At 59.0% G+C, this 56,486-nt stretch carries 55 protein-coding genes (2 of these 55 cut by a window edge); 19 read left to right on the forward strand and 36 right to left on the reverse strand.

Features of this window, described 5'->3' with window-relative positions:
* From FGA82_RS09645 to FGA82_RS09700, 11 genes are all read right to left on the reverse strand, one after another.
* Positions 1-180: the beginning of a methionine ABC transporter permease gene (locus FGA82_RS09645; protein ID WP_034151854.1), read on the reverse strand. 465 nt of this gene lie to the left of the window's left edge; the window shows 180 of its 645 coding nt (coding positions 1-180); it begins with the start codon at positions 178-180; the stop codon falls past the left edge of the window.
* Positions 170-1,291 carry a methionine ABC transporter ATP-binding protein gene (locus tag FGA82_RS09650; RefSeq protein WP_141126913.1) on the reverse strand — a complete coding sequence of 374 codons (1,122 nt, stop codon included), beginning with the start codon at positions 1,289-1,291 and terminating at the stop codon, positions 170-172. Before FGA82_RS09650 ends, FGA82_RS09645 begins: the two co-directional genes overlap by 11 nt.
* Before the next feature lie 2 nt (positions 1,292-1,293).
* Positions 1,294-2,103 carry a MetQ/NlpA family ABC transporter substrate-binding protein gene (locus FGA82_RS09655; protein WP_141126914.1) on the reverse strand — a complete coding sequence of 270 codons (810 nt, stop codon included), beginning with the start codon at positions 2,101-2,103 and terminating at the stop codon, positions 1,294-1,296.
* A gap of 163 nt (positions 2,104-2,266) precedes the next feature.
* Positions 2,267-3,625: an LLM class flavin-dependent oxidoreductase gene (locus tag FGA82_RS09665; protein ID WP_141126915.1), complete on the reverse strand. Its 1,359-nt coding sequence runs from the start codon at positions 3,623-3,625 to the stop codon at positions 2,267-2,269.
* Positions 3,625-4,818 carry an SfnB family sulfur acquisition oxidoreductase gene (locus tag FGA82_RS09670; RefSeq protein ID WP_141126916.1) on the reverse strand — a complete coding sequence of 398 codons (1,194 nt, stop codon included), beginning with the start codon at positions 4,816-4,818 and terminating at the stop codon, positions 3,625-3,627. The genes FGA82_RS09665 and FGA82_RS09670 overlap by 1 nt, the downstream gene beginning before the upstream one ends.
* Before the next feature lie 23 nt (positions 4,819-4,841).
* On the reverse strand, positions 4,842-6,083 hold the full coding sequence (locus FGA82_RS09675; RefSeq protein ID WP_141126917.1) for an SfnB family sulfur acquisition oxidoreductase: 1,242 nt from the start codon (positions 6,081-6,083) through the stop codon (positions 4,842-4,844).
* 266 nt (positions 6,084-6,349) lie between these two features.
* Entirely contained in the window at positions 6,350-7,114 is a 765-nt protein-coding gene (locus tag FGA82_RS09680; RefSeq protein ID WP_141126918.1) for a hypothetical protein, read from the reverse strand.
* A 470-nt stretch (positions 7,115-7,584) separates the two neighbouring features.
* Complete coding sequence (gene tcyN, locus FGA82_RS09685; protein ID WP_141126919.1) at positions 7,585-8,334, reverse strand: L-cystine ABC transporter ATP-binding protein TcyN; 750 nt, start codon at positions 8,332-8,334, stop codon at positions 7,585-7,587.
* Between the two features lie 4 nt (positions 8,335-8,338).
* Positions 8,339-9,004, reverse strand: coding sequence for a cystine ABC transporter permease (tcyL, locus tag FGA82_RS09690; protein ID WP_038360743.1), 666 nt, complete (start codon positions 9,002-9,004; stop codon positions 8,339-8,341).
* 56 nt (positions 9,005-9,060) lie between these two features.
* Positions 9,061-9,861, reverse strand: a complete 801-nt coding sequence (tcyJ, locus tag FGA82_RS09695) for a cystine ABC transporter substrate-binding protein (protein WP_141126920.1) — start codon at positions 9,859-9,861, stop codon at positions 9,061-9,063.
* A 229-nt stretch (positions 9,862-10,090) separates the two neighbouring features.
* Positions 10,091-11,095 carry a D-cysteine desulfhydrase gene (locus tag FGA82_RS09700; protein ID WP_141126921.1) on the reverse strand — a complete coding sequence of 335 codons (1,005 nt, stop codon included), beginning with the start codon at positions 11,093-11,095 and terminating at the stop codon, positions 10,091-10,093.
* A gap of 190 nt (positions 11,096-11,285) precedes the next feature.
* Between FGA82_RS09700 and epsC the strand changes: the two genes are divergently transcribed.
* The gene (gene epsC, locus FGA82_RS09705) at positions 11,286-12,212 is read left to right on the forward strand and encodes a serine O-acetyltransferase EpsC (RefSeq protein ID WP_141126922.1); all 927 of its coding nucleotides are present in this window, start codon (positions 11,286-11,288) and stop codon (positions 12,210-12,212) included.
* A gap of 370 nt (positions 12,213-12,582) precedes the next feature.
* Positions 12,583-14,544, forward strand: coding sequence for a choline transporter BetT (gene betT / locus FGA82_RS09715; protein ID WP_171057266.1), 1,962 nt, complete (start codon positions 12,583-12,585; stop codon positions 14,542-14,544).
* Positions 14,545-14,569: 25 nt separating this feature from the next.
* Here the strand turns inward: betT and FGA82_RS09720 are convergent, their stop codons facing one another.
* Entirely contained in the window at positions 14,570-14,830 is a 261-nt protein-coding gene (locus tag FGA82_RS09720) for a hypothetical protein (RefSeq protein WP_141126923.1), read from the reverse strand.
* 396 nt (positions 14,831-15,226) lie between these two features.
* On the opposite strand from FGA82_RS09720, the gene FGA82_RS09725 reads away from it, so the two are divergent.
* Together FGA82_RS09725 and FGA82_RS09730 are read left to right on the forward strand one after the other, a co-directional pair.
* Positions 15,227-15,409: a type II toxin-antitoxin system HicA family toxin gene (locus tag FGA82_RS09725; RefSeq protein WP_122597754.1), complete on the forward strand. Its 183-nt coding sequence runs from the start codon at positions 15,227-15,229 to the stop codon at positions 15,407-15,409.
* Complete coding sequence (locus FGA82_RS09730) at positions 15,406-15,870, forward strand: type II toxin-antitoxin system HicB family antitoxin (protein WP_432767139.1); 465 nt, start codon at positions 15,406-15,408, stop codon at positions 15,868-15,870. Before FGA82_RS09725 ends, FGA82_RS09730 begins: the two co-directional genes overlap by 4 nt.
* Before the next feature lie 5 nt (positions 15,871-15,875).
* On the opposite strand, the gene FGA82_RS09735 is transcribed toward FGA82_RS09730, so the two are convergent.
* On the reverse strand, positions 15,876-16,913 hold the full coding sequence (locus tag FGA82_RS09735) for a LacI family DNA-binding transcriptional regulator (RefSeq protein WP_141126925.1): 1,038 nt from the start codon (positions 16,911-16,913) through the stop codon (positions 15,876-15,878).
* Positions 16,914-17,118: 205 nt separating this feature from the next.
* Here FGA82_RS09735 and FGA82_RS09740 point away from each other — a divergent pair, with 205 nt between their 5' ends.
* The 3 genes from FGA82_RS09740 to mgrA all read left to right on the forward strand — a co-directional run bounded on the left by FGA82_RS09740 (position 17,119) and on the right by mgrA (position 21,814).
* On the forward strand, positions 17,119-19,344 hold the full coding sequence (locus tag FGA82_RS09740) for a TonB-dependent receptor (RefSeq protein WP_141126926.1): 2,226 nt from the start codon (positions 17,119-17,121) through the stop codon (positions 19,342-19,344).
* A gap of 2 nt (positions 19,345-19,346) precedes the next feature.
* Entirely contained in the window at positions 19,347-20,666 is a 1,320-nt protein-coding gene (locus tag FGA82_RS09745) for an LLM class flavin-dependent oxidoreductase (protein ID WP_141126927.1), read from the forward strand.
* Between the two features lie 110 nt (positions 20,667-20,776).
* Entirely contained in the window at positions 20,777-21,814 is a 1,038-nt protein-coding gene (gene mgrA, locus FGA82_RS09750) for an L-glyceraldehyde 3-phosphate reductase (protein ID WP_141126928.1), read from the forward strand.
* 160 nt (positions 21,815-21,974) lie between these two features.
* Here mgrA and tauD read toward each other — a convergent pair whose 3' ends face one another.
* The 7 genes from tauD to FGA82_RS09790 all read right to left on the reverse strand — a co-directional run bounded on the left by tauD (position 21,975) and on the right by FGA82_RS09790 (position 30,463).
* Positions 21,975-22,814 carry a taurine dioxygenase gene (tauD, locus tag FGA82_RS09755; protein WP_141126929.1) on the reverse strand — a complete coding sequence of 280 codons (840 nt, stop codon included), beginning with the start codon at positions 22,812-22,814 and terminating at the stop codon, positions 21,975-21,977.
* Positions 22,815-22,948: 134 nt separating this feature from the next.
* Positions 22,949-23,788: a taurine ABC transporter permease TauC gene (gene tauC, locus FGA82_RS09765; protein ID WP_141126930.1), complete on the reverse strand. Its 840-nt coding sequence runs from the start codon at positions 23,786-23,788 to the stop codon at positions 22,949-22,951.
* Entirely contained in the window at positions 23,785-24,579 is a 795-nt protein-coding gene (gene tauB / locus FGA82_RS09770) for a taurine ABC transporter ATP-binding subunit (protein ID WP_141126931.1), read from the reverse strand. The genes tauC and tauB overlap by 4 nt, the downstream gene beginning before the upstream one ends.
* A 16-nt stretch (positions 24,580-24,595) precedes the next feature.
* The gene (gene tauA / locus FGA82_RS09775) at positions 24,596-25,573 is read right to left on the reverse strand and encodes a taurine ABC transporter substrate-binding protein (protein WP_008086822.1); all 978 of its coding nucleotides are present in this window, start codon (positions 25,571-25,573) and stop codon (positions 24,596-24,598) included.
* Between the two features lie 328 nt (positions 25,574-25,901).
* A complete protein-coding gene (gene gshA / locus FGA82_RS09780; protein ID WP_141126932.1) occupies positions 25,902-27,485 on the reverse strand; it encodes a glutamate--cysteine ligase in 1,584 nt (527 codons plus the stop codon).
* Positions 27,486-27,755: 270 nt separating this feature from the next.
* Entirely contained in the window at positions 27,756-28,139 is a 384-nt protein-coding gene (locus tag FGA82_RS09785; protein WP_053116527.1) for a PaaI family thioesterase, read from the reverse strand.
* Positions 28,139-30,463 carry a Tex family protein gene (locus FGA82_RS09790; protein ID WP_016986272.1) on the reverse strand — a complete coding sequence of 775 codons (2,325 nt, stop codon included), beginning with the start codon at positions 30,461-30,463 and terminating at the stop codon, positions 28,139-28,141. Before FGA82_RS09790 ends, FGA82_RS09785 begins: the two co-directional genes overlap by 1 nt.
* Positions 30,464-30,821: 358 nt before the next feature.
* On the opposite strand from FGA82_RS09790, the gene ompR reads away from it, so the two are divergent.
* Positions 30,822-31,562 (forward strand): osmolarity response regulator transcription factor OmpR, encoded by a 741-nt coding sequence (ompR, locus tag FGA82_RS09795; protein ID WP_064388985.1) that lies wholly within the window; start codon positions 30,822-30,824, stop codon positions 31,560-31,562.
* A gap of 113 nt (positions 31,563-31,675) precedes the next feature.
* On the forward strand, positions 31,676-32,989 hold the full coding sequence (locus tag FGA82_RS09800) for an ATP-binding protein (protein WP_007917930.1): 1,314 nt from the start codon (positions 31,676-31,678) through the stop codon (positions 32,987-32,989).
* Positions 32,990-33,071: 82 nt separating this feature from the next.
* On the opposite strand, the gene rimK is transcribed toward FGA82_RS09800, so the two are convergent.
* From rimK to FGA82_RS09815, 3 genes are read right to left on the reverse strand one after another with little or no spacing between them, the layout of a single operon-like run.
* Positions 33,072-33,977, reverse strand: a complete 906-nt coding sequence (rimK, locus tag FGA82_RS09805) for a 30S ribosomal protein S6--L-glutamate ligase (RefSeq protein ID WP_007949201.1) — start codon at positions 33,975-33,977, stop codon at positions 33,072-33,074.
* Entirely contained in the window at positions 33,974-34,435 is a 462-nt protein-coding gene (locus tag FGA82_RS09810) for an ATP-dependent zinc protease family protein (protein WP_171057267.1), read from the reverse strand. The genes rimK and FGA82_RS09810 overlap by 4 nt, the downstream gene beginning before the upstream one ends.
* 34 nt (positions 34,436-34,469) lie before the next feature.
* A complete protein-coding gene (locus FGA82_RS09815) occupies positions 34,470-35,249 on the reverse strand; it encodes an EAL domain-containing protein (protein WP_141126933.1) in 780 nt (259 codons plus the stop codon).
* Between the two features lie 116 nt (positions 35,250-35,365).
* Here FGA82_RS09815 and FGA82_RS09820 point away from each other — a divergent pair, with 116 nt between their 5' ends.
* Entirely contained in the window at positions 35,366-35,773 is a 408-nt protein-coding gene (locus FGA82_RS09820; RefSeq protein ID WP_141126934.1) for an RNA-binding S4 domain-containing protein, read from the forward strand.
* 124 nt (positions 35,774-35,897) lie between these two features.
* On the opposite strand, the gene FGA82_RS09825 is transcribed toward FGA82_RS09820, so the two are convergent.
* Positions 35,898-36,698, reverse strand: a complete 801-nt coding sequence (locus tag FGA82_RS09825; protein WP_141126935.1) for a phosphatase PAP2 family protein — start codon at positions 36,696-36,698, stop codon at positions 35,898-35,900.
* Between the two features lie 105 nt (positions 36,699-36,803).
* On the opposite strand from FGA82_RS09825, the gene hslO reads away from it, so the two are divergent.
* Together hslO and FGA82_RS09835 are read left to right on the forward strand one after the other, a co-directional pair.
* Entirely contained in the window at positions 36,804-37,706 is a 903-nt protein-coding gene (gene hslO, locus FGA82_RS09830; RefSeq protein ID WP_141126936.1) for an Hsp33 family molecular chaperone HslO, read from the forward strand.
* Between the two features lie 181 nt (positions 37,707-37,887).
* Positions 37,888-39,429: a phosphoenolpyruvate carboxykinase gene (locus FGA82_RS09835; protein WP_007917942.1), complete on the forward strand. Its 1,542-nt coding sequence runs from the start codon at positions 37,888-37,890 to the stop codon at positions 39,427-39,429.
* Positions 39,430-39,489: 60 nt separating this feature from the next.
* Here FGA82_RS09835 and FGA82_RS09840 read toward each other — a convergent pair whose 3' ends face one another.
* The 6 genes from FGA82_RS09840 to FGA82_RS09865 all read right to left on the reverse strand — a co-directional run bounded on the left by FGA82_RS09840 (position 39,490) and on the right by FGA82_RS09865 (position 43,146).
* On the reverse strand, positions 39,490-39,969 hold the full coding sequence (locus FGA82_RS09840) for a helix-turn-helix domain-containing protein (protein WP_141126937.1): 480 nt from the start codon (positions 39,967-39,969) through the stop codon (positions 39,490-39,492).
* Between the two features lie 132 nt (positions 39,970-40,101).
* On the reverse strand, positions 40,102-40,374 hold the full coding sequence (locus FGA82_RS09845; RefSeq protein ID WP_141126938.1) for a type II toxin-antitoxin system RelE/ParE family toxin: 273 nt from the start codon (positions 40,372-40,374) through the stop codon (positions 40,102-40,104).
* The gene (locus FGA82_RS09850; protein WP_141126939.1) at positions 40,374-40,817 is read right to left on the reverse strand and encodes a hypothetical protein; all 444 of its coding nucleotides are present in this window, start codon (positions 40,815-40,817) and stop codon (positions 40,374-40,376) included. Before FGA82_RS09850 ends, FGA82_RS09845 begins: the two co-directional genes overlap by 1 nt.
* A gap of 156 nt (positions 40,818-40,973) precedes the next feature.
* Complete coding sequence (locus tag FGA82_RS09855; RefSeq protein WP_141126940.1) at positions 40,974-41,273, reverse strand: hypothetical protein; 300 nt, start codon at positions 41,271-41,273, stop codon at positions 40,974-40,976.
* Between the two features lie 360 nt (positions 41,274-41,633).
* On the reverse strand, positions 41,634-42,776 hold the full coding sequence (locus FGA82_RS09860; RefSeq protein WP_141126987.1) for a hypothetical protein: 1,143 nt from the start codon (positions 42,774-42,776) through the stop codon (positions 41,634-41,636).
* 94 nt (positions 42,777-42,870) lie between these two features.
* Entirely contained in the window at positions 42,871-43,146 is a 276-nt protein-coding gene (locus FGA82_RS09865; RefSeq protein ID WP_141126941.1) for a hypothetical protein, read from the reverse strand.
* A gap of 303 nt (positions 43,147-43,449) precedes the next feature.
* Between FGA82_RS09865 and FGA82_RS09870 the strand changes: the two genes are divergently transcribed.
* The 4 genes from FGA82_RS09870 to FGA82_RS09885 all read left to right on the forward strand — a co-directional run bounded on the left by FGA82_RS09870 (position 43,450) and on the right by FGA82_RS09885 (position 48,146).
* Positions 43,450-43,953: a polysaccharide deacetylase gene (locus tag FGA82_RS09870; RefSeq protein ID WP_141126942.1), complete on the forward strand. Its 504-nt coding sequence runs from the start codon at positions 43,450-43,452 to the stop codon at positions 43,951-43,953.
* Positions 43,954-44,132: 179 nt separating this feature from the next.
* A complete protein-coding gene (locus FGA82_RS09875; protein ID WP_141126943.1) occupies positions 44,133-46,061 on the forward strand; it encodes a RecQ family ATP-dependent DNA helicase in 1,929 nt (642 codons plus the stop codon).
* A gap of 212 nt (positions 46,062-46,273) precedes the next feature.
* Positions 46,274-47,500 carry a 3-hydroxyacyl-CoA dehydrogenase gene (locus FGA82_RS09880; RefSeq protein WP_141126944.1) on the forward strand — a complete coding sequence of 409 codons (1,227 nt, stop codon included), beginning with the start codon at positions 46,274-46,276 and terminating at the stop codon, positions 47,498-47,500.
* Positions 47,501-47,720: 220 nt separating this feature from the next.
* Positions 47,721-48,146, forward strand: coding sequence for an acyl-CoA thioesterase (locus FGA82_RS09885; protein WP_141126945.1), 426 nt, complete (start codon positions 47,721-47,723; stop codon positions 48,144-48,146).
* 54 nt (positions 48,147-48,200) lie between these two features.
* Here FGA82_RS09885 and FGA82_RS09890 read toward each other — a convergent pair whose 3' ends face one another.
* The 4 genes from FGA82_RS09890 to FGA82_RS09905 all read right to left on the reverse strand — a co-directional run bounded on the left by FGA82_RS09890 (position 48,201) and on the right by FGA82_RS09905 (position 53,176).
* Complete coding sequence (locus tag FGA82_RS09890) at positions 48,201-48,683, reverse strand: glycine zipper domain-containing protein (protein WP_016986401.1); 483 nt, start codon at positions 48,681-48,683, stop codon at positions 48,201-48,203.
* Between the two features lie 328 nt (positions 48,684-49,011).
* Positions 49,012-51,360, reverse strand: coding sequence for an FdhF/YdeP family oxidoreductase (locus FGA82_RS09895; protein WP_141126946.1), 2,349 nt, complete (start codon positions 51,358-51,360; stop codon positions 49,012-49,014).
* Positions 51,357-52,196 carry a formate dehydrogenase accessory sulfurtransferase FdhD gene (fdhD, locus tag FGA82_RS09900; RefSeq protein ID WP_141126947.1) on the reverse strand — a complete coding sequence of 280 codons (840 nt, stop codon included), beginning with the start codon at positions 52,194-52,196 and terminating at the stop codon, positions 51,357-51,359. Before fdhD ends, FGA82_RS09895 begins: the two co-directional genes overlap by 4 nt.
* A 92-nt stretch (positions 52,197-52,288) precedes the next feature.
* Complete coding sequence (locus FGA82_RS09905; protein ID WP_141126948.1) at positions 52,289-53,176, reverse strand: LysR family transcriptional regulator; 888 nt, start codon at positions 53,174-53,176, stop codon at positions 52,289-52,291.
* Between the two features lie 141 nt (positions 53,177-53,317).
* Between FGA82_RS09905 and lysM the strand changes: the two genes are divergently transcribed.
* Positions 53,318-53,758, forward strand: a complete 441-nt coding sequence (gene lysM / locus FGA82_RS09910) for a peptidoglycan-binding protein LysM (protein ID WP_064388966.1) — start codon at positions 53,318-53,320, stop codon at positions 53,756-53,758.
* Between the two features lie 100 nt (positions 53,759-53,858).
* On the opposite strand, the gene yrfG is transcribed toward lysM, so the two are convergent.
* Complete coding sequence (gene yrfG / locus FGA82_RS09920; RefSeq protein ID WP_141126949.1) at positions 53,859-54,521, reverse strand: GMP/IMP nucleotidase; 663 nt, start codon at positions 54,519-54,521, stop codon at positions 53,859-53,861.
* An 88-nt stretch (positions 54,522-54,609) separates the two neighbouring features.
* Here yrfG and nudE point away from each other — a divergent pair, with 88 nt between their 5' ends.
* Together nudE and cysQ are read left to right on the forward strand one after the other, a co-directional pair.
* Entirely contained in the window at positions 54,610-55,176 is a 567-nt protein-coding gene (gene nudE / locus FGA82_RS09925; RefSeq protein WP_141126950.1) for an ADP compounds hydrolase NudE, read from the forward strand.
* 11 nt (positions 55,177-55,187) lie between these two features.
* Positions 55,188-56,015, forward strand: a complete 828-nt coding sequence (gene cysQ, locus FGA82_RS09930) for a 3'(2'),5'-bisphosphate nucleotidase CysQ (protein WP_141126951.1) — start codon at positions 55,188-55,190, stop codon at positions 56,013-56,015.
* Between the two features lie 204 nt (positions 56,016-56,219).
* Here cysQ and FGA82_RS09935 read toward each other — a convergent pair whose 3' ends face one another.
* Positions 56,220-56,486, reverse strand: partial view of a YiiD C-terminal domain-containing protein gene (locus FGA82_RS09935; RefSeq protein WP_141126952.1) — the 3' portion only. It continues 189 nt past the right edge of the window; the window shows 267 of its 456 coding nt (coding positions 190-456); the start codon falls outside the window, past its right edge — the gene reads right to left on this strand; the stop codon is at positions 56,220-56,222.

Here is a 56,486-nt window from a genome sequence, read left to right on the forward strand (position 1 = left end):
AAACAGGTTAACGAAGGCACCCAACGCACGGTTCAACACCGGTGCTTCGTAGATCCCACCCTTGTCGCTGGTGACCAGAATCACCGCCATGGGAATCCCCACCAGCAACGCGATCAGCGACGACACGCCGACCATCAGGAACGTGTCGATAAAACCCTGCAACAAGCGATCAAACCACATAACCCAACACCTCCACTCGTTGCGCCCATTGCGCGGCGCGCTCGCGCAATTGCTCGGCGCTGAACGATGAGCCGCTGACGGCCAACAGCAGTTGCCCCAGCGCATGCCCCTGAATCCGTTCGACGCCGCCCTGCAGCAGCTTCACCCGGCCACCGAGGGCTGTAAAAAGTGCCGCCAGATCCGGTTCATCGCTGGCGCTGCCGGTGAACTGCAAGCGCAACACCACTGCGGCGTTGGAGGAGGGCGGCTGCGTCTGCAAACGGCTCTGCAATTCTTCTGGCAGCGCGTGTTGCAGCGGCGCGAGCAAGGTCTGGCTGACCTCGTGCTGCGGATTGCCGAACACTTCCCACACTGGGCCTTGTTCGACGATGCAGCCGTGCTCCAGCACGACGACGCGGTCGCAGATTTCGCGGATCACGGCCATCTCGTGAGTGATCAGGACGATGGTCAGGCCCAGGCGTTTGTTGATCTCGCGCAGCAGGCCGAGGATCGACTGCGTGGTCTCCGGGTCGAGCGCCGAAGTGGCCTCGTCGCAGAGCAAAATATCCGGGTCATGCACCAGCGCACGGGCGATGCCCACACGCTGTTTCTGCCCACCGGAAAGCTGCGCCGGATAAGCCTTGTGCTTTTCTTGCAGGCCAACCAGTTCGAGCAGTTCGCGCACCTTTTTTTCTCGTTGCTCTTTCGGCACGCCCGCGACTTTCAGCGGCAGTTCGACGTTCTGCCAAACGGTCTTGGCCGACATCAGATTGAAGTGCTGAAAGATCATGCCGATGCGCCGGCGCAGGGCGACAAGACGGTCTTCATCGAACTCGCCGATGTCGACCTGATCGATCAGCACTCGCCCCGAGGTCGGTTGTTCCAGGCGATTGATCGTACGGATCAGCGATGACTTGCCGGCGCCGCTGCGGCCGATGATGCCGAACACTTCGCCGCGCTGAATCGCCAGATCGATGCCCTGCAACGCCGCGACCGGGCCTTGCCGGCCGTTGTAGGTTTTACCCAGGCCGATGAAACGTACGTGGGCGCGATTTAACTCGGGGTGCAGCTCGGTTTTTTCAGCATTGTGGGGCTCTGGAATCTCCAGTCGCCGTTGGATCGCGGCCGTCATGCTCAGCTTTCCCAACCGGCTTGATACAGCTTGCCGTGGGCTTTATCCAGCGCCGCGCGAACGACCGGCGAATGCTGGTAGATGTCGACGAACTTGATCAGGCGCGGATCGGTTTTGCTCTTCGGCTGGATGACGAACTGAATCACGTATTCCTTGTGGTCGAGACCGTCGAACAGCAGCGCCGAACCGGCATCGAAAGTCTTCGCTAAACGAATGTAGGCCGGGTAGCCCTGCACCAGATCGGCGTCGTCATAAGCGCGCACCAGTTGCACCGCTTCGACTTGCAGGATTTTGATTTTCTTCGGGTTGGCGACGATGTCGTCTTCGGTGGCTTTGTAGCCGACGCCCGGTTTCAGGGTGATCAAACCGGCCTTGGCCAGCAGCTGCAAACCGCGACCGCTATTGATCGGATCGTTGGCGATGGCGACGCTGGCGCCTTCTGGCAGCTCATCGAAGCTTTTGTATTTTTTCGAGTAGAGACCGACGTTGTTGATGATCCCCGGGGCGAATGGCACCAGGTCAAAACCGGCGGCGGCTTTAGCGTTTTCCAGGAACGGGATGTGCTGGAAGTAGTTCACATCGATGTCGCCGGCGGCGAGGCTGACGTTCGGTGCGATCCAGTCGGTAAATTCCACCAGTTCGACTTTCAGGCCTTGTTTGGAGGCTTCTTCTACAGCGGCTTCCAGCGGGATGGCGAAGGCTGCGGTGGTGCCGATTTTCAGCGGAGCGTCGGCGGCGAAAACGGCCGAGCTGAACAGGCCGAGGGCCAGGGCCAGTGCTTTGACTGGGTGGGACAGGCGTTTCTTGGTCATGATGGTTTTTCCAGTCAGTGCATTAATTTTGTGGTGTCGGGTACAGATCGTTCCCACGCTCTGCGTGGGAATGCCTCTATGGACGCTCTGCGTCCGCTGTTGGGACGCGGAGCGTCCCGGGCTGCATTCCCACGCAGAGCGTGGGAACGATCTGTACAAAGAGTTATTGGCGATAGTGGGAGCCGGTGTGTTGCTCGGGTAGCTGCGCCTCTCCGTGAAACAGCTTCTCGCGCAAGCTGCCGTTGTCGTACGCGGTCTTGTACGACCCGCGCCGCTGCAACTCGGGAATCACCAGCTCAATGAAATCGACGTAACTTTCCGGCGTAACAATCCGGGTCAGGTTGAAACCATCGAGGCCGGTTTCGGCGATCCAAGATTCCAGCTCATCCGCGACCTGCTCAGGCGAGCCGACCACGGTGATGTAGCGGCCACCGAGGGCGTGCTGATCGAGCAATTTGCGCCGGGTCCAGTCGTTGTTCTGCAGGTTTTTGGTGGCCGACTGAATCGCGTTGCTCTTCACGTACTGGATCGGTTCATCGATCTCGTATTGGGAAAAGTCGATGCCGGTGGAGGCCGAGAAGTGCGCTACACCGGCCTCGGCGCTGGCGTAACTCAGGTACTCGGCGTGTTTGGCCCATGCCGCCTCTTCGGTCGCGCCGACGATCACATTCAGGCCCATGAACACCTTGATGTCCTCAGGATTACGCCCCGCTTCAACAGCGCTGGCGCGGACCTTGTCGACCTGAACTTTGGTCGACGGTTTGTTCTGACCGCTGATGAATACGCACTCGGCGTGACGCCCGGCAAACAACAAACCGCGATCGGAACTGCCCGCCTGGAACAGCACTGGCGTGCGCTGTGGCGACGGTTCGCAGAGGTGATAACCCTCGACCTGATAGAACTCGCCCTTGTGCTCGACCTTGTGCACTTTCTCCGGGTTGGCGTAGATCCGTTGCTCGCGGTCGTTGAGCACCGCGCCGTTTTCCCAGCTGCCTTCCCAGAGTTTGTAGAGCACTTCCAGGTACTCGTCGGCCTGATCGTAGCGACGGTCATGTTCGACCTGTTCGCTGAGGCCCATGGCTTTCGCGGCGCTGTCGAGATAACCGGTGACGATGTTCCAGCCAACACGACCACGGCTCAAATGATCGAGCGTCGACATGCGTCGGGCGAACAGATACGGCGGCTCATAAGTGAGATTTGCGGTCAGACCGAAACCGAGATTTTTGGTCACGGCAGCCATGGCTGAAACCAGCAGCAGCGGATCGTTGACCGGCAGCTGGATCGACTCTTTCAGCGGCACGTCGACCGAGTTCTGGTAGACGTCGTACACACCGACGATGTCGGCGATGAACAAGCCGTCGAACAGCCCGCGCTCCAGCAATTGCGCCAGTTCGGTCCAGTATTCGATTGTGTTGTAGCGCGTCGAGGTGTCACGCGGATGCGTCCACAGGCCATGGTTGATGTGTCCGATGCAGTTCATGTTGAACGCGTTGAGCAGGATCTTCTTTTTCGCCGCGCTCATCAGATCGTTCCTCGCAACGGAGGGTTTTTATCGTTGAGGTAGTAGTTGCCCACCGCGTGATATTTCCAGCGCACCGGGTCGTGCAGGGTGTGCACGCGGGCGTTGCGCCAGTGGCGGTCGAGGCCGTGTTCGATCAGGGTTGCCTGACTTCCGGCCAGTTCGAACAGGGTGCTGCCGGCGGCCAAAGAGATTTCAGTGCTGATCGCCCGTGCTTCGGCGACGGCAATCGAGGCCGCCGCAACCGTGTCAGCGTTGGTTTCAGCCTGCGCGGCATCAAGGAATTCGCCAGCACGTTCAAGCAAGGCTTCGGTCGCGTGCAGGCGAATGCTCAAGTGGCCGAAGCTTTTAAGCGTCAGCGGGTCTTCGGTGGCTTTGTCGTTGCCGGAATCGATCCATGGGCGGGTCTTGCTGCGCACGAAGTGCAGCGCGTCTTCGTAAGCGGCGCGGGCGATGCCGGTGTCGATGGCGGCGTGAAGGATTTGTGCCAACGGGCCGACCGTGGTTGGGCGTTCGAAAGCGCTTTGAAACGGCAGCACGTCTTCGGCGGCAACGAATACATCTTCGAATACCACCGAACCGCTACCGGTGGTGCGCTGGCCAAAGCCGCTCCAGTCGTCGATCACCGTCAGGCCTTTGCTGTCACGCGGGACGAAAGCCAATTGCTGTACGCCGTTTTCATCCACCACAGAAGTCGGAATGCGCTGAGCGTAAATCGCCCCGGTCGCGTAGAACTTGCGACCGTTGATGCGATAACCGTCACCTTCGGGCTTGAGGCTGGTGACGCGGTCGTGGGCCGTTTTGGTGCCCAGTTCTGCCAAGGCATTGCCGAAGCGTTGGCCGGCGAGAACCTCGGCGTACAGCCGTTGTTTTTGTGCGTGGCTGCCGTTCACCCGCAGCACTTCCAGTGCGTAAAAATGGTTCTGCGGAATCTGTCCGAGCGAGCCGTCAGCCTGAGCGATCAGGGCAATGACTTGGGCCAGAGTTACGTTGGATACGCCAGCGCCGCCGTATTCCTTGGGCACGCTGATGCCCCATAGACCGGAGCGGGAAAATACATCGAGTTCCGGCAGTGGCAAGCGACGTTCACGGTCGCGCAGGGCGCTGTCGCGTTTGAAGTCTTCGGCCAGGTCGCTGGCGACGATCAGGGCTTGCTCATCGCTGGTGATGACCGCGACGTGATGGGAAAAAGTCATAGGTTTCTCCAGATGTCTGGTCGTCAGATCCAGGAATGGCGAGCCGGTAGAGTGCCGTTGAGGCGATAGGCGCCGACCGCGTGATATTTCCAGCGCACCGGGTCGTGCAGCGTGTGCACGCGGGCGTTGCGCCAGTGGCGGTCGAGGTTGAATTCGGCGAGGGTCGCGCGGCTGCCGGCCAGTTCGAAAAGCTTTTCGCTGGCGAGTAGAGAAATCTCGGTGGTCAGCACCTTCGCTTCGGCCACGGCAATCGAGGCGCGTGCGGCAGAGTCGGCAGTGAGCGGCGCGGCGTGCACTTGATCCAGGACTTTGCCAGCCTTGCGCAACAGCGCTTCGGCGGCGTGCAGCTCGATTTTCAGTTTGCCGATGTCGGCGATCACGTAGAGGTCATCGCTGGCTCGTTCGACCTTGGCGTCGATCCATGGCCGCGCGCGGGTTTTGACGAACTCGATGGCGTCGTCGATGGCGCCACGGGCGATGCCGGCGTCGATGGCCGCTTGAATCAGCTGCGACACCGCGCCTTGGGTGTTCGGGGTTTCGTTGATCTTCCAATTGTCGACCACCAGGCTCGACTCGACGCGCACGTTGTTCAGCAGAATCGTGCCGCTGGCGGTGGTGCGCTGACCGAAGCCTGACCAGTCATCAACGATGCGCAGCCCCGGCGTGCCGCGACGGACGAAGGCCAGTACTTGCTTGCCGTCATCGTTGAGCGCCTTGACCGCGACCCAGTGCGCAAACAGCGCGCCGGTGGAATAGAACTTCTGGCCGTTGATCACGTAGTCGTCGCCGTCGGCGGTGATCCGCGCTTTCAACTCCAAGGTGTTTTTAGTGCCGCGTTCCGGGCCGGCATTGCCGATGCGCCAGCCTTCCAGAACACTTTGGAACAGCTGCTTTTTCTGCTCCTCGGTGGCGCTGCCGAGCACCAGGTTGATGATGCCGAACTGGTTCTGCGGGATCTGCCCCAGCGCCGGATCGGCGGCGGAAATGATCGCGAACACCTCGGCCAAAGTGACAAAGGAAACCTGCGGGCCACCGTATTCACGCGGGATGGCGATGCTGCCTAATCCGCTGCGGGTGAACTGTTCGATTTCCGACCACGGCAGCTTGCGCTGACGGTCACGTTTGGCGGCCTGCACGCGGGCGACTTGCGCCAGTTCATGGGCGGCCTTGATGGCTTGAGCGTCGTTGCGCAAAACCTGCGCGGGCAACAACAACGGGGCGATGTCCAGATCCGACTGGACGTTTGCGTCTGCCAGACTGGACATCAGTGCCGCTCCTTGGCTGCACGCAATGCCCTGGCGATCTGCACTGGGGTGATTGTGTTCCGGACCATACTACCTACCTCACATCTCATGAAAAACGCCGCAAAGTGCGGCGAATGAAAGAATGTCCGGTGGTCCGGTTCATATACCCTAAGCGTGTATAAATATTAAATAAACTAACTTTTAGGAATATGTATAGAAGGGGTGATGGTCGGGTTGGTTAAGAGTTTCAAGTGAGGGGGCCCACCCCCCTTCACCAGCAAGGCGCATCAGGCCCTGCGCGATTCGGCTGCCTTGAGTTCCTGCCTCAGAGGGACTTTCAGATAAGGATTTACACAACCGATCTTCAAGGTACGTGGCGGCGCCCAGCGTGAGTTGTTACCGACCCGATCAAGGATGCAATACGTGACGTCCAGGCGCAGATCCTCGCCGGCTTCGACAATCACCGAAGGAGGCACCCAGACCTGAATCGGTGACCCGATATCCGCTGCGGTGATCGGCGCCAGATCCATGCGTACATCGCCCCAGCGCAAGGTGATGGCGTCGTCCTCGGCCATGTTCAGGTACGGCTCGATGGTCAGCGGCACACCGCGTTTGATCTGGTTCGCATTCACACCTTGGCGGCGAATGGGGTCGGGGATGGTCACGGGGGCCAACTGCTGGTTTTCGTCGTCGCTGAGCGCTGAAGGTTGTCCGCCCGGGCAGTCCAGTTTGACCTGCACTCGCGTCGCCGCCGACAACGCCGGACCCTGACCGATCTGCATCACCCGATAGTGAATGCGTGCGGTGCCATTGGCGATGAAGCTCTCTGGCACGCGCAGGCTGATGGCCGTGCCGACGTCTTCTGCCGTCAGTAACCTGGAGGCGACATAGCATTTGTTCCAGAACAGCTCGATGAGGTCTCCGTTATCCATATCGGGGTAAGGCGACACCTCGACCAGCAAATGGGCGGCGGCGGTCAGGTTGATGCCGTTTTTTTGCGCTGGCGCCAGGATCGGCGCTGCCAGTTCGGGGGTATGCGAAGTGCGGGTCATCGATTTCTCTCCTTGAAGCCTTGCAGCGAAGTCCGTTTCTGGAAGAACAAAAGGCGTGAATAACTGGCAATAAAACTTTGAACTTTTATTCAAGTTGAATACGGGTTGATTGAACTAAGTGGTGCCAGTTGTCGACTAGATAAGAGTGTGCGGGATGGGGTGTCAATAGACGATATTAGTTAATCCGCGAATTACGAATTAATCAGAAGTTTCCTACGCTGTCGTGGTCATCTGCCTAGGTGTTCAGGCGAAATGAGCCACGGAACTCAGGGCTTTTTGGCGGGTTTTTCGCATGTTTATTCAAGCGCTGTCATGTCGGGTGGGGCGCGATTGAGGCGGGCATTATCTGTTGCAGAACATATATCTGTACCGCTTCGGATATGTTTTGTCTGGATAGTGTGTTGATGAGGTGGGGGTGTGATAACGGTAACTTCCATCCATGGAAGTTGCCGGTATGGCAATAAAAGTTCTCAGACGTGATTCAAGAACTTGCTGAGAAACTGTTGAGTACGTTGTTCTTTCGGGTTGGCAAACAACGCTTTCGCTTCGCCTTGCTCGACGATCACGCCTTTGTCGAAAAACACCACGCGGTTGGCCACGTCACGGGCAAAACCCATTTCATGGGTGACGATGACCATGGTGCGCTTCTCTTCGGCGAGACCACGAATGGTCGCCAGCACTTCGCCGACCAGTTCCGGGTCGAGGGCCGAGGTCGGTTCGTCGAACAGGATCACTTCCGGCTCCATCGCCAGCGCTCTGGCTATCGCCACGCGCTGTTGCTGACCACCAGAGAGACGACGCGGATAAGCATCTTCCTTACCGGCGAGTCCGACCTTGGCCAGCAGCTTCTTGCCCAGAGCAACCGCCTCTTCGCGCGGTATCTTCTTGACCACGATCGGGCCTTCGATGACGTTTTCCAGTGCGGTGCGATGGGGGAACAGGTTGAAGTTCTGAAACACGAAGCCAACGTGCTGGCGCAGGTTGCGCACCAGACCTTGTTGCTGGTTCAGCGGGCGGCTGGTATCGATTTCGATATCGCCGACCTTGATCCGGCCGCTGGTGGGTTGTTCAAGGAAATTCAGGCAACGCAGGAACGTCGTTTTGCCTGAGCCGCTGGGGCCGATGATTGCAACGACCTCGCCTTCCTTGACCTCTAGATCGATGCCGTTGAGCACGACTTGACCCTTGAATTGCTTGGTCAGTTTTTCCACGACAATCATCGGGTCAGGACTCCTGGTCATGCCGATTGACCCGCTCTTCCAACTTGTTCTGGAAGTGCGAAAGCACCGTGGCCAGAATCCAGTAGATCAGCGCGGCGGCAAGATACATGGTGAAGACTTCAAAAGTCCGGGCGGTAATCAACTGCGCCTGACGGAACAGTTCCGGCACCTGAATGGTGGCGGCCAGTGCCGTGTCCTTGACCAGCGAAATGAAACTGTTGCCCAGCGGCGGCAATGCCGTGCGCATGGCTTGCGGCAGGATGGCCCGGCGCAGGGTCTGCGCGCGGGTCATGCCGATGCTCGCAGCGGCTTCCCACTGGCCACGCTCGATCGAACCGATCGCGGCGCGCAGGATTTCACAGGCGTACGCGGCCATGTTCAGCGAGAAGCCGATCAGTGCCGCTGGCAGCGGATCAAGCTCGATTCCCAGTTGCGGGAAGCCGTAATAGATCACGAACAGCTGCACCAGTAACGGCGTACCGCGAAAGAACGACACGTAGACGCGCGCCAGCCAGCTCACCGATTTGAAGCGCGACAGGCGCATCAATGCCAGGCCGAAGCCCAGCAACAGGCCGAAGAACATCCCGCCGAGGCTGAGGACTACCGTGAAGTACGCGCCCTTGAGCAGAAAGGGCGCGGAGTCCACCAACAGCTGTGTGGTTTCGGCGATTTGCTGGCTCAATTGCGGGAAATCCAGTCCGAAACCGAATTGAAATCCAGCCTCCATTATTTAGTGACGTCAGCGTTGAAGTATTTCGTCGACAGCTTCTCAAGAGTGCCGTCGGCGCGCAGTTCGTCGAGGGCTTTGTTCACGGCTGCCAGCAGTTCAGGTTCGCCTTTGCGCAGGGCAACACCGGCTTCCTGACGCGAGAATGCTTCACCGGCAGCGACGGTTTTTGGCGCTTTCTTAGCGTACTCGAGTGCGGCCAGACGGTCGATCAGGATGGCATCGGTGCGACCGTTGTTCAGGTCGGCGAACTTGGTCGGATCATCATCGTAGGTGCGCACGTCAGCGCCCGGCACGTTGGCGCGAACCCATTGTTCGTAGTTGGTGCCCAAGCCTACACCGACTTTTTTGCCGGACAGGTCATTGGCGGTCTTGATGTTCAGTGCCGCTTCTTTGCTCTTCAGCACCAGCGCCTGAATACCGGAAACGGTGTACGGCTCGGAGAAGTCATACTTCTTCTTGCGCTCGTCGGAGATGGTCACCTGGTTGACTACAACGTCCAGGCGCTTGGATTCCAGCGCGGCGAGGATGCCGTCCCACTTGGTCGGCTGAATCTTGGCTTTGACACCGAGTTTTTGCGCCAGCGCTTCAGAGAGTTCAACTTCGAAACCGGACAGTTTGCCGTCGGCATCAACGAAGCTGAACGGTGGGTAAGTGCCTTCCAGGCCGACGTTGAGAACGCCTTTGTCCTTGATCTGTTGCAGCTGCTCACCGGCTACTGCCTGGCCGATCAGACCGGCGCTCAGCGCCAGGCCCAGCGAACCCACCAGCAGATTGCGACGTAGTGCGGAAAAATTCATGACGAGCCCCTGTGTTTTCTTATGGAAGACGCTTAAGGAAAGTTGGCGAATTTATGATTTCGACGACAGCGCTATCCTGCCTTAAACCAGCTTATGCGTCTCTCGCGAAATTCGCCTGCGGCGAGACTATAAGATGTCTTCGTTAGACTTGAAAATACTTAATAATTGAAATGTTATTCTTAATTGGAATATGAGGATCGTTCCCACGCAGAGCGTGGGAACGATCTCGTTACAGGAAATCCTTGTAAGCAAACAACGCCGGCGCGCCTCCGGTGTGCAGGAAAATAATCGGGCCTTCGTTGAAGCGCTGACGGCCAATGCCGTCGAGCAAGCCCGCCATTGCCTTGCCGGTGTATACCGGATCGAGCAACACCGCTTCCTGACTCGCCAGCAATTTCACCGCCGCCAACGTCCCGGCATTCGGCTCGCCATAACGCGGGCCAAAGTATTCGTCCCACAACTCGACCTTGAAACTGGCCGGCAGTTCGACGCCAAGCAGATCTGCCGTGCGTTCCGCCAGGCCCTGTACCTTCGGCCGCTGATCTTCTTCACTGCGCGAAACCGTCACGCCGATCACCGGCAATTGTGGCAGCACTTCAGCCAGGGCCAAGCCCAGACCACTGTGAGTTCCGGCGCTGCCGGAGGCTAGAACCACAGCGGCGAAATCCACACCGGTGTCCTTGATCTGCTCAGCCAGTTCCAGGCCGGCGCGCACGTAGCCCAGCGCACCGAGCGCATTCGAACCACCGATCGGCACCAGATACGGCTTCTTGCCGTTGCTGCGCAGTCGTACGGCGAGGGCGGCGAGTTGTTCGTCGGCGTTGTCGAGGTTGTCGACCAGCTCGACCTTGGTGTCGAACAGATCCAGCAGCAAGCGATTGCCGTTGCCGGTGTAATTGATGTCATCGGTGCCCAGTGGATTTTCCAGCAGCGCCACGCAGCCCAGGCCCAGTTTGGCGGCCAGTGCGGCGGTCTGACGAACGTGGTTCGATTGCAACGCACCGGCGGTGATCAGCGTGTCGGCGCCTTGCGCCAAGGCGTCGGCGGCGAGGTATTCAAGTTTGCGCAATTTGTTGCCGCCCATGGCCAGTGGCGTCAGGTCATCGCGCTTGATATACACCTCGCGACCGAGCCATGCGGAAAGGCGTTCGAGTTTTTCCAGTGGCGTCGGGTGGCCAAGCAGGTCGAGGCGGTTAAAGCGATCCAGCTGTTGTTTGATCGGTTGTTTAAACATGAGTCCGTACTGGCGGAGAAAGATGAAAGGACTATAGGCACGCGCTTTTGCAGGGGCAACCGCCAATCGCTTATAGCTAAATCGACTGAGCCCAGCACTATCGGTTCTTAATTCGCTCTCCTGACCTTGCCGTAAAGTAGTCGCCGTTGACGCGGCCAGACAGTCCGGCCGCCCGTGAGGAGTCTTTACCGTGAGCGAGCGTTCCAGCCATTGGCAATTGCAGACCATCGTTAGTCAACTGCGCAGCGCGCGGGATCAGTGGCGGGCACAGAACGGCCGGGCGTCCGGCGAGCAGGGTGGTCGCGAGTTGCCATCGCGGGCTGCGATGGCGGAGATTCTCGAAGCACTGTGTGGGGCGTTGTTCCCGATGCGTTTGGGGCCGGTGGATCTGCGCGAAGAGAGTGAAGATTTCTACGTCGGCCACACCCTCGATGTGGCGCTAAATGCGTTATTGGCGCAGACCCGCCTGGAACTGCGTTACGTCGCCCGTCATAGCGCGCAGGCTGATACCGAAGTCGAGGCCCGTGCGATTCAGATTATTCAGGACTTTGCCCTGGCCTTGCCGGGCTTGCGCACGCTGCTCGACACCGATGTGCTGGCCGCTTATCACGGTGATCCAGCCGCGCGCAGTGTCGATGAAGTTCTGCTGTGCTACCCGGGAATTCTGGCGGTGATTCACCATCGTCTCGCCCACCATTTGTATCGTGCCGGGCTGCCGCTGCTGGCGCGGATCAGCGCGGAAATCGCCCATTCGGCGACCGGCATCGATATCCATCCGGGTGCGCAGATTGGCCGCAGCTTCTTTATCGATCACGGCACGGGTGTGGTGATTGGCGAGACCGCGATCATTGGCGAGCGCGTGCGGATTTATCAAGCGGTGACGTTGGGCGCCAAACGCTTCCCGGCAGATGAAGACGGTCAGTTGCAGAAGGGCCATCCGCGCCATCCGATCGTGGAAGATGATGTGGTGATTTACGCCGGGGCGACGATTCTCGGACGGATTACCATTGGCAAGGGTTCGACCATTGGCGGCAACGTGTGGCTGACGCGCAGCGTACCGGCGGGATGCAATCTGACCCAGGCCAACCTGCAGCACGATGACGGCACGCAAAAGTAAGACCCCATGTAGGAGCTGCCGAAGGCTGCGATCTTTTGATCTACAAAAACAAGATCAAAAGATCGCAGCCTTCGGCAGCTCCTACAGGTATGGGCATAAGGCCATGTTGCTGTTGAACGAATTCCTCCAAACCCGCGTCATACACCTCCTTGGGCTACTGTAGGAAAACTACCGCCCAGCCCTGCGATTAGTCCTTACCACCCTATCCATGTTTAACTTGAACGTTCATTCAAGTTAAACCGGTGGTTCGCTGCCCGCTCACAACAGGAGGCTTGCCTTTGCTGAGTCCGATCATTTCAGCCACGTTTCAACCCCTCGAGGTGCACGTTTCATGAGTGCATCGTCCACCCCCGCCAGCGGTCTGGTACGCATGAACCCGCCGGTGTTCTACTTCGCCGCGACGGTCATTCTGCTGTTTGGTCTCGTTGTTATCGCCATGCCTGAGCAGGCCGGCGCCTGGCTGCTGGAAGCGCAAAACTGGGCGGCCAATACGGTCGGCTGGTACTACATGCTCGCGATGACCCTGTATCTGGTCTTCGTGGTGGTCACCGCCTTATCCGGCTACGGCAAGATAAAACTCGGTGCCGACCACGACGAGCCCGAATTCAGTTACCTGTCCTGGGCCGGCATGCTGTTCGCTGCCGGGATCAGCATCACGCTGTTTTTCTTCTGCGTCTCTGAGCCGCTGACCCACATGCTCCAGCCGCCGCAAGGCGAGGCGGGCACGGCGGATGCGGCGCGTCAGGCGATGCAGATTCTGTTTCTGCACTGGGGCCTGCATGGCTGGGGTGTGTTCGCCTTCGTCGGCATGGCGCTGGCGTATTTCGCCTACCGCCACAACCTGCCACTGGCCCTACGCTCGGCGCTGTATCCGCTGATTGGCAAACGCATCAATGGCCCCATCGGTTACGCGGTGGACGGTTTCGGCATCATCGCCACGGTGTTCGGTCTGGGTGCCGACATGGGTTTTGGGGTGCTGCACCTCAACTCCGGTCTTGACTACCTGTTCGGCATCGCTCACACCCAGTGGATTCAGGTCGGCCTGATCACGCTGATGATGGGCGCGGCGATCATCGTGGCAGTCTCCGGCGTCGATAAAGGCGTGCGGGTGATGTCCGACATCAACATGCTGCTGGCCTGTGCGCTGCTGCTGTTTGTGTTGTTCGCCGGGCCTACCCAGCACCTGCTCAACACCTTGATCCAGAACATCGGCGACTACCTCGGCGCCTTGCCGATGAAGAGTTTCGACCTCTACGCCTACGACAAGCCGAGCGACTGGCTCGGCGGCTGGACGGTGTTCTACTGGGCCTGGTGGATTGCATGGTCGCCGTTCGTGGGCCTGTTCATCGCCCGGATTTCCCGTGGCCGGACCATCCGCGAATTCGTTTTCGGCGTGCTGTTGATTCCGCTCGGTTTCACCCTCGCGTGGATGTCGATCTTCGGCAACAGCGCAATCGATCAGGTACTCAACCACGGCATGAGCGCGCTGGGCATGTCGGCCCTCGACAACCCGTCGATGAGCATTTACCTGCTGCTGGAAACCTACCCATGGAGCAAAACCGTCATCGCCGTGACGGTGTTTATCAGCTTCGTGTTCTTCGTCACCTCAGCCGATTCCGGCACCGTTGTGCTCTCGACCCTGTCGGCCAAGGGCGGTAGCCCGGACGAAGACGGGCCGAAATGGCTGCGGGTGTTCTGGGGCGCGATGACGGCGTTGATCACCAGTGCGCTGCTGTTCTCCGGCAGCATCGATGCGCTGAAGTCAGCGGTAGTGCTGACTTCGTTGCCGTTCTCGCTGATTCTGTTGCTGATGATGTGGGGCCTGCACAAGGCGTTCTACTTGGAGTCGCAGAAACAGATCGCGCAGTTGCATTCGCTGGCACCGGTCTCCGGTTCGCGGCGCGGCACCGGTGGCTGGCGCCAACGCCTGAGTCAGGCTGTGCACTTCCCGTCGCGCGACGAGGTGTACCGTTTCATGGACACCACGGTGCGTCCGGCGATTGAAGAAGTGACGGCGGTGTTCGTCGAGAAAGGTCTGAACGTGGTCACCCAGCCGGATCCGGCGAATGACAGCGTCAGCCTCGAAATCGGCCACGGTGATGCGCATCCGTTCATCTATCAGGTGCAAATGCGCGGCTATTTCACGCCGTCGTTCGCGCGTGGCGGGATGGGCTCGAAGCAGCTCAACAATCGCCGCTACTACCGCGCCGAAGTGCATTTGAGCGAGGGCAGTCAGGACTACGATCTGGTCGGCTACACCAAAGAGCAGATCATCAACGACATCCTCGACCAGTACGAACGCCACATGCAGTTCCTGCATCTGGTGCGTTGATCCGGAGCTGAGCGTCGGGACGTTTTTATGACTCGGCGCTCAGCACCATGAATAACACCATCGCCGCCATCGGCACGCCGAACACCGCACTGCCAATCGCTATTTCCGAACCCAGCGGTTGCTTCGCATGCACCACACCCACCGTGCCATTAATCACCGTCAACGCCAACCACAGGGCGGCGAAGCCGTAGGCCATGGTCTGGCGACTGAAGCCGATGCGCTCGCCGATGTAGAGCATCAGGGCAAGCAGGACCAGGCCGAAGAAAATGATGATGGCGGTGTGCATTGTGGTGCCTGCGGGATGTGCGGTGCCTGATCGGCCGCCATCGCGGGCAAGCCCGCTCCCACAGGTTTCGGGGTTGGACACAAAATTTGTGAACGACGCAGAACCCTGTGGGAGTGGGCTTGCCCGCGATGGGGCCACCTCGGTGTCAGTTAGAGCATAGCCAATCCCGCCCCCGCTACTGCCCGTCCTGCTTCTCTACTGGACACATTTTGCGACTCCTGCACAGAGTTCGGTCGGCGACGTGTTTTGCTTGCTTGCCCGCGCCTGCCATTGATCTCCCCCATACCCGAGCTTTTGCTCAATGAGCTATTGTTTATCCAGGTGTGTATCGTGTGTATAAAGATTGCCTGCGTCCCCTAGAGTAAACAGCTCTAGCGGTCGAACAGGGCAAAGGAAATGCGCAGTCGGGAAATGATCAGGATGATCGAGGACGATGGGTGGTATTTGGTGGCGGTGAAAGGCAGTCACCACCAGTACAAGCATCCATTCAAGCAGGGAAGGGTGACGATCAAACACCCCGACTCCGATCTGCCCAAGGGCACGATCAACAGCATTTTGAAACAGGCGGGCTTGAAATGAGGCCCGTTATTGGAAACGAAGGCCGTTTTAAGGGCCTGTCAGAGGAAGGACTCACTCACATGAAATTCCCGGTCGTTCTGCACAAGGATGCCGACTCAGACTACGGCGTGATCATCCCGGATGTACCGGGCTGCTTCTCTGCGGGCACTACGGTCGCCGAGGCGTTTGAGAATACTCAGGAAGCTTTGGCGCTTCATTATGAAGGCTTGGTCGCCGACGGCGCGCCGTTGCCTCAAGTGCGGGAGATTGATGCTCATCTCGATAACCCGGATTACGCGGGAGGGATCTGGGGTGTGGTCGATTTTGATATCACCCCGTATTTCGGTAAGTCAGTGCGGTTCAATGCCACGCTGCCTGAGCAGTTGCTTGAGCGCATCGACCAAACTGTCCGACGTGACCAACGCTATAGCTCCCGCTCCGGTTTCCTCGCGGCAGCCGCCTTGCGCGAATTGTCGGTTTAGCGAAGTCAGGTGCTTTCGCGTTCGATGACTTGGCACTGCAACAGATTCAATCGTTGCACCTCGTCGCTTGGTAATACACCGAGACTTTCCAAAACGCGCGTTGCGGCCAGTACGCCAATCTCCAGCGCCGGTGGTTTGATGGTGCTCAGGCTGGGCAGGAGCATATCGGCGAAGGGGTAGTCGCCGAAGCCAAGAACGGCGCAGTCTTCGGGGATTTTCAAACCCGCGCGTTGCCCGGCAAGCAAGCCGCCAGCGGCGAGGTTGTCGTTGGCGAAGATGATCGCGTCTGGGCGCGGTGAGACGCTCATCAGGGCGTCCATCGCCTGTTTGCCGGCCTCGAATGGCGCGCGATCGGCGTCGGGGGCGAAGACCCAAGGTTCCAGGCCGGATTCGCGCAAGGTCGCCGCGTAACCGTCGCGGCGTTCCAGTGCGCTGAAGTCGCCCGCAGCGCTGTTCTGGACGAAGGCAATGCGTCGGTAGCCTTTTCCCAGCAGATATCTGGCGGCTGTCACGCCCACCTCGAAATGCGAAAAACCGATCTGCATCGGCTCCCGTTCCGGCTGGTAATCCCACGTCTCGATCACCGGCACATCGGCCTCGGCGATCATCTTTTCCGTGCCCGCACTGTGAAAGTGACTGGTCAGCACCAGTGCCGCCGGCGACCAGCCGAGAAACGCGCGCACCGCATTTTCTTCCTGCTCGGTGCTGAAGTAACTCGACGCCAGCAACAGCTGATAACCATAACGGCTTAGCGTGTCGCTGAAGCCTTGAATGGTGTTGGCGAAGATCGGCCCGGAGATGTTCGGGATCACCATGCCGACGATTTTCCCCCGCGCCGAGGCCAGCCCGCCGGCTACCAGATTCGGTACATAACCCAACTCTGCTACCACCGCCGCAATCCGTTCGCGGCGTTCGGGCGAAACCTGTTCGGGTTGATTGAAATAGCGCGACACGGTAATCGCCGAGACCCCAGCTTCACGTGCCACGGCATTCAGGGTCACGCGTCCGGCGCCACGACGTTTGCGGGGCTTTTCTTCGCTCAAGGCTCGATCCTTCTTAAAAACAAAATCGCATATAAAAGTAATTTTTCAGTATTGGACGCTCTATGTGCAGGTTGCCAATACTGGTGATGTTAGCGCTAACAAAGCGCATTGTCTGCTACTCGCTCGAGCGAATGCCCAAGACATTGATACAGGCGCTGTCGTCGCAGAACGGCAGCGGTTAAGGGCCAATTTCGAGCGGGCAAACATGCACAACATTCCTGGGGCGACACACAAACTGGCGCAATCGATTCGCGCCGCCGGCTGGTTATTCACGGGGTTGGCTGCGCTGCCGTTGCCCAACGCATTCGCTGCCGAGAGCAGCGATCAGGAGCCGACACTCAAATCCGTGACCGTCACTGCCACGCGCCGCGAAGAGTCGCTGCAAAAAGTGCCGGTCGCGGTTTCGGTGATCGACGGCGAACAGCTTGAGCGGGATAACCGCAACGGCGTGGCGAGTATCGTCCAGCAAGTGCCGTCGTTGAACTTCCGCACTGGCGCTTCGAACAAGGACACCTCGTTGTTCGTGCGCGGCGTCGGCACTATTTCCACTTCTCCAGGCGTCGAACCGACCGTGGCGACGGTGATCGATGGCGTGGTCTATGCGCGTCCCGGCCAATCCACTCTCGACTTGCTGGATCTGGAGCGCGTCGAAGTGCTGCGCGGCCCGCAAGGCACGCTGTTCGGCAAGAACGCCTCGGCCGGCGTACTCAACATCACCAGCAAGGCACCGACCACCGAGACCCACGGCTATATCGATCAGTCGTACTACAGCGGCAACGAAAGCCGCACTCGATTCGGCATTGGCGGCAGCCTGATTCCGGACACGTTGAAAGGCTCGATCAGCACGCTGTTCGGCACCTACGACGGCAATGTCGACAACCAACACAACGGTCAGGAGGTCAACGGCTACAACCATCGCGGCGTGCGCGGCAAACTCGAATTCACCCCGAATGACGATGTCACCTTCACCTTGATTGCCGACTACATGCAGTCCCACGACGACGGCCCCAACGGTGTGGTCAGCAAGTCGCTCACCCCGGCCTTCGCCAACGCGCTGAGCCCGGTGAATGCAACTAGCCACAATCGCGATATCAACACCGACACCCACAGTCATGTCGAGGACATCAACAAAGGTCTATCCGGCCAACTTGACTGGCAACTGGGCGATTACACCCTGACCTCGATCACTGCATGGCGTGGTTGGGACAACACCCAATATCAGGACGGCGACCGTCTCGGTACGGTGACCGCAGCGTTTCCCGGCACGGCGGACAAGGGCGATCTGGCCTTCGATCAATACTCGCAAGAGCTGCGCCTGGCCTCGCCGAAGGGCGAGTTTCTCGAATACGTCGGCGGCCTGTTCTACATGCACGGCAAGGACGACGAGACCTATCAGCGCACGCTGACGACGACCACGCGCACCGACCGTGGCGTCGCCAATTACAGCACCACCAGCGACAGCTATGCGGTGTTTGGCGAGAGCACGCTGAACTTCACCTCGGACTTTCGCGGTATCGCCGGCCTGCGCTACACCCACGATGATCTCGAATACGATCACCGCCGCGTCTCGACTTCAGCAACCACCGTCAGCGGTATCCAACCGGCGACCAGCAGCTCCGGCTCTGTCGACGAAGATGGCTGGTCCGGCCGCCTCGGTGTGCAGTACGACTTGAGCGATGCGGTCACCACGTACCTGACCTATTCGCGCGGCTACAAAGGCCCGGCCTATAACGTGTTCTTCAACATGCAGCCGCGCGATACCGAAGCGCTGAAACCGGAGACCTCCAACACCTGGGAAGCGGGGATCAAAGCGACGAGCTGGAACAATCGCCTGACCACCAACCTCGCGGTGTTCCACAGCGATTACGACAACTATCAGGCGAACTTCTTTGACACCGTTGCCGGCCAGGTTGTGACGCGTTTGATCAACGCCGGCAGCGTCAGCACCGAAGGCGTCGAACTCGACTACGCCTTGCAAGCGACCCAGCAGTTGAAGTTGTCCGGTGCACTCGCCTACACCCGCGCGCGCATCGACGAATTCGCCTGCCCGGCGGGCGCGGCGGCGTCATGCAACGTCAACGGCAAACCGCTGCCTTTCAGTCCGGACTGGAAAAGCTACGTGCGCGCCGACTACACCATCCCGCTGGATAACGGTCTGGATATCGAACTGGGCACCGACTACAGCTGGCAGAGCGAAGTGCAGTACGACATCAGCCAGAACGTCGACACCAAGCAAGGCGCCTACGGTCTGTGGAACGCCAGTGTCGCCCTGGCCGATTACAGCAATGGCTGGCGCGTGGCGCTGCTGGGCAAGAACCTCACCGACAAGTCTTATTCGCCATTGCTCGCCAGCGGCGGCAACTACATTTATCGCGCCGTGCCACGGGATGACGAGCGCTACTTCGGCGTGCAACTGCGCAAGGATTTTTAACGATGAGCAGACAGTTGAAACTCGGCGCGTTTCTCATGGCCACCGGGCACCACGTGGCGGCGTGGCGTCATCCGGATGTGCCGGCCAATGCCGGTCTGGATTTCGCCCATTACAAGCGGCTGGCGCAGATTGCCGAGGCAGCGAAGTTGGATGCGTTGTTTGTCGCCGACAGTGTTGCCGCGCCGACCCAGGACATCGCCAGTCGCATGGCGCGCTCCGATCACTTTGAGCCGCTGACATTGCTCTCGGCGCTGAGTGCGGTGACCGAGCACATCGGCCTGATTGCGACGGCGACCACCAGTTACAACGAGCCGTATCACGTGGCGCGCAAATTCGCTTCGCTCGATCACCTGTCGGGTGGCCGCGCGGGGTGGAATCTGGTGACCTCGGACAATGCTGCCGAGGCGCTGAATTTCGGCCGCGATGAGCATATCGGCCACGCCGAACGCTATAGCCGCGCCCGCGAGTTTCATCAGGTGGTCACCGGGCTTTGGGACAGCTGGGAGGACGATGCGTTTGTGCGCGACAAGGCCAGCGGGGCGTATTACGACCCTGCGAAATTGCATGTGCTGGATCACGTCGGTGAACACTTCCGGGTCAAAGGCCCACTGAACGTTGCGCGGTCGCCGCAGGGGCAACCGGTGATTGTCCAGGCCGGCTCCTCGGAAACCGGGCGCGAACTGGCGGCGCAGACCGCTGAAGTGGTGTTCACCGCGCAGACGTCACTGACGAGTGCGCAAGCGTTCTATGCCGATCTCAAGGGGCGTTTGCCCAAGTACGGGCGCAGCGCCGATTCGCTGAAAATCATGCCCGGGGTTTTTGTCGTGGTCGGCGGCACCGAAGCCGAGGCGCAGGAAAAATGTGAAACGTTTCAGCAATTAGTCGAACCCGAGGTTGGCGTCGCCTTGCTTGGGCGTATGCTGGGCAACTTCGATTTGTCGAAGTACCCGCTGGACGGGCCGTTGCCGGATTTACCTCTGACGGAAAGCGGCCAGCAGAGCCGGCAGAAATTGCTGACGGAACTGGCCGGGCGCGAGAAGCTGACCCTCGCCGAACTCGGTCGCAAGATTGCGGGCGGACGCGGGCATTACAGCCTGGTCGGTACGCCGGAGCAGATCGCTGATCGCTTGCAGGAGTGGTTCGAACAAGGCGCGGCGGATGGCTTCAACGTGCTGGTGCCGCACCTGCCGGGCGGGCTCGAAGACTTCGCCAATGGCGTGGTCCCGGAACTGCAACGGCGTGGGTTGTTCAGAACGGAGTATGAGGGCCGGACGTTGCGCCAGAACCTTGGCCTGGCTCGCCCCGGCAACAGATTTGTATAGCACCCTTCGCGAGCAGGCTCGCTCCCACAGGGAAATGCATTCCAAAGGTGGGAGCGAGCTTGCTCGCGAAGCAGTCGACACCCATTTCAAGACAGACAAGAGAGGATTCGATGACATACACCGCTGCCGAAAACCGCTACAACTCTATCCCTTACCGCCGCGTCGGCCGCAGTGGTCTGGTGTTGCCGGCGCTGTCGCTGGGCCTGTGGCACAACTTCGGTGACAGCACGCCGATCGACACCCAGCGCGCGTTGCTGCGCACTGCATTCGATCTGGGCATCAACCACTTCGACCTGGCCAACAACTACGGCCCGCCGTACGGCAGCGCCGAGACTAATTTCGGCCGCTTGCTGCGTGAAGACTTCAAGCAGTACCGCGATGAGCTGATCATCTCCAGCAAGGCCGGTTGGGACATGTGGCCCGGCCCTTACGGTCAGGGCGGTGGCTCGCGCAAATACGTGCTGGCCAGCCTCGACCAGAGCCTGCAACGCCTCGGGCTCGACTATGTGGATATTTTCTATTCGCACCGCTTCGACCCGGACACCCCACTGGAAGAAACCGCCAGCGCCCTCGCCACTGCCGTGCAACAGGGCAAGGCGTTGTACATCGGTATCTCGTCGTATTCCGGGGTGAAAACCCGCGAGATCGCTGCGCTGTTGAAAGAGTGGAAAGTACCGCTGCTGATTCATCAGCCGGCCTACAACTTGCTCAATCGCTGGGTGGAAAAAGATCTGCTCGATACCACTGATGAACTCGGCACGGGCGTGATCGCTTTCACTCCGCTGGCGCAAGGTCTGCTCACCGATAAATACCTCAACGGCGTGCCGGCGGATGCGCGGGTCAACCGTCCGGGCGGTGGCTCGTTGCAGGCCTCGCACTTGTCCGACGCCAACATTGCTCATGTGCGGGCGTTGAATGAAATTGCCAAGCGTCGCGGTCAGAGTCTGGCGCAACTGGCGCTGGCGTGGACGCTGCGGGATCCGCGGGTGACTTCTGCGTTGATTGGTGCGAGCCGGCCGGAACAGATCATCGAGAACGTCGAGGCGTTGAAGAATCTGAGTTTCAGTGCTGAAGAGTTGGCGGAGATTGACCGGTTTGCCCAAGAGGGCGGGATCAATCTTTGGGAGAGGCCTTCGACGGCGGAGTGAGCCTCTCGAAGCTGATCGTTCCCACGCTCCGCGTGGGAATGCATCCACGGACGCTCTGCGTTCGGCTTTAGATGGGACGCAGAGCGTCCCGGGCGGCATTCCCACGCAGAGCGTGGGAATGATCAAGGTAGGAGCTGCCGCAGGCTGCGATCTTTTGATCCTAAAAAAACGGCACATCCCCCAACACCGTCGCCCGCTGCATCACCCGCCGCGCCGGCCGGTAGTCATCCACCGCGTAATGTTGCGTCACGCGGTTGTCCCAGAACGCAATATCGTCCTGCTGCCAGCGCCAGCGAATGGTGAATTCCGGTCGCGTCGCATGGGCGAACAGAAACTTCAGAATCGCTTCGCTCTCGGTTTCCGACAGCTCATTGATCTTCGACGTGAAGCCTTCGTTGACGAACAGCGAGCGCCGCCCACTGACCGGATGCGTGCGAATCACCGGGTGTGACAGCGGTGGATTCTTGCGCCGTGCTTCTTCCCACTGCGCCAATGCTTCTGGCGTGTTGCCGTAGCGTTCCAGCGGAAACGAGCGCGTGAAGTCGTGAGTCGCGGTCAGGCCTTCAAGCAAACCTTTCAGCGGCGCTGACAGCGCTTCATACGCAGCAATCCCGCTGGCCCACAACGTGTCGCCGCCAAACTCCGGCAGCAACTTGGCGCTGAGCACCGCGCCCATCGCCGGCGTCGGCAGGAAGGTCACGTCGGTGTGCCAGATCGCGTTGTCACGCACGTCGGTGACGGCGGTGTCGAGGATCAGCACTTCCGGTTGTTCCGGCACGTTCGGGTAGATCGGGTGAATGTGCAGATCGCCGAAATAGGCGGCGAAACGCGCTTGTTGCGAAGGTTCGATTGGCTGGTTACGGAAGAACAAAACCTGGTATTTGAGCAGTGCCTGCTCGATCGCGTCGCGGTGTTCCAGGCTCAGCGGCTGGCTGATGTCGACGCCGCTGATTTGTGCGCCGAGGGCTGAGCTTAATGGGGTGATGTTGAGGCTGCTCATGGTCTTTCTCTTCAATTCCGGTCATCACCCTATGTAGGAGCTGCCGAAGGCTGCGATCTGTTGATCTTGATCTTTATAAGCAAGGTCAAAAGATCGCAGCCTTCGGCAGCTCCTACAGGGGGATTCAAAAAGTTTTAGTGGGTCTGGCCGTGCCATGGCACCAGTTTGCGCTGCAGGGCGCGCAGGCCCATTTCCATGGCGAAGGCGATCAGGGCGATGACCAGAATCCCCAGCACCACCACGTCGGTGACGAGGAACTGCGCGGCCGACTGCACCATGAAACCCAGGCCACTGGTCGCGGCAATCAATTCGGCAGCGACCAACGTCGACCAGCCAACGCCCAGACCAATGCGCACGCCTGTCAAAATGTCCGGCAGGGCACTCGGCAAAATCACATGACGAATCAGCTGCAAGCGCGTCGCACCCAACGACTGCGCCGCGCGCAATTTCGCCGGATCAACCGTACGCACACCAGTAGCGGTAGCGATGGCAATCGGCGCGAAAATCGCCAGATAAATCAGCAGCACTTTCGACAACTCGCCGATACCGCACCAGATCACGATCAGCGGCAGATAGGCCAGCGGTGGGATAGGGCGGTAGAACTCGATCAGCGGATCGAGCACGCCACGGGCGATACGGTTGGCACCAATGGCGATGCCCACCGGCACAGCGGTCAAAATCGCAAATCCGAGGCCCAGACCGATGCGGCTCAGGCTCGCGCCCAAGTGCTGCCACAAGGTCGAATCCATGTAACCGGTAGTCGCCAGTAACCAGCCCTTCTGCAGCACGGCGGACGGTGGCGGCAGGAACAGCGGCTCGATCAGTCCAGTGGCCGTCACCGCCCACCAGATCGCCAACAAGGCAAACAGCGTCAGCAAGCTGATCCAGCGTGTGCTGAGGCTGCGGCGTACCGGAATCGCCACCGAAGCGCTGACGGGTTTTACCGCCGCCGAGGAAACGTCGTAACTGCTCATGCGCGCTCCTGCCGTTGCCCGGCGCTGCGTTGCGAGAACACTTTGCTCAGCACGTGTTCGCGGGTTTCGATAAAGCGCGGATCGGATTTGATCGCGCGGGCGGACTCGCCAGCGGCATAACGCTGACCGAAGTCCAGATGCAGACGCTCGACGATCTGCCCCGGATTCGGCGCGAGCAGAATCAGGTCAGTGGCGAGGAACACCGCTTCTTCAATGTCATGGGTAATCAGGAAAACCGGCTTGGCCGTGCGCTGCCAGACTTGCAGCAACAGCTCCTGCATCTGCTCGCGGGTGAACGCGTCGAGGGCGCCGAAAGGCTCGTCCATCAGCAACACACGCGGGTCAGCGGCGAGGGCGCGGGCGAGGCCGACGCGCTGTTTCTGACCACCGGACAGTTGCCAAATGCGGCGGTTTTCAAAGCCGGAAAGATCAACCAGCGCGAGCATTTCACGGGCGATCTTTTCGCGTTTGTCCCTGGCGACACCGGCCAGCTCCAGACCGAATGCGACGTTGGCCAACACGTCCTGCCAAGGCAGCAAAGCGTCATCCTGGAACACCACACCACGTTCGGCGCTCGGGCCTTTGACCGGCACGCCGTCGAGGGTGATGCGCCCGGCGCTCGGTTCAACGAAGCCGGCAATCAGGTTCAACAGCGATGTCTTGCCACTGCCGGACGGGCCGAGGGCGACCAGCAATTGCTGAGGCCCGAGGGTCAGAGAAATATCCGCCAGCACCGGTTCCGGGCTGCCCGGGTACTGTGCGCTGATGCGCTCCAGCTGTAGCAAGGCCATCGCAGTTAACTCCCGATCAGTTGGTGATGAATTTGGCGCTGACGTACGGCGCGTAGTCCGGCAGAACGGCTTCGACCTTGCCTTGCTCCTTGAGGAACGCAGCGGTGTCGGTGATGGCTTTGGTGGTCGGCGCGCCGAGGGTGACGACCTGATCAGCGGCCAGCGGGTAGACGTTGCCTTGCAGCAGCAATGGGATGTCGCTGGCCTTGGCGCCAGAGAGTTTCACCAGTTTGTCGACGTTGGATTGGTCGGCGAGCCAGGCTTTCGGGTCTTTGCGGTAGTCGGCGTAGGCGTCGAGGGTGACCTTGGCGAACGCGGTGACAATTTCCGGGTGCTTCTCGGCGAAGTCCTTGCGCACGATCCACGCATCGAAAGTCGGCGCGCCGAATTTGGCCAGTTCGCCGGAGGTGATCAGCACTTTGCCGTTTTCCTTGGCCACGCCCAGCGCCGGATCCCACACGTAGGTGGCGTCGATATCACCGCGTTTCCACGCGGCGATGATCGCTGGAGGGGCGAGGTTGAGCACGGTGACTTTCGACGGGTCGATGTTCCAGTGCTTCAGTGCGGCGAGCAGGCTGTAGTGCCCGGTGGACACGAACGGCACGGCGATTTTCTTGCCGACTAGATCTTGCGGGGTCTTGATGCCGGAACCGTCGCGGGCGACCAGTGCTTCGGCAGCGCCGATCTGAGTGGCGATGAGGAAGGTTTCCACCGGGACTTTGCGGGTGATCGCGGCGGTCAGCGGGCTCGAACCGAGGTAGCCGATCTGCACGTCACCGGAAGCGATGGCGGCAATGATGTCGGCGCCGTTGTCGAACTTGCGCCAGGCAATGTCGGCTTTGGTGGCTTTTTCGTAAGCGCCGTCGGCCTGAGCGACTTTCGCCGGGTCAACGGTGGTTTGGTAGGCGACGGTGAGGTCGGCGGCCTGAGCCAGAAAACTCGCGGCAGCCAGAGAGGCTGCGGCGAGCAGGCGAAGCGGGAAATTCAGTTTCATTGAAGAGCTCCATATCAGGCGACCGAGTGTCGGCGTCAAAGGAGACTAAATGATCTAAGAATTGGTAAATAAATAACTTTTTCGAATGAGCTTATGAGCGGAAAAATCTAAGGAGGGGGTCAGATCGCTCCTACGCTCTGCGTGGGAATGCAGCCGGTGACGCTCCGCGTCACCCTGGACGCGGAGCGTCCTTTGAGGCGTTACCACGCGGAGCATGGGAACGATCAATCTAAGCAAAGCAAAAGATCGCAGCCTTCGGCAGCTCCTACAGGAAATCTCATTCCCATGTAGGAGCTGCCGCAGGCTGCGATCTTTTTACCGACAACTTTTAATTACTGATTGCCAGAATGCTCGCCTGATAGGACCCGACAAACACATCAAAATCCCCAACCTCGTTCTGCTCCAGCTCAGCCTGCGCTGCCAAAGAAGTACGCGCCAACTCCTCAAACTTCGCTTGCTCATCCGCCGCTAAAGGCTCGCTACGGAAAAACTCCGCATGCGCCTGACTCTGACGCAAGGAGAACTGCGCAAAGCTTTCCTTGTGCTCAGCCATCGCCGCCAGCACCTGCGCGGATGGCGTCAGGGACGGATCGCTGACCTTGGCCAGTTGCGCATCCAGCGCCTTGCTGTGTGCATCGCCGCCATGGCTTTGATCCAGCAACGCCGCCAGCGGGGCGATTTGCTCCAGCAGTTCGGCCGCCCAGGTCTTCATCTCGACCGATTCACCATTACGCTGCAATTGCAGACCCGGACGACGACCCTCCTTGACCACGCTGAGGAAGTTCGACGTCGCGTTGCCGCACGAGGTGTTGGTCAGCAACGGGCTGTCGTTGAGCGCGCAATACAGCAGGAACGCATCGAGGAAGCGCGACTCGGTCAGGTCGATGCCCATCGGCAGGAACGGGTTGATGTCCAGGCAACGCACTTCAACGTACTGAATGCCACGGGCCACCAGCGCCTGAATCGGCCGCTCGCCGGTGTAGGTCACGCGTTTCGGGCGGATGTTGGAGTAGTACTCGTTTTCGATCTGCAAGATGTTGGTGTTGAGCTGAACCCACTCGCCATCCTGGTGCGTGCCGACTTCAACGTATGGCGCGTATGGCGTGGCCACGGCTTTGCGCAGGCTGTCGGTGTAGCTCGACAGATCGTTGTAGCACGGCGTCAGACCGGCCTGGGCGTTACTCTGGTAACCAAGGTCGCTCATGCGTAGGCTGGTGGCGTACGGCAGATACAGCGTGTCCGGATCGAGTTGTTCCAGTTGATGCGAACGACCACGCAGGAAACCGGCGTCGAGTGCCGGAGAGGCACCGAACAGGTACATCAGCAGCCAGCTGTAGCGACGGAAGTTACGGATCAGTGCGATGTAGGAAAACGACTGAAAATCGCGGTCGGTACCGACAAAACCTTCGGTTTCGCGCAGCAACGGCCAGAGCTTTTCCGGCAGGGAGAAGTTGTAGTGAATCCCGGCAATGCACTGCATGGTCTTGCCATAACGCAGGGCCAGACCCTTGCGGTAGACGTACTTGAGCTGACCGATGTTGGAGGTGCCGTAATAAGCGATCGGGATATCTTCCTCGGCCGGCAACGGGCACGGCATCGATGGACTCCACAGGTACTCGTTGCCGAGCTTGCTGTAGGCAAAGCGGTGAATCTTGTCCAGGCTCGCCAGCGTGTCGGCCGGGTCGGGAAGGGCGGGCGTGATGAATTCCAGCAGCGACTCGGAGTAGTCGGTGGTGATCTGTTCGTTGGTCAGCGCGGAACCCAAGGCTTCGGGGTGCGGCGTTTGCGCCAGGCGACCTTCGCTGGTCACGCGCAGGCATTCACGTTCGATACCGTGCAGGCACTGCTCGAGCAGAGAGAGGTTAGCGCGCTCGCCGAGCAGAGCCAGGCGGCGGTTGAGAAGTTCGCTCAATTTGGATTCCTTCACGCGTCAGTCGCCCCAATATGGGGGTGGGCAGGACGGTCTACAAGGGTGAAGTTGAAACTGGCGTTTTCGCCTGGTTTTGTAGCGGCAGGCCATTTGCCGGTCAGTCAGGAACTGCACAATCCCTGTGGGAGCGAGCTTGCTCGCGAAGAGGGTTTATCAGCCAACATTTCGGTTGCCTGACACACCGCCTTCGCGAGCAAGCTCGCTCCCACAAGGTTCGTTGCGCCGAAATTAACTCAAAATGATGACCGGTAGCTACAGGACAGCGAACGTGCCTTGTGCTTTTGCGACCAGTTTGTCGCCCTGCATCACGTCGGCTTCGACCACTAAAGTGCGGCGGCCCGGGTGGATGACCCGTGCCGTGCACATGACCTCGCCGTCGGAAACGGCGCGGATATAGTTGATCTTGCACTCGATGGTCGCGCTCTGCTGATCGAAGCCGTGGGTGCTGGAACAGGCCAGCCCCATGGCGATGTCGACCAGACTGAACAGCGCGCCGCCGTGCAATTTGCCGCCGCGATTGCGCAGTTCCGGTTCCAGCACCAGGGCGACTTGCGCCACCCCGGTTTCCAGGCTGTGCAGGCGGCAGCCCAACAGCTTGAAAAACGCGCTCTCGACGAGCCCGGCCGGAATTTCCATCAGCGTTTCTTCAACTGCTTGGCATTGGCGAACAGCGAGGCCATCGCATTGTTCACCGGCGCTGCGGTGGCGGTTTCCTTGCGTGGCGCGTTGTTCGAAGGCTGGCGCTGGGCCGAGCCCGGACGCGAGCCACGGGCACCGTCGATTTTCTCGCCCGGGGTGTCGCCCATGCGCATCGACAGGCCAACGCGTTTACGCGGGATGTCGACTTCCATGACCTTCACTTTCACCACGTCACCGGCCTTCACCGCTTCACGCGGATCCTTGATGAACTTCTCCGACAGCGCCGAGATGTGCACCAGACCGTCCTGATGCACGCCGATGTCGACGAATGCGCCGAACGCGGTCACGTTGGTGACGACGCCTTCGAGGATCATCCCCAATTGCAGGTCTTTCAGGTCTTCGACGCCTTCCTGGAACTCGGCCGTCTTGAACTCCGGACGCGGGTCGCGGCCCGGTTTTTCCAGTTCCTGGATGATGTCGGTGACGGTTGGCAGACCGAACGTCTCGTCGGTGAATTTCTTCGGATCCAGACGCTTGAGGAAGCTTGCATCACCGATCAGCGAGCGGATATCACGGTCGGTTTCAGCGGCAATACGCTGCACCAGCGGATAGGCTTCCGGGTGAACCGCCGACGAATCCAGCGGGTTGTCGCCGTTCATCACGCGCAAGAAACCGGCAGCCTGTTCGAAGGTTTTTTCGCCCAGACGCGCGACTTTCTTCAGGGCTGCACGGGTTTTGAACGCGCCGTGCTCATCGCGGTGCGCGACGATGTTTTGCGCCAGCGTTGCGTTGAGGCCGGAGATCCGCGCCAGCAGCGCCACCGAAGCAGTGTTCACATCAACGCCGACGGCGTTCACGCAGTCCTCGACCACGGCGTCCAGACCACGCGCCAGTTTCAGCTGTGAAACGTCATGCTGGTACTGGCCGACACCGATGGATTTCGGATCGATTTTCACCAGTTCAGCCAGTGGATCCTGCAGACGACGGGCGATGGACACCGCGCCACGGATCGACACGTCCAGATCCGGGAATTCCTTGGCTGCCAGTTCCGACGCCGAGTAAACCGATGCGCCGGCTTCGGAGACCATGACCTTGGTCATTTTCATCGCTGGGTATTTTTTGATCAGCTCGATCGCCAGTTTATCGGTCTCGCGGCTGGCGGTGCCGTTGCCGATGGCGATCAGGTCAACCGAATGCTTGGCGCACAGGGCGGCCAGAATGGCGATGGTCTGATCCCACTTGTTGTGCGGCACGTGCGGGTAAACCGTGGCGTGATCGAGCAGTTTGCCGGTGGAGTCGACCACGGCAACCTTGCAGCCGGTACGCAGGCCCGGGTCGAGACCGAGGGTTGCGCGCGGGCCGGCCGGTGCGGCCAGCAGCAGGTCGTGCAGGTTGTGCGCGAACACGTTGATCGCCTCGGTTTCGGCACCGTCACGCAGTTCGCCGAGCAGGTCGGTTTCCAGGTGCGTGTAGAGCTTGACCTTCCACGTCCAGCGCACCACTTCGCCGAGCCATTTGTCGGCCGGGCGGTTCTGGTTCTGGATGTTGAATTGCTGGCCGATCATGCCTTCGCACGGGTGCATGGTGCCCGGCAATTCGTCGCCGACTTTCAGCGCGGAGCTGAGGATGCCTTCGTTGCGGCCACGGAAAATGGCGAGCGCGCGGTGCGACGGCATGCTTTTCAGCGGCTCGTCGTGTTCGAAGTAGTCGCGGAACTTGGCGCCTTCTTCTTCCTTGCCGGCGATAACGCGGGCACTGAGGGTGGCTTCCTGTTTCAGGTAGTTACGCAGTTTTTCCAGCAGGCTGGCGTCTTCGGCGAAGCGTTCCATGAGGATGTACTTGGCGCCTTCAAGGGCTGCCTTGACATCGGCCACGCCTTTTTCGGCATCAACGAAGCGCGCGGCTTCGGTTTCCGGGGCCAGGTTCGGGTCGTTGAACAGGCCGTCGGCCAAGTCGCCGAGGCCGGCTTCCAGGGCAATCTGGCCCTTGGTGCGGCGCTTCTGCTTGTACGGCAAGTACAAGTCTTCGAGGCGGGTCTTGGTGTCGGCGAGTTTGATGTCGCGTTCGAGGGCAGGGGTGAGTTTGCCTTGCTCTTCGATGCTGGCGAGGATGCTGATGCGCCGTTCGTCGAGTTCTCGCAGGTAGCGCAGACGCTCTTCCAGATGACGCAACTGGGTGTCATCGAGGCTGCCGGTGACTTCTTTCCGGTAACGGGCGATGAAGGGAACGGTAGAGCCTTCATCGAGTAGCGCGACGGCCGCTTCGACCTGTTGTGGGCGTACGCCGAGTTCCTCGGCAATGCGGCTGTTGATGCTGTCCATAAAACCACCTGACATAGTGTGAAATCAGGCTCGCAGGCACGGAAATAAAGGCCCGGAGTCTGGTTGAGCGGCTAGAAAATTGCCGCTGCCTGGGTCAAAAGGCAGCCCGTTGACCCTTGAAATCGAACAATTACTGCGCTGGACAGGAAAAAAAACCTGCCACCTGCGGTAACGATTCAGACGTTGCCTGGCACAAAACGCCGCGCATTATAACCAGCGTTCTGTCATTCGGGGGCGTCGCAGTCTGTAGGCATAAACCCCGGTTTTCTGGCAGTGAAGGAAAAATCTGCTAACAATGCACACGGTGCGTATAACGGCAGCTACGCCATAATGCGCGCCGAGCTAAAAGGAGCATCCAATGAGCAGCACTGCACAAACTGCTGAAGGCGAAAAAATTCTCATCGTTGACGACGATCCGGGGCTGAGCAGCCTGCTGGAACGTTTTTTCGTCAGCAAGGGCTACCGTGCCCGCACCGTACCGAACACCGAACAGATGGATCGTCTGCTGTCGCGTGAAGTCTTCAATCTTGTGGTCCTCGACCTCATGCTGCCCGGGGAAGACGGTCTGACCGCTTGCCGCCGCCTGCGTGGCGCGAACAATCAGATTCCGATCATCATGCTCACCGCCAAGGGCGATGAGTTGAGCCGCATCAAGGGCCTGGAACTGGGCGCCGACGATTATCTGGCCAAGCCGTTCAACCCGGACGAGCTGATGGCCCGGGTCAAAGCTGTCCTGCGTCGTCAGGCCGCACCGGTGCCGGGCGCGCCGGGCAGTGAAGACGAAAACGTCACTTTCGGTGATTACGTGTTGTCGCTGGCCACCCGCGAACTGAAACGCGGCGATGAAGTGCACATGCTCACCACGGGTGAGTTTGCGGTACTCAAGGCACTGGTGATGAACGCGCGTCAGCCGCTGACCCGCGACAAACTGATGAACCTGGCCCGTGGCCGCGAGTGGGACGCCCTCGAGCGTTCCATCGACGTGCAGATTTCCCGTCTGCGCCGCATGATCGAGCCTGATCCATCGAAGCCGCGTTATATCCAGACCGTCTGGGGTGTGGGCTACGTGTTCGTACCGGATGGCGCCGCCACCAAGTGATCGGCGATTTGTAGGAGCGGGTCTGCGGGTTTTGGTCGAACGGCCATGCCCGCAGACTCGCAATCCGCAATATGCGAGCATTGCTCGCTCCTGCAAGTGTGTAGCGGTTATAGATGAAGACCCCTGTCTGGTTCCCCCAAAGTTTTTTCTCCCGCACCCTTTGGCTGGTGCTTATCGTCGTGTTGTTCTCCAAGGCGCTGACCCTGGTTTATCTGTTGATGAACGAGGACGTGCTGGTGGACCGCCAATACAGCCACGGCGTCGCCCTGACGCTGCGCGCCTATTGGGCTGCCGATGAAGAAAACCGCGCGAAGATCGCTGATGCCGCCACCCTGATTCGGGTAGTCGGCGCCGGTGTGCCGGAAGGCGAGCAGCACTGGCCGTACAGCGAAATCTACCAGCGACAGATGCAGGCGGAGTTGGGCGCCGACACTGAAGTGCGTTTGCGCATGCACTCGCCGCCGGCTTTGTGGGTGCGCGCCCCGAGCCTCGGTGACGGCTGGCTGAAGGTGCCGCTGTATCCGCACCCGTTGCGCGGCCAGAAAATCTGGAACGTGCTCGGCTGGTTCCTCGCCATCGGCTTGTTGTCGACAGCGTCGGCATGGATTTTCGTCAGTCAGCTCAACCAACCCTTGAAGCGTCTGGTCTATGCCGCCCGGCAACTCGGTCAGGGCCGCAGCGTACGTCTGCCGATCAGCGACACGCCGAGCGAGATGACCGAGGTGTATCGCGCTTTTAACCAGATGGCCGAAGACGTCGAGCAGGCCGGACGCGAGCGTGAGTTGATGCTGGCCGGCGTGTCCCATGACTTGCGCACACCGTTGACGCGGTTGCGCCTGTCGCTGGAGTTGATGGGCGACCGCAACGACCTGACCGACGACATGGTGCGCGACATTGAAGACATGGACGCGATTCTTGACCAGTTCCTCGCGTTCATCCGCGACGGTCGTGACGAGTCGGTGGAAGAAGTGGATCTGACTGATCTGGTGCGCGAGGTCGCGGCGCCATACAACCAGAATGAAGAGAAGGTGCGTTTGCGTCTTGAGCCGATTCAGCCGTTTCCGCTGCGGCGGGTATCGATGAAGCGCTTGCTGAACAACCTGATCGGCAACGCCTTGAACCATGCTGGCGGTCACGTTGAAGTCGCGGCTTACGTGTCCGGTGACGTCAGTGCGCCGTATGTGGTGCTGAGTGTGATGGACCGAGGGGCGGGGATCGATCCTTCGGAGCTGGAGGCGATTTTCAACCCGTTTACCCGAGGCGATCGTGCTCGGGGTGGCAAGGGTACTGGCTTGGGTTTGGCGATTGTGAAGCGGATTGCTTCGATGCATGGCGGCAATGTTGAATTGCGTAACCGGTCCGGGGGAGGGCTGGAGGCGCGGGTGAGATTGCCGCTGGGGTTGATGTTGCCTCGGGATGCTGTATAGGCGCAGCGACGAGTTTCAAGCTGCAAGCGGCAAGCAAAAGCGACTTTACTTGTCGCTTGAAGCTTGCCGCTAGAAGCTGGTTTTAGCCCTTGCCTTTTGTCCGGGTCATATTCGGCCCGCCATTTTTCTCAAGATGCTCAATGATGATCCCCGCCACATTCTTCCCTGTGGTGGTCTCGATCCCTTCCAGTCCTGGCGACGAATTCACTTCCATCACTAACGGCCCGTGATTGGAACGCAGGATATCCACACCCGCCACCGCCAGTCCCATGACCTTCGCCGCGCGCAACGCGGTCATGCGTTCTTCCGGGGTGATCTTGATCAGACTGGCGCTGCCGCCGCGATGCAGGTTGGACCGGAATTCACCCGGCTTGGCCTGCCGCTTCATTGCCGCGATGACTTTGTCACCGACCACGAAACAACGAATATCCGCGCCGCCCGCTTCCTTGATGTACTCCTGAACCATGATGTTCTGCTTCAGGCCCATGAAGGCCTCGATCACCGATTCCGCCGCCGTGGCGGTTTCGCACAGCACCACACCGATACCTTGAGTGCCTTCCAGTACCTTGATCACCAGCGGCGCGCCGTTGACCATGTCGATCAAATCGGGAATGTCATCCGGCGAGTGGGCAAACCCGGTCACCGGCAAACCGATGCCGCGTCGCGACAGCAATTGCAGCGAACGCAGCTTGTCCCGCGAACGGGCGATGGCTACCGATTCATTGAGCGGGAACACCCCCATCATTTCGAACTGGCGCAACACCGCGCAGCCGTAGAACGTCACCGACGCGCCGATCCGTGGAATCACCGCGTCAAAGCCTTCCAGCGGTTTGCCGCGATAGTGGATCTGCGGCTTGTGGCTGGCGATGTTCATGTAGGCGCGCAAGGTGTCGATCACTACCATTTCATGCCCGCGCTCGGTTCCGGCTTCGACCAGACGGCGGGTGGAATACAGACGCGGATTCCGCGACAGCACAGCGATCTTCATGCAACACCTGTGGAGGAGGTAGATACCGGGAACACCGGCTTGTCTTGTACATATTTGATGCCCGGATTGACCACCAACTGGCCATCGATCAGGGCTTTGGAACCGAGCAACAGGCGATAACGCATCGACTTGCGGCAGGCGAGGGTGAACTCGACCGGCCACACTCGATCACCCAAGGCCAGGGTGGTGCTGATCACGTAGCGCACCTGCGCATGGCCGTTGGAGCTTTTGATGGTCTTGCGCGTCACCAGCGGTGCTTCACAGCGGCGGTGGCGCAACTGCACCACCGTGCCCAGGTGCGCGGTGAAGCGCACCCACTTCTCGCCGTCGCGTTCGAAGGGCTCGATGTCGGTGGCATGCAGGCTGGAGGTGCTGGCACCGGTGTCGATCTTCGCCCGCAGGCCTGCGACTCCCAAATCCGGAAGCGCCACCCACTCGCGCAGACCGACAACGGTCAAATGGTCAAATGTCTTCAATAGAAAAAACCAACGATTAACGCGTCCAGGCTTCAGGTGAAACCTGGGCCAACGCTTTGAATGCAGGTTTGGCGAACCAGAAGCCCTGCATCAGAAATATTCCACAGTCCGCCAGGAAATCCCGTTCACCGGCGCTCTCAATGCCTTCGGCAATGACTGTAACGTCCAACTCCGCACAGATTGTGACAATCCCCCGGACGATCGCCTGACGAACACGGTCTTGATCGACATCGCGGATCAGCGCCATGTCGAGTTTGATCAGGTCCGGTTGGAAATCAGCCAGCAGATTGAGCCCCGAATAACCGGCACCGAAATCGTCGATGGCGGTCTTGAAGCCGAATTCGCGGTATTCACGCAGAATATTGGTCAAATGGCGATAGTTATCTACGTGCTCGCTTTCCAGGGTTTCGAAAATCAGCCGGTCGATAGGGAAACGGTGTTTTTTTGCCGCCTCGAGCGTACTGCGAATGCATAGCTCTGGACGATAGACCGCGTTTGGCATGAAGTTGATCGACAAGTGTGTCTGCATATTTAGATTGGCCGCGCCTTCGATGGCGCGGGTCCGGCAGAGCTGGTCGAAACGGTAGCGGTTATCTTCTGTAACCTTATCCAGCACAGTGAGTGCGCCTTCACCGGCCACACCTCGAACCAGCGCTTCGTGGGCGAAAACCGACTGGTTGCGCAGATCGACGATGGGTTGATAGGCGAAGGAAAAGTCGAAGCCCAGCGGCTCGCTTTGCTGGCAGCCCTGGCAACCGGCCTTGGGCGAGATTAATGAAGATGGAAATTTAGTCACTCGATCACTCCATGCCGATGAACCGGCCAAGATCACAGTCTATCTGGAGGGCTGAGTTCTTGCGCCCGACAGAAACGGTAGTACAGTTCCGACTACTGGCTGAACGAGGAATTCACATGGCGCAAAAACAGGAAGAGGACGACAAGGTTCGTCTCGACAAGTGGTTGTGGGCTGCGCGTTTTTACAAAACCCGTGCCCTCGCCAAAGCGGCGATCGAAAGTGGCAAGGTGCATTGTCGCGGTGAGCGCTGCAAGCCTGGCAAAGAGCCACGCATTGGCGATGAGTTCGAGATTCGTACCGGGTTTGAAGTGCGTACGGTAAAGGTTGAGGCGTTGTCGATTGTGCGGCGCGGCGCACCGGAGGCGCAGACGTTGTACGCGGAGACCGAGGCGAGTATTGCCAAGCGTGAAGCGGCTGCGGCGATGCGCAAGGCGGGCGCGTTGGGCGTGAGCACCGACGGCAAGCCGAGCAAGAAGCAGCGGCGGGATTTGTTCAAGTTTCGCGGCAGCAGTAACGACGAATAATCGCCGCGTTGTTGGTGCCGGCCTCTTCGCGAGCAGGCTCGCTCCCACAGGAGATTGCATTCCAATGTGGGAGCGAGCCTGCTCGCGAATCGAGGGCGCAGCCCTCGCCGAAAACAGCTCGGTATCAGGCGCTACGCACCACACTCATCCGCGACACCAGCGGCAACTTGCCCAGCAAAGCAAAGATCGGCGCCGTCACCTTCAACCAGAAGTTCGAGGCGTGATACGCAAACGGCGTGTAGTAACCCCAACCCAACGCCCACACCGCCAGCAGCACACCGCCGATGTAATCGTCCTGACCCCAATGCGCGCCGGCCACCAGTCGCGGCAGCATGAACAACAGCGCCAGGCCCCAGATCGTCACAAACTGGCCGACCGTGCGGCTGAACACGCCCATGAACAGCGCCCAGATCAGCAATACCGAAGCGTGGTCACCCGGGAAACTCTGACTCGAGCGATCCTTCAGCTCCCAGGTCTTCTCCAGATGCGGGAAGTAGTCGCTGATATGCACCGCACCTTCCAGCACCATCGACGGGCTGCTGTGCTGCCAGTCCATATGGTCGGCGAACTTGGAAAACAGCGTGCGGATCACCACCATCAACAGCAGGATCGAGAAAAAACCGAAGAATGCGCGACGCACATCAATGGCCTTGAACACCCAGTCGCCCTTGATCAGCAGCGTCAGCAGAATCAGGCCGACGACAATGTCGAACGGTCGCAGACTTGCAATTGCCCAGATGTGGAGCCATATCGGGTTGCTGGCCAGTGGTGCATTGAGCGAGCGGAACAGCCACTCGTCGAAAATCACACACAGCGCGTTGCCCGTAGGCCATAACCAGAAAGCCAGTAGCGCCAATGGCACTACATTGCACAGAACCAGCCGGCCGAGGTTCCACCTAGATTGGAACAAACCCGGATTGTTCATAAAATGCCTCCCATGGCAGAGCAGTCGGCACCAAAAAGAGTGCCAAGAAGCGCAAATTTTCACGTCTTGTAACCATTTTGTCACCACATTCAGATACCCAAAATTATGACCGAGCTAGCGGATACCGATTTCACCCAACGTTTCATCTTCGATGACAGTGACACCCGCGGCGAATTGGTGGCGCTTGAGCGCAGCTACGCCGAAGTCCTCGCCAAGCACCCGTACCCGGAGCCAGTGGCGCAATTGCTCGGCGAATTGATGGCGGCCGCCTCGTTGCTGGTGGGCACATTGAAGTTCGACGGCTTGCTGATTCTGCAGGCGCGTTCCGAAGGGCCGATTCCGATGCTGATGATCGAGTGCTCCAGCGAGCGTGAAATCCGTGGCCTGGCGCGTTACGACGCCGAGCAGATCGCGGCGGACGCGACCCTCGCTGACCTGATGCCGAATGGCGTTCTGGCCCTGACTGTCGACCCGACTGTCGGCCAGCGTTATCAGGGCATCGTCGACCTTGACGGCGAAACCCTCTCCGACTGCTTCACCAACTATTTCGTCATGTCGCAACAGGTTGGCACCCGCTTCAAGCTGTTCGCCGACGGCCGTCGCGCCCGCGGCCTGCTGTTGCAGCAACTGCCGGCCGATCGCCTGAAAGACGAAGAAGATCGCGCCGCCAGCTGGCAGCACATTACCGCCTTGGCCAGCACCCTGACCGCTGATGAACTGTTGAGCCTGGACAACGAAACCGTGCTGCATCGCCTCTACCATGAAGAGCAGGTTCGTTTGTTCGATGTGCAGAATCTGCGCTTCCGTTGCAGCTGCTCGCGGGAACGCTCGGGCAATGCCCTGGTCAGTCTGGGTCTGGAAGATGCGCAGGCGTTGGTGGCCGAGCAAGGTGGCAAAGTCGAGATCGATTGCCAGTTCTGCAACGAGCGTTATGAGTTCGACGCCGCCGATATTGCTCAATTGTTCGCTGGCGCAGGCGTCGACACGCCGTCAGATACCCGGCACTAAAACGGTTCAGCGCAGGTAAATTCACTGCGTAACGACGGAATATCGCCGTTACGACGGGAGGACCCTACTCTTTTTGGGCTTTTCTGGCATAATCCGGCCCACTTTTTTCGCGGTAGTAGTGCACGACTTTCTACTACAAAACGTTTGGAGCACACTCGGCCACTGGCCGACGGGGAACCTCATGACGCAAGCCAATAACGCCGTGTACACCGATCTGAGTGTTGATGATCTGGTAAAAGAAGCCCTGAACCGCGGTGAGGGCGAGCTTGCCGATACCGGCGCTCTGGTTGTTCGCACTGGTCACCGCACCGGTCGTTCGCCTGTTGACCGTTTCATCGTTGAAGAGCCTTCCACCCAGGCCGCTATTGCCTGGGGCCCGATCAACCGCAAGTTCCCGGCCGACAAGTTCGACGCGCTGTGGGCTCGCGTAGAAGCATTCAACAACGCGCAAGAGCACTTTGTGTCCCACGTGCATGTAGGCGCGGCGGAAGATCACTACCTGGCCGTGAAAATGACCACCCAGACTGCCTGGCAGAATCTGTTCGGTCGTTGCCTGTTCATCAACCCGGCCCAGTACAACCCGGCCGGTCGTGAAGAATGGCAAGTGCTCAACGTGGCCAACTTCGAGTGCGTGCCTGAGCGTGACGGCACCAACTCCGACGGTTGCGTGATCCTCAACTTCGCACAGAAGAAAGTGCTGATCGCTGGCATGCGTTACGCCGGTGAGATGAAGAAAGCCATGTTCTCCGTGCAGAACTTCCTGCTGCCGGCCGCTGACGTGCTGCCAATGCACTGCGCTGCCAACATCGGTGAAGAAGGCGACGTGACCCTGTTCTTCGGTCTGTCGGGCACCGGTAAAACCACCCTGTCGGCCGACGAAAGCCGTTACCTGATCGGTGACGACGAACACGGTTGGGGCGAAGGCGTGGTGTTCAACATCGAAGGCGGTTGCTATGCCAAGTGCATCGACCTCTCCGAGAAGAACGAGCCGGTTATCTGGAAAGCCATCAAGCACGGCGCCGTGCTGGAAAACGTCGTCATCGACGACGCCAAGCACGCCGACTACGCCGATGTCAGCCTGACCCAGAACAGCCGCGCCGCGTACCCGCTGGAGCACGTTGCCAAGCGTTCCGAGCACAACCTCGGTGGCGAGCCAAACGCTGTAATCTTCCTGACCTGCGACCTGACCGGCGTACTGCCGCCAGTGTCGATCCTCAACGAAGAACAAGCGGCCTACCACTTCCTGTCCGGCTACACCGCTTTGGTGGGCTCGACTGAAATGGGTTCCGGCAGCGGCATCAAGTCGACCTTCTCCACCTGCTTCGGCGCACCGTTCTTCCCGCGCCCGGCTGGCGAATACGCTGAGCTGCTGATCAAGCGCATCCGCGGCTTCGGCTCGAAGGTTTATCTGGTCAACACCGGCTGGACCGGTGGCGGCTACGGCGTCGGCAAACGCTTCAACATCCCGACCACCCGCGCGGTGATCGCAGCGATCCAGAGCGGCGCACTGATCGGTGCAGCCACCGAACACCTCGACACCATCAACCTCGACGTGCCACTGGCCGTACCGGGCGTTGAAACCAACCTGCTCAACCCGCGCAACACCTGGGCTGACAAGGCTGCGTACGACGAGGCCGCGAAAGCACTGGCCGGTCTGTTCATCGAAAACTTCAAGAAGTTCGAAGTGAGCGACGCGATCAAGGCTGCTGGGCCGAAGTTGTAAGATCTGTCGTGAGTGAAGAAGCCGCCCTTTGGGGCGGCTTTTTTGTGGGCGTTTTTCTTGCTATGTGCCCTGCGAGGGCTTTCGCGTCAGCAATTCAGACAGCGAGTGAGTATTCATTGGGAAGTTCTTGAGTTTGTCTTCACTCACATATGCGGCTTCGATAACGCTCATGCGTGAAGTCGGTAGTTTTCTTTGTTTTGGAATATCGAGACTCGGTTCACTCGCTGATTTTTTGCCGAGTGAAGTCTTAGAGGAAAGAAGCCTGGAGTCCTGCAGTCGGTAACCGAGTTCATCCGTGGAACCCAGAAGATTCAGATCTTGCTCGAGACCTAGTACGTGCATCACTGACAAGTACGCTCCCATTGTGACGCCTGCACTACCTGCTTCCAGTGAGCGTAATGTCATGACTGACATTCCAGCCCTTTCAGCGACTAGTTTTGCAGTGAGTCTGCGCCTAAGACGGGCCAGTTTCAGGCGCTCACCAAGATCGTTCAAGAGTCGTGCAACCTTGGGAAGTAGCGGCGAGGTTCTCCTGGCCATAAAGCTAAAATTCCTTCACTTTTGAGGTGATAACAACGGAATAATTACAGTTGACAGGGGGATCAAGGAGTTACGTCTACCCTTAAGTCATTCAACCTTCTGAGCGCCCCATCACTCAACTGTTTGACGTGATCACGGCCATTGTTGCCTGGCATGCATCACTCTCAATACTTCCACACATTCGTTTTTGATCGTGTAAACGATGACGTAACTGGGGGTTGCGACGATTTCCCGTGTTCCTTCAACTCTGCCCTTTTTGTACAGCGTTGGACGCTGTCGGGCGAGCTCCCCTTTTGATTCAAATATCTCATCGAGGTCAGCCGCTGCTTCAGGGTTGTTCTGACTAATACGATCCATAATCCGCTCTCGGTCAATATGCGTCTCCGGACGCCAAATCAACTTCATTAGCGCACTCGTTTACGCAGGGCATCACGCTTGGCGGCAAATATTCGGCGGGTTTCTTCATCGCTAATACTAGGTCTTGGATCGTCAATACTGATCTGTACCTGTCGTTTGAACCATTCGTCATATGCGGCTGCCTCATGCGCTTGTTTCATTGCTTCGGCGCGATCAGGACGAGCGTATGTTTTCATTTGCGATGGGTCATAGCTGGAAGCGTCAACATCGAACTGGTTGATACCCAGTCCTCTCAAATAGGTCACCAGTGTTTCAAGCCTTTTGAACAGGCGCACCTGGCCACTTCGTTGCGCTGTTAGCAGATATTCTTCATTGCCATGCTGAATTTGGATCGCCCAGCCACCAGACTTGGCGACGATACTTGTGCTTCTTACAGAGCCGTTTTCAATCAGGCGAATGAGAGTGCTGTGATCAATGGTTTCAGTGGTCATGGAGGCAAACTCTTGGCTGAACAGTGGCGTCCATCGTACGCAATCAATAGTAGTTTGCAAAATTCAACTCCTGGCAGTAGACACTGAGTGTCCAAAATTATGTTTGTTGGTGAGGCAGGCGATTCTTGTCGGAAACATACCTGCCTGAGATTGTTTTTAGGCTGGATCCTTCCAATTGAGCATTTGCTGCTGTGCGACTTGCAGCAGGTCACAGCCATCCTGTGTCAGCAGATAAAGGGCGTGGGTGATGTGGGGGATGTCTTCGACGTCGGCTTGTTTGAAGTTGAGGCAGTAGAGGGTGCGTAGCAGGTCGCTTGAAGCGCGCAGGCGCTGGACGGCGCATTCGAGGATGTCTTGCGGGTTGGCGGCTGTGTCGATGAGTAGAGGCTTGGTATCGGTGAGGTTGGATTCGAGTGGGCGGTAGCGATCAGGGGTAAGCGGGTTCCATGCTTTCATAATGTGTATTCCAGATGTCGTGAAGTGTCATCCCCACCGTGACCAAGCGATGGGAGGCGAACTGTGTTCAGGTTGGTCAACCGGAGGAACACACAATCCGGCACGCTCGAAAGCGTCCCGAACACAGTCACCATGAAGCATGCAGACATTTGAAGTGTCGGCAGCATACAACGGACGTGTTTGTGTGTTCCATCAGGTGACCAAGCCTGAGTCGCTGATTAGGCAGCGACAGCCACGACTATAGATTTGACTTACCAAGCCGCGATAGGCGGCAACGGAGTCTAGGTTTGTAGGAACTGGACGAATAGCGGATAGGCTATTGCTGTAGGTTTTTTCGTCCGCTCACCTCCCCCAGCGCCATCAACCAATAATCCGATACTCCGCAACGTTTAACAGGCTCGTCGTTAGCCCCGTCGCAGGCGCGTATATCGTGCCTTTCACCGCCGAAAACGGCACGCCTTTGCTGCCTAGCGAAACATAGCGCTCACCTTTATCCAGTTCGGTGAAGTAGGTGTAGGAAACGCTGTGCATCTGCTTGTAGCGCGCTTCGTCGGCGACGATGGCGCCCGTCAGGCGCAGCAGATCTGTTTCACTCAGGTTCAGGGTTTTGTTCAGTTGTACGCCCCAGCGCTTGAGGCAGGTTTCGGCGAGGTGGCGGACGATGCGGCCAGGTTCGACCAGCGTTTTCAGGTCGCCGCTGCTGGTGGGCACGCCGCCGGCGGCGGTGGCGTTGCCGGCCATGGTCGCGTGGCGGCCGGCCATCGGGTACACGCAGGTTTTAGTGCCGGTGGCGGTTTGCGGAATGACACAGCTGAAACCCTTGGAGCGTTCATCGCGGGCATAGAAAGCGACATATTCTTTGACGTTGGCGCCGAGTTTGACCCGGTTTTCCTGGAAGTTTCCGATACCCGGAACGGGGTCCAATGCAAAGATGTTCACCGGAATGTTTTTAAGTTGGCTGTCCTTTAACATCGCATTGGCCAGCATGTGGCAACTTATGCCGCCTCGGCTCCAACCCACCAGATTGACGCGGGTGGGAATAATGCCATCTTTGCGGAACGTTCTGATGATCCCTTCCTGTAACTTCTGTTGAGTAATGCTGCGGTCGCCGTAGTTGTACTTTCGCCACATCCACGAGCCTTCGACTTTGACATCGTCAATAGGAATCCCGGCGGCTTTAAGGCGGTTGTATTCGGCCTCGGTAAGTTGCTCGCGCTGCCAGTCGCATTTGCCCTTGATGACATTGACGGCATGCGCCACGTTTTCTTCCCAGCCTTTGCCGAACAGCGTGCCGGTGAGGCCGTACTCCTTGGTCTTGGTGAACAGGTCATCGGCTTGCAGGTTGCCGCTGCCGGGGCCGTCGACGATGATCCATTCGGCGAACTCACGACCGGTATGGTTGGCAGCCAGCGTGGAAACCAGTTCGCCGTCCCAGAAGTTTTCATGGGCGGTATCGAACTTGTTGGAACCCGTGCCGCAAAAAAATATAGTTAAAACTGTCATGGTGTTGCTCTCGTTTAGTTGTAAGAGCGAACAAGTTAGTGTCAGTTGCATCTATAAATAAAGAGTTCTGGTGTTTCCGGATTTGTAGCGCGTTTTAGTTATATGTTGTTTGTGGTGATTTTTGTTTGGCAACTTCCAGCAAGTCGCAACTGTCCTGTACCAATAAATAAAGGGCATTGACGATGTTGGGAATATCTTTCACGTCAGCTTGTTTGAAACACAAACAATAGAGCGTTTCCAGCAAATCTCCGGCCGCGCGTAAACGCTGATCGGCGGCATTGATCAGGTCAGTCTGGCTGGAGTGGCTGTCGATAAGCAGTACCGGCTTTTCGCTGTAGCAAGTCTTGAGGGGGCGATAGCGATTGATCATGGTGAGGCGTGTCCTGTTCGAAGGCGCTGGGGCGGGCCGGCAGAGTGTTTGCAGCCGCGCCGGCCACTATAGAAGGGCGTTTCGCGGTGGGACAAGACAGCCGCAATGGACAGTATTCGTAGGGGTTTTTCCGTGTTTTGAGGAAATGCCCTACGTGATTTCGCAGCATTTTCGAGGCAAAACCCTTAGGCGTAATAATTCCCACGCGTTTGTCAGGCGATTCGCGGTAAACCGCTGTATCGTGCGCGCCAGAATCTGTAGGGCGTTTCCAAACGTCTGACACGCGCTTAAAGGGAATTAGGTATGCACTGGCTACGAATGGCCGCAGTTTTATTGCTCGGGCTGGGCTCTTGCCGTTTGGCGATGGCCTCTGACGTTGGCAATGCATGGGTGCTGGATCGTCTCGATCGCACCGATTGGCCGGAGGCACTGATCAGCCAGGCGAGCATGGACACGGCGTCGCGCGGTGAAGTGTTGATGTTCGCCAAAGCTCTGTTGGCCAGCGAAGCACTGGATGAAGAGGGGCTTGAGCAGCGACTCGGTGTGCCCCACGTGCAGTTGAAGTCAATTCGCCACGTGCGCGACGGCCTCTGGGAGGGTTTGCTGAGTACCTATCGCAACGCCAGTCAGAACTGTGATGAGCAACCTTTCTGCCCGCGTGTGCGCAGCGTCGCTGATCTGCGTCAGTTGGCGGCAGCGTTTACTGGCGACATCAGCCCGGCCCATGCGCTCTGGGCGAGCAAGAGCCAAGGCGTGCATGAGCAGATGCTGAACGAGCAGTTGCGGGTGGCGGTTTTGCGTCCTTGAACCTCTGGTTTTGTGTTGGTGTGACCGGCCTCTTCGCGAGCAAGCTCGCTCCCACAGGGGCCGTGGCGTTTAAGTAATCGCTGTATCATTCCGAATCGATTTGGCCCCGACCTTTTCTCGACTCGCTGCGATCGCCCGCTAGGCTGTTGGCATGGCAGCAGTCAATGGAGTGACAGCGAATGCACAACACCCTGGAACAGGTTTTTGGTTTTCCACAGTTTCGACCCGGGCAAGAGGCGGCGATCAGCGCAGTGCTGGCCGGGCGCTCGGCGGCGGCGATTTTTCCCACCGGTTCCGGCAAGTCAATTTGTTACCAATTGCCGGCGCTGATGCTGCCGCACCTGACGTTGGTGGTCTCGCCGTTACTGGCGCTGATGCAGGATCAGTTGGCCTTCTTGCAGCGTCATGGCATCTCGGCGGGCAGCATCGATTCGGCGCAGAGCCGCGATGATGCCAATGACGTGATGGCCCGCGCCCGTTCGGGTGAACTCAAGATTCTGATGATCTCGGTGGAGCGCTTGAAAAACGAGCGTTTTCGCAATTTTTTGCAGCAGGTGCCGATCTCGCTATTGGTGGTGGACGAGGCGCATTGCATCTCGGAATGGGGCCACAACTTCCGGCCCGATTATCTCAAGCTGCCGGACTATCAGCGTCAGTTCAACATCCCGCAAACCTTGCTGCTGACCGCTACGGCAACACCGAAAGTCATCGCCGACATGCAGGCTAAATTCGCGATCGCCGCCGCTGATGTGGTGACCACCGGTTTCTATCGGCCCAACCTCAATCTGCTGGTGGAGCCGGTACGTGGCCAGGACAAGCGCCGGCGGCTGGTGGAGTGGATGGCCGAGCGCCCGGGGCAGCCGAGCATCGTCTACGTGACCTTGCAGAAAACCGCTGAGCACATCGCCGAACACCTTGAGCGCAACGGCATTCAGGCCGAGGCGTATCACGCAGGTTTAGCCCACGACAAACGCGAAGCGATCCAGAAACGCTTCATGGCCGGGCACTCCAATTGCATCGTCGCGACCATCGCATTCGGCATGGGCATCGACAAGAGTGACATCCGCAATGTGGTGCACTTCGACCTGCCCAAATCCATCGAAAACTACAGCCAGGAAATCGGCCGCGCCGGGCGTGACGGGCAGCCCTCGGACTGTCTGGTATTGGCCAATCGTGACAGCCTCAATGTGCTGGAAAACTTCGTCTACGGTGATACGCCGGAGCGCGATGGTATTCGCTATGTACTCGATGAACTGAAGGCCTCGGCGCCGGAAGGGCAGTGGGAGTTTCTGCTCGGGCCATTGGCGGATCAGAGCAACATTCGCGCACTGCCGCTGAAGACGTTGCTGGTACAACTGGAGCTGCGCGGTTTGATCGCGCCGCGCTACGCCTATTACGCCGAATACCGTTTCAAATACCTGTTGGAGCCCGAAGCGCTGCTTGAGCGCTTCGAAGGTGAGCGCAGGGATTTCGTCGCTGCGATCATTCAGACCTCGGCGCGCGCGCGCACCTGGGCCACGGTGAATTTCGAGGCGATGTACTCGCAGTATTCCGCCGAGCGCAATCGAGTGGTGAAGGCGCTGGATTACTTTCAGGAAAAGGGCTGGGTCGAGCTTGAGAGCAAGCAGATGACTGAGGTCTACAGCCTGCTGAATAGTGACTTTGATAGCGATGCCCTGAGCGCTGAACTGCACGATTATTTCACCCGGCATGAGCAGGCCGAAGTGGCGCGCATCCACGCGATGCTTGAAGTCTTCGCCAGCGAGCGCTGTTTGGGCTATCGCCTGGCCGAGTATTTCGGTGATCACAATGCGCCTGAGCAGTGCGGGCATTGCTCGGTGTGTCATGGCCAGGTGGCGCGGTTGCCGGCACCACCGGAATTGCCCGCGCTTGTGGATAAAAACTTTGCGGCGCTGTGTGGTGATTTTATCCACAGGCATGAGCAGCACACCGGGGTCATCCCGACAGCAGAGCGGCTGACGCGGTTTTTGTGCGGGATCAGCGTGCCGCTGTTTACCAAGCTCAAGGCGCGGACGATTCCCGGGTTTGCGGCGTTGGAAGAATACCCCTACGGCGAAGTACGCAGCTGGGCGCAAGAGCACCTCTGATCCCTGTAGGAGCTGCCGAAGGCTGCGATCTTTTGATGTTGATTTTTTCAAGATCAAAAGATCGCAGCCTTCGGCAGCTCCTACATTAAGTGTCATCAGAGCTGGGGCTCTATCCATTCGCTGAATGTCGATCATCACGGTAATAAACTTCAAAAATCGTCGTTGGCTGACTATGGTGAGACCAGTCTTTGGATCGCCAACAAGAGAACAACATGAGCCAGACATCCTTCGATATTCAGCAGGCTGCGGTGATCGGCGCGGGCACCATGGGCCGCGGCATTGTCATGTGCCTGGCCAATGCCGGCGTGAGCGTGCAGTGGGTGGATAACAATCCACAGATGCTTGAACAGGCACTTACCACCGTGGCCGAAACTTATGCACACAACGTGCGTCAGGGTCGGATTGATCAGGCCGAGGCGGATGCCCGTTTGGCGCGGGTCAGTGCGGCGGCGGATTATGCGGCGATTCGCAATGTCGATCTGGTGATCGAGGCGGTGTACGAAAATCTTGAGCTGAAGCAGAAGATCTTTCGTGAGCTGGATGGCTTGCTCAAGCCTGAGGCGCTGTTGGCGAGCAATACCTCTGCGCTGGATATCGATGCGATTGCTGCCGCGACAAGGCGTCCGGAGCAAGTGCTGGGCCTGCATTTCTTCAGCCCGGCGCACATCATGAAACTGCTGGAAATCGTTCGCGGCGCACAGACTTCTGCGACGGTGCTGGACGCGGCGCTGGCTCTGGGCAAGCGCATGGGCAAGGTCAGTGTGGTGTCGGGCAATTGCCACGGATTTATCGGCAATCGCATGTTGCATCCGTATGTGCTGGAGGCGCGCAAGATGTTGCTTGAGGGTGCTTATCCACAGCAGGTCGACGCGGCGCTGCAAGGTTTTGGTTTTGCCATGGGGCCGTTTCGCATGTACGACGTGGTCGGCATCGATCTGGAATGGCGTGCACGCGAATTGGCCGGCAAGGGCCAGGATACGCCGGAGGTTCAGGTGGATAACCGCTTGTGCGAGATGGGCCGGTTTGGCCAGAAGTCTGGCAATGGCTATTACCATTACGAGCCGGGCAGTCGTCAGGCTGAGCACGATCCTGAGGTCGATGCGCTGGTGTTGCAGGTCAGCGAAGGGTTGGGCTTCCAGCGCCGTGAGATTGGTCCGGAGGAGATTCTGGAGCGTAGTTTGCTGGCGTTGGTCAATGAGGGCGCGAAGATTTTGCAGGAAGGTATTGCCGAGTCCGCGCACGATATCGATCTGGTGTATCTGAATGGCTACGGGTTCCCGGCGGACAAGGGCGGGCCGATGGCCTGGGCGGATCAGCAGGGGCTGGCGGACATTCATCAGCGCTTGCTGGCGCTGGAGACGCGGCAGGGTGATCAGTGGAAGCCGGCGCGGTTGATTGGTGAATTGGCGGCGCAGGATAAGGGGTTTGCTCAAGTGTAATGTCGCGGCCAAAATCGTTCCCCCTCACCCCAGCCCTCTCCCCCAGGGGGGAGAGGGGGAAGGGAGCCGATCTGCGTGGGTTTCAGCATTTGAGTTCGACTCGAAAGGATCAGGTCGGTGTATTTCGAGAGAACACCTCGGTCAGTCCCCTCTACCTCTGGGAGAGGGCTAGGGTGAGGGCAAGCGGCCTCACTGAAAACACAAGAGAATCAGCCCAACCATGTCTACCCCTCAGCGCACCGACTACCCACACTTCCAGCCCATCACCACACGCTGGCACGACAACGACGCCTACGGTCACGTCAACAACGTCACCTATTACAGCTTCTTCGATACGGCGGTGAACACTTACCTGATACAGGTCGGTGGTCTGGATATCCATGATGGTGAGGTTGTGGGGTTTGTGGTCAGTTCGGCGTGTGATTACTTCGCCTCGATCGCCTTCCCGGATCTGGTCGAGGTCGGTTTGCGCGTCGGTAAGCTGGGCAACAGTTCGGTGCAATACGAACTGGCGGTGTTCAAGGTCGGCGAAAGCGAGGCTTGTGCGGCCGGGCGCTTCGTTCACGTATTCGTCGATCGGGCGAGTAATCAGCCTGTGCCGATTCCTGCCGAACTGCGGCAGGCACTGGAATCTCTGGTGGTGTAAGAAGGCAAAAAAAATCGCAGCCCTCGGGCTGCGATTTTTGTTCAAGCATTCACATTAACGGTGGCGATAGTACTTGTGATGCTTGCGGTGGCCATAGGCATGGCCGCGACCACGGTGGTCGTCGCGGTAGTAGCGACGATCATCATGGCGACGGTCGTAACGACGATCGTCGTCATCGCTCTTGTTGCCCATGTAGTTGCCCAGCGCGCCACCGGCGCCGCCACCTGCTGCGGAGCCGATCAGGCTGCCGGTGGTGCCGCCCATGCTGCGGCCGACTACGTTGCCGCCGGCTGCGCCCAGCGCACCACCGATGGCGGCTTCGCCACGGCTGCGTTTGTCGGCGCCGACCGCACTACCACCCGCGCCGCCCAGGGCTGCGCCGATGGTGGAACCTGTATTGCCGCCTAAAGACTGACCGACGACCGAGCCAAGAACCCCGCCCAATGCGCCGCCCACACCTGCTTCGGTGGTGCCGCCAGCAGACGCAAAGCCACTGACCAGGCCAAGGGACAACAAGAGAATCGAGGAGAACTTCATAGAGGAGCCTCAAAGGGATGACGGCGCCGATCCTGAGGCTGTGTAACAAGCGTGACAATCGAAATCCGACGAATAACACGACTTGTATACAATTTTGCAAGTTGCTGTTTTTTCACCGGAACTTAACCGTTTTTCGCCGGTCTTTAGCTACTTCGGACAGGCCGCTTTTGTGAAAAAGCGGCCTTTTTTGTGGGCGGTTGAAAAGTGCGAGCGGGAAGAAATTTATTGAATGTCCCACCGCCTTCGCGAGCAAGCTCGCTCCCATATTTGAAATGCAGTCCAATGTGGGAGCGAGCTTGCTCGCGAAGGGGCCGATCCAAGCGCCGTGTTAAGCAGACTTGGCCATGATCAACCCAGTCTCACTCGCCGCTTCCAGCCGAATCGCAATGAACTTTGACGTCGGCGTATGGCTGCCATCTCCGGTGCTTTCCAGCGGCACCAGCGGATTCACTTCCGGGTAATACGCCGCCGCTTGCCCGGCCGGGATATCAAACGCCAACAGCGTGAAGCCCTTCACCCGACGCTCACGACCATCGTCCCATATCGAAACAATGTCGGCCTTCTGCCCCGGACGGAAGCCCAGACGAATGATATCCGCCTCATTGGCAAACAACACATCACGCTGGCCCTTGACCCCGCGATAACGGTCGTCGAGACCATAAATCGTCGTGTTGTACTGATCGTGGGAGCGCATCGATTGCAGGATCAGGTCTGGCAGTTGCCCGGTGGCGCGGGTGCGCTCGTGCACCAGATCTTTCGGCAGCATATTGGCGCGGAAATTGGCCCGGCCCGACGGCGTATTCCACTTGCGCGCGCCAGCGCTGTTGCCCAGGTAGAAACCGCCCGGGTTCTTGATCTTCTCGTTGAACTCTTTGAAGTTGGGAATGGTGTCGGCGATCAGTTCGCGGATGCGCCCGTAATCGGCCACCAGCCAGTTCCAGTCCACCGGTTTGCTGCCCAGAGTTGCGGCAGCGATGCCGGCGATGATCGACGGTTCGGAGCGCATCTGGTTCGACAGCGGCTGCAATTGACCGTTGGAGGCGTGAACCATGCTGAACGAGTCTTCCACGGTGACCGCTTGCGGGCCTTCGGTCTGGATGTCGATGTCGGTACGACCCAGGCACGGCAGGATCAATGCGTCTTTGCCGTGAGCCAAGTGACTACGGTTGAGTTTGGTGCTGATCTGCACGGTCAGGTCGCAATTGCTCAGTGCTTCGAATGTACGCGGGCTGTCCGGCGTGGCCTGGGCGAAGTTGCCGCCCAGACCGATAAAGACTTTAGCGCGGCCTTCGGCCATTGCGTGAATTGCTTCAACCACGTTGTGGCCGTTGTGGCGTGGCACCTTGAACTGGAAGCGGCGTTCCAGCGAATCAAGGAACGCCACCGGCGGACGCTCGTTGATGCCCATCGTGCGGTCGCCCTGCACATTACTGTGGCCGCGCACCGGGCACAGACCAGCACCGGGTTTGCCGATGTTGCCGCGCAGCAGCATCAGGTTGGATATTTCCTGGATGGTCGGCACCGAATGGCGATGCTGGGTGATGCCCATCGCCCAGCACATGATCACGTTTTTGCCTTTGGCGTACATGCGCGCGGCTTGCTCAATCTCGACAAGAGTCAGGCCCGATTGCTCGACGATCTGTTCCCACGGCGTGTCATCGACCACGCCCAAGTACTCGAGGACGTTGGCGCTGTGGGCGTTGAGGAAGTCGTGATCGAACACCGCAGGTTCGCCAGCCTTCTGCGCATCGCGCTCCCACTGCAGGAGGAACTTGGCCATGCCGCGCAGCAGCGCCATGTCACCGCCCAGTGCTGGACGGAAGTAGGCGGTGTTGGTCGGCTTGTCGCCGTTGGTGAGCATTTCGATCGGGTGTTGCGGGTGCTGAAAACGCTCCAGTCCACGCTCTTTCAACGGGTTGATGCACACCACTTGCGCGCCGCGTTTCACCGCTTCACGCAGCGGTTCGAGCATGCGTGGGTGGTTGGTCCCGGGGTTCTGGCCCCAGACGAAAATCGCATCGGCGTGTTCGAAATCGTCAAAGGTCACGGTGCCTTTGCCGACGCCAACGCTCTGCGCCAAGGCGACACCACTGGCTTCGTGGCACATGTTCGAGCAGTCAGGGAAGTTGTTGGTGCCGTAAGCGCGCACGAACAGTTGGTACAGATAAGCCGCTTCGTTGCTGGCACGACCAGAGGTGTAGAACTCGGCCAGGTCCGGGCTCGGCAGGCTTTGCAGGTGCTTGGCGATCAGGGTGTAGGCGTCGTCCCAACTGATCGGCTTGTAGCGATCGGTTTCGGCATCGTAGACCATCGGCTCGGTCAGGCGACCCTGATACTCGAGCCAGTAATCGCTCTGCTCCAGCAGCGAAGTGACGCTGTGCTTGGCGAAGAACTTGGCATCGACGCGGCGCTTGGTGGCTTCCCAGTTCACCGCTTTGGCGCCGTTCTCGCAGAACTTGACCATGCCGCTTTCCGGCGAGTCGCCCCACGCACAACCCGGGCAGTCGAAGCCGCCGTTCTGGTTGGTCTTGAGCATCATGCGCAGGTTTTTCAGCGCGTTGTCACTGGTCAACCAGGCCTGGGCCACACTGATCAGGGCACCCCAGCCGCCGGCGGCGCCTTTGTAAGGCTTGTAGCGCGGGACAGGTTTCTGGTCGGCTTGATGATGTTGGCTCACGCTTGATTCTCCATCGCGGGGCTATACACCCGCGGCGCACTTTTCTGCGGCAGGTGGATGAGATTGAGGTTGTGTCGACGGGCCCATTGCACGGCAAGGCCTGTGGGTGCGGACAGGCTGACCAGGGTCTGGATGCCGGCACGCAAGACTTTCTGGATCAATTCGAGACTGCAACGACTGGTGACAATCGCCAGGCCGCCTTCTGTGGATATCTTCTGGCGGATCAGTCCACCGATCAGCTTGTCGAGGGCGTTGTGCCGGCCGATGTCTTCGCGACCGAGCAGCAATTCGCCGCTGGCGTTCATGAACACTGCCGCGTGTACCGCGCCGCAGTACTGGCCCAAAGGCTGAAACGCACTGATGCGCTGACGCAAACCATCAAGCCATTCAATCGGTGGCAACGGCGCGCCGGGCAGCACTTTCAGATCAGGCAACGCCTGCTCCACCGCTTCGACGCCACACAATCCGCAACCGCTGGTGCCCGCCATTTGCCGGCGCTGTTGCTTGAGATTCCAGAACGCACGGTTGGCGATGGTCACTTGCGCGTATTGCGCCGAGCCGGCGCCTGTCAGTTGCAGGTCATAGATGTCGGTCGCGTCTTCGATGATGCCGCTGCCGAGGCTGAAGCCGACGATGAAGTCTTCCAGGTCGGTCGGTGTCACCAGCATCACCGCCTGACTGATGCCGTTGTAGGCGATCGCCAACGCGACTTCCTCGGCAAGCGCAGTGCTGGCCGATTCCTCGCGGGGTAAATCGCTGTAACTGTAGGTCTGGCTGGCGGCAGGCGCGGGCGTTTCGATTGCTGGCGCCGCGCAGGCTGGGCGCTTGGCGTTCATGGCATCACCGACGGTTTGATCAACGTTAAGACTAGGCGCGGCAAGTTGTCGCGTCTAATCGCTACTGTCGATCTATCGATAGATGCCGTCGATCAAGAGGCTTTTGGTGATTCCCGATACAGCGCGAAACAGGCCTCGGCCAGCGCCGAGCGCGGGGCACCGCGACGCATGATCAGGCCCAACGGCGCGAGGGTCTGGGCGTTTTCGATGGGTTGCAGGCGCAGGTGATCGGTGAGTTTTTCCAACCCACCGTCCAGCGGCATGATCGCGCAGCAAAAACCGCCGTGCACAGCTTGTAACAATTGATGGACGGCATCGGTTTGCAGCAACGGTTGCGGGGTCAGGCCACGGCTGTGGAAGTTGTGGTCGATGGACTGACGGAAATGCATGCCGCTGGTGAGCATGCCCAAGGGCAGCTCAATCAGCGACTCCCAGCTCAATGGAGCTTCGCCGAAGGTAAAAGTGCGCTGGTCGTACAGCAGGCCCATGCGGGTTTCGTGGAATGCCAGTGATTCGAAGCGTTCGTGATCCAGTCGGTCGAGATAAGAAACCCCGATGTCGATGCGGTTGTTCGCTAGATGCTCAAGAATTTGCTCGGAGCTTAGCGCTGACATTTCAAAACGCAGGTTCGGGTGTGCGGCATGCAGGCGCTGCATCACCGGCAGCGGATCGAAACTCGACAGCGGCACCACGCCCAGTCGCAGCGTGCCGATCAGATTGCCGCGACACGCCGCTGCTTCCGCGTGCAAACCGTCATAGGCCGCCATCACCGAACGTGCCCACGCCAGCACGCGTTCGCCCGGTGCGGTGAAACCTTCGAAACGCTGGCCACGGTTGACCAGCGGCAGGTCGAGCTCTTCTTCGAGGCTGCGCAGGCGCATCGACAGGGTGGGTTGAGTGATGTGGCAACGCGCGGCGGCCTGGCCGAAGTGGCGGGTTTCGTCGAGGGCGATGAGGAATTTCAGCTGCTTGATGTCCATCTTCGCTCCGAAGCTTTGTTGGCGGGGTGGGCGATTCTACCGCTTGGGCAGAGACAGGGTCATTGGTCGGCTTGGAACCGGGTTTGTCTGCGGTGGTCTAGGCTTGGACGACTGACCCTTTATTCCATGGAGAGAACCACGATGAGTCTTTTAAGTTTTGTAAAAGAAGCCGGTGAAAAGCTGCTCGATCTTCTGACCCCGGGTAACGCCAATGCCAGTGAGCAGTTGAAGGAACACATCAGCAAGGTCGGCCTGGGCAATCCGAATGTGCAGGCAACGGTGGATGGCGACAAAGTGACCGTCACCGGTGAAGTCGCGAGTCAGGAAGAGAAAGAGAAGATTTTGCTGGCGGTGGGCAATATTGCCGGGGTTGGCAGCGTGGATGACCAGATTACTGTGAGTGGCCCGGTTGTCACTGCCGCACAATTTGTCGTGGTCAAGTCGGGTGACACCCTCAGCGCTATTTCTCTGCGTGTGTACGGGGATGCCAACAAGTATCAGAAAATTTTCGATGCCAACAAACCGATGCTCAAGGATGTGAACAAAATCTATCCGGGGCAGACTCTGCGTATTCCTGAGTAACACAAAACACCTGTAGGAGCTGCCGCAGGCTGCGATCCTTTGACTTTGATTTTTAAAAACCAGATCAAAAGATCGCAGCCTTCGGCAGCTCCTACAAAGATCAAAGACCAGCGATCAGATTGCGATAATCCTCAACCGCCGCAAACTCAGCCGTGTCCTTTGGCCCCTTGCGACTGTCCGGCTCTTTCACCGCCAGCAAATGTGCCACGCCAAAATCCCGTGCACTGCGCAGAATCGGCAAGGTATCGTCGATAAACAGACTGCGCGCCGGATCAAACCCGATGTCCGCCTGCAAGGCATCCCAGAACTGCGGATTCTCCTTGGGATAACCGTAATCATGCGAGCTGATCAGCCGTTCGAAATACGGCGCCAGCTCAATCCGTTCCAGCTTCAACGACAGTGAATCGCGGTGCGCGTTGGTGATCATGATCACCCGTTTGCCGGCGCGTTTGATCGCCGCCAGAAACGTATCGGCATCCGGCCGCAGGGCGATCAGGTGCGCGGTTTCGAGCTTCAAATCGCGCACCGACAACTTCAGTTCGGCACTCCAGAAATCCAGGCAATACCACTGCAACTGACCCGCGTGGCGTTCGAATAGCGGTTGCAATTCCATCTCGGCCATAGCCCGGCTGACCCCGTGCAGTTCGGCGTAGCGCTGCGGCAGGTGTTCCAGCCAGAAGTGATTGTCGAAATGCAGATCCAGCAGCGTGCCGTCCATGTCGAGCAGAACGGTATCGATGTCGGACCACGGTAATGAAGGCATGGCAACGTCTCGAACGGTAGAAAGATATCCGACATAAACAATCGGGAAAGCCGCGTTATAGTAGCGCGTTCACGTCAAGGAGCTTTGCATGCGCCAGAAACCCACCGTACTTGCCCGCGAGATCGTCGCCACCAGTCGCCTGTTTTGCGTCGAAGAACTCAAGCTGCGCTTTTCCAACGGCGTGGAACGCACTTACGAACGTCTGGTCGGCAAAGGTGCGGGCTACGGCGCGGTCATGATTGTGGCGATGCTGGATGCCGAGCACGCGGTGTTGGTCGAAGAGTATTGTGGCGGCACTGACGAATACGAGTTGTCCCTGCCCAAAGGTTTGATCGAACCGGGCGAGGATGTGTTGGCAGCGGCCGAACGTGAACTCAAGGAAGAGGCCGGTTTTGGCGCGCGGCAACTGGAACATCTGACCGAGCTGTCGCTGTCGCCCGGTTACATGAGCCAGAAAATTCAGGTGGTCCTGGCCACTGATTTGTACGAAGAACGTTTGGAAGGTGATGAGCCTGAGCCGATGCGTGTCGATAAAGTGAACCTGCGCGAACTGTCGTCGCTGGCGCTTGATCCTCAATTCTCTGAAGGTCGCGCCCTGGCTGCACTGTATTTGACCCGCGATCTGCTGACCCAACGCGGGTTCTTTCCAGCATGAGTGAGATATCGATGAAGTTTCCCCATCCGTTGATGGCACCGGTCGTTGAGCTGGCATTGCAGGCCGGCGAGGCGATTTTGCCGTTCTGGCGCTCCGGCGTTGAAGTCACGGCCAAGTCCGATGATTCGCCGGTGACGGCGGCGGATCTGGCCGCGCATCACCTGATTGTCGCCGGGTTGACGGCGCTGGATCCGAGCATTCCGGTGTTATCGGAAGAGGACGCCAACATACCCCAAAGCGTACGTGCCGGCTGGCAGCGCTGGTGGTTGGTGGATCCGCTGGATGGCACCAAGGAGTTCATCAGCGGCAGTGAAGAGTTCACCGTCAACATCGCGCTGATCGAAAACGGTCGAGTGGTGTTTGGCGTGGTGTCGATGCCGACCAATGGTCGCTTTTACGTTGGCGGCGCCGGGCTTGGCGCATGGCGCTGCGACGAGGGCGGCACGCCGGTTGCGATTCAGGTGCGTGATGTGCCGGGGGCGGGAGAGGCGTTTACCGTGGTGGCCAGCCGTCGGCATTCGAGTCCCGAACAGGAGCGCTTGCTGGCAGGGTTGAGTGCGAGTCTGGGCGAGTTGCAATTGGCGAATATTGGCAGCTCGCTGAAATTCTGCCTGCTGGCTGAAGGCGCGGCGGATTGCTATCCGCGCCTGGCGCCGACTTCGCAGTGGGACACGGCGGCGGCGCAAGGTGTGCTGGAAGGGGCTGGCGGCGAGGTGTTGGATCTGCGCGGGGAAGCGTTCTGCTATCCGGCGCGGGAATCGCTGTTGAACGAGTTCTTTTTGGCGCTGCCGGCGAAGGCGGCCTGGCGTTCCAGACTGTTGGAGTTGGCTCGGGGTTAAGTGGGCTGATCCGGCATCCCCTCACCCAAGCCCTCTCCCCCAGGAGAGGGAGCCGACCGAGTTGTCTTGCATCACACATCGACCTGAAAGATTGGGTCGATTATGGATTCAGTGAAGCGCCTTCAGGTCGATGTACCTCTGAAGCATCCCCCAATCAGTCCCCTCTCCCTCTGGGAGAGGGCTAGGGTGAGGGGCTTTTGATTTTCAGCGGTGCAAAACGTACTGTCCGGTAAATATCACGGCGTCATCTTCGCTTCCCTGATTGACGATCCGCGTATCGAGCATCAACCGCGCCCGCCCATAACGCCCATACATCGCCAGAAACTTCTTCCACACTGCCGCATCCGGCGCCGGACACATCGCCACGGCATCGCTGGTCACCGGCAGTGGATAACTGATCCGCCCCTCCTGAATCACAATGTGCCCGTCGGTGATTCCCTCTTCTTTCAAACGCAAATGCAACCAGCCCCA

This window comes from Pseudomonas fluorescens, assembly GCF_005938625.1.
Lineage (GTDB): Bacteria > Pseudomonadota > Gammaproteobacteria > Pseudomonadales > Pseudomonadaceae > Aquipseudomonas > Aquipseudomonas fluorescens_BD.

Bases quoted from the DNA above. Each gene is read 5' to 3' on its own strand.
- FGA82_RS09725 (WP_122597754.1), top strand. From the start codon at position 15,227: ATGCGCAGTCGGGAAATGATCAGGATGATCGAGGACGATGGGTGGTAT.
- tcyN (WP_141126919.1), bottom strand. From the start codon at position 8,334: ATGATTGTCGTGGAAAAACTGACCAAGCAATTCAAGGGTCAAGTCGTG.
- FGA82_RS09835 (WP_007917942.1), top strand. From the start codon at position 37,888: ATGACGCAAGCCAATAACGCCGTGTACACCGATCTGAGTGTTGATGAT.
- mgrA (WP_141126928.1), top strand. From the start codon at position 20,777: ATGACATACACCGCTGCCGAAAACCGCTACAACTCTATCCCTTACCGC.
- FGA82_RS09655 (WP_141126914.1), bottom strand. From the start codon at position 2,103: ATGACCAAGAAACGCCTGTCCCACCCAGTCAAAGCACTGGCCCTGGCC.
- rimK (WP_007949201.1), bottom strand. From the start codon at position 33,977: ATGAAGATCGCTGTGCTGTCGCGGAATCCGCGTCTGTATTCCACCCGC.
- FGA82_RS09890 (WP_016986401.1), bottom strand. From the start codon at position 48,683: ATGAAGTTCTCCTCGATTCTCTTGTTGTCCCTTGGCCTGGTCAGTGGC.
- FGA82_RS09790 (WP_016986272.1), bottom strand. From the start codon at position 30,463: ATGGACAGCATCAACAGCCGCATTGCCGAGGAACTCGGCGTACGCCCA.
- FGA82_RS09730 (WP_432767139.1), top strand. From the start codon at position 15,406: ATGAGGCCCGTTATTGGAAACGAAGGCCGTTTTAAGGGCCTGTCAGAG.
- FGA82_RS09820 (WP_141126934.1), top strand. From the start codon at position 35,366: ATGGCGCAAAAACAGGAAGAGGACGACAAGGTTCGTCTCGACAAGTGG.
- FGA82_RS09720 (WP_141126923.1), bottom strand. From the start codon at position 14,830: ATGCACACCGCCATCATCATTTTCTTCGGCCTGGTCCTGCTTGCCCTG.
- tauD (WP_141126929.1), bottom strand. From the start codon at position 22,814: ATGAGCAGCCTCAACATCACCCCATTAAGCTCAGCCCTCGGCGCACAA.
- FGA82_RS09880 (WP_141126944.1), top strand. From the start codon at position 46,274: ATGAGCCAGACATCCTTCGATATTCAGCAGGCTGCGGTGATCGGCGCG.
- tauC (WP_141126930.1), bottom strand. From the start codon at position 23,788: ATGAGCAGTTACGACGTTTCCTCGGCGGCGGTAAAACCCGTCAGCGCT.
- FGA82_RS09905 (WP_141126948.1), bottom strand. From the start codon at position 53,176: ATGGACATCAAGCAGCTGAAATTCCTCATCGCCCTCGACGAAACCCGC.
- FGA82_RS09850 (WP_141126939.1), bottom strand. From the start codon at position 40,817: ATGACCACTGAAACCATTGATCACAGCACTCTCATTCGCCTGATTGAA.
- FGA82_RS09875 (WP_141126943.1), top strand. From the start codon at position 44,133: ATGCACAACACCCTGGAACAGGTTTTTGGTTTTCCACAGTTTCGACCC.
- FGA82_RS09860 (WP_141126987.1), bottom strand. From the start codon at position 42,776: ATGACAGTTTTAACTATATTTTTTTGCGGCACGGGTTCCAACAAGTTC.
- lysM (WP_064388966.1), top strand. From the start codon at position 53,318: ATGAGTCTTTTAAGTTTTGTAAAAGAAGCCGGTGAAAAGCTGCTCGAT.
- FGA82_RS09885 (WP_141126945.1), top strand. From the start codon at position 47,721: ATGTCTACCCCTCAGCGCACCGACTACCCACACTTCCAGCCCATCACC.
- hslO (WP_141126936.1), top strand. From the start codon at position 36,804: ATGACCGAGCTAGCGGATACCGATTTCACCCAACGTTTCATCTTCGAT.
- FGA82_RS09865 (WP_141126941.1), bottom strand. From the start codon at position 43,146: ATGATCAATCGCTATCGCCCCCTCAAGACTTGCTACAGCGAAAAGCCG.
- yrfG (WP_141126949.1), bottom strand. From the start codon at position 54,521: ATGCCTTCATTACCGTGGTCCGACATCGATACCGTTCTGCTCGACATG.
- FGA82_RS09680 (WP_141126918.1), bottom strand. From the start codon at position 7,114: ATGACCCGCACTTCGCATACCCCCGAACTGGCAGCGCCGATCCTGGCG.
- FGA82_RS09665 (WP_141126915.1), bottom strand. From the start codon at position 3,625: ATGAGCGCGGCGAAAAAGAAGATCCTGCTCAACGCGTTCAACATGAAC.
- FGA82_RS09745 (WP_141126927.1), top strand. From the start codon at position 19,347: ATGAGCAGACAGTTGAAACTCGGCGCGTTTCTCATGGCCACCGGGCAC.
- FGA82_RS09785 (WP_053116527.1), bottom strand. From the start codon at position 28,139: ATGGAAATTCCGGCCGGGCTCGTCGAGAGCGCGTTTTTCAAGCTGTTG.
- tcyJ (WP_141126920.1), bottom strand. From the start codon at position 9,861: ATGAATTTTTCCGCACTACGTCGCAATCTGCTGGTGGGTTCGCTGGGC.
- FGA82_RS09825 (WP_141126935.1), bottom strand. From the start codon at position 36,698: ATGAACAATCCGGGTTTGTTCCAATCTAGGTGGAACCTCGGCCGGCTG.
- tauB (WP_141126931.1), bottom strand. From the start codon at position 24,579: ATGGCCTTGCTACAGCTGGAGCGCATCAGCGCACAGTACCCGGGCAGC.
- nudE (WP_141126950.1), top strand. From the start codon at position 54,610: ATGCGCCAGAAACCCACCGTACTTGCCCGCGAGATCGTCGCCACCAGT.
- ompR (WP_064388985.1), top strand. From the start codon at position 30,822: ATGAGCAGCACTGCACAAACTGCTGAAGGCGAAAAAATTCTCATCGTT.
- betT (WP_171057266.1), top strand. From the start codon at position 12,583: ATGAACCCGCCGGTGTTCTACTTCGCCGCGACGGTCATTCTGCTGTTT.
- tauA (WP_008086822.1), bottom strand. From the start codon at position 25,573: ATGAAACTGAATTTCCCGCTTCGCCTGCTCGCCGCAGCCTCTCTGGCT.
- FGA82_RS09650 (WP_141126913.1), bottom strand. From the start codon at position 1,291: ATGACGGCCGCGATCCAACGGCGACTGGAGATTCCAGAGCCCCACAAT.
- FGA82_RS09740 (WP_141126926.1), top strand. From the start codon at position 17,119: ATGCACAACATTCCTGGGGCGACACACAAACTGGCGCAATCGATTCGC.
- FGA82_RS09845 (WP_141126938.1), bottom strand. From the start codon at position 40,374: ATGAAGTTGATTTGGCGTCCGGAGACGCATATTGACCGAGAGCGGATT.
- cysQ (WP_141126951.1), top strand. From the start codon at position 55,188: ATGAAGTTTCCCCATCCGTTGATGGCACCGGTCGTTGAGCTGGCATTG.
- FGA82_RS09870 (WP_141126942.1), top strand. From the start codon at position 43,450: ATGCACTGGCTACGAATGGCCGCAGTTTTATTGCTCGGGCTGGGCTCT.
- FGA82_RS09675 (WP_141126917.1), bottom strand. From the start codon at position 6,083: ATGTCCAGTCTGGCAGACGCAAACGTCCAGTCGGATCTGGACATCGCC.
- FGA82_RS09800 (WP_007917930.1), top strand. From the start codon at position 31,676: ATGAAGACCCCTGTCTGGTTCCCCCAAAGTTTTTTCTCCCGCACCCTT.
- fdhD (WP_141126947.1), bottom strand. From the start codon at position 52,196: ATGAACGCCAAGCGCCCAGCCTGCGCGGCGCCAGCAATCGAAACGCCC.
- FGA82_RS09670 (WP_141126916.1), bottom strand. From the start codon at position 4,818: ATGACTTTTTCCCATCACGTCGCGGTCATCACCAGCGATGAGCAAGCC.
- FGA82_RS09840 (WP_141126937.1), bottom strand. From the start codon at position 39,969: ATGGCCAGGAGAACCTCGCCGCTACTTCCCAAGGTTGCACGACTCTTG.
- FGA82_RS09700 (WP_141126921.1), bottom strand. From the start codon at position 11,095: ATGTTTAAACAACCGATCAAACAACAGCTGGATCGCTTTAACCGCCTC.
- FGA82_RS09855 (WP_141126940.1), bottom strand. From the start codon at position 41,273: ATGAAAGCATGGAACCCGCTTACCCCTGATCGCTACCGCCCACTCGAA.